The sequence below is a fragment of the Niallia sp. Man26 genome (assembly GCF_022049065.2).
GTDB lineage: Bacteria > Bacillota > Bacilli > Bacillales > Cytobacillaceae > Niallia.
On the sequence record NZ_CP095743.1, the window covers coordinates 2,437,207 to 2,494,877 of the forward strand.

Annotated in this window: 58 protein-coding genes (2 of these 58 only partly in view); 3 read left to right on the forward strand and 55 right to left on the reverse strand. The window is 40.2% G+C overall.

Annotated elements, in window-relative coordinates:
• Positions 1-2,557, forward strand: partial view of a PBP1A family penicillin-binding protein gene (locus tag L8T27_RS12315; protein WP_237941648.1) — the 3' portion only. It extends 167 nt beyond the left edge of the window; the window shows 2,557 of its 2,724 coding nt (coding positions 168-2,724); its start codon lies beyond the left edge, outside the window; the stop codon is at positions 2,555-2,557.
• A 37-nt stretch (positions 2,558-2,594) separates the two neighbouring features.
• Here L8T27_RS12315 and L8T27_RS12320 read toward each other — a convergent pair whose 3' ends face one another.
• The 17 genes from L8T27_RS12320 to L8T27_RS12400 form a co-directional block, all read right to left on the reverse strand.
• Entirely contained in the window at positions 2,595-3,107 is a 513-nt protein-coding gene (locus L8T27_RS12320) for a YpoC family protein (RefSeq protein ID WP_233313389.1), read from the reverse strand.
• The gene (nth, locus tag L8T27_RS12325; RefSeq protein WP_237941649.1) at positions 3,104-3,763 is read right to left on the reverse strand and encodes an endonuclease III; all 660 of its coding nucleotides are present in this window, start codon (positions 3,761-3,763) and stop codon (positions 3,104-3,106) included. The genes L8T27_RS12320 and nth overlap by 4 nt, the downstream gene beginning before the upstream one ends.
• 149 nt (positions 3,764-3,912) lie before the next feature.
• Entirely contained in the window at positions 3,913-4,611 is a 699-nt protein-coding gene (locus tag L8T27_RS12330; protein ID WP_237941650.1) for a DnaD domain-containing protein, read from the reverse strand.
• A gap of 157 nt (positions 4,612-4,768) precedes the next feature.
• Positions 4,769-6,061, reverse strand: coding sequence for an asparagine--tRNA ligase (asnS, locus tag L8T27_RS12335; RefSeq protein WP_233314722.1), 1,293 nt, complete (start codon positions 6,059-6,061; stop codon positions 4,769-4,771).
• Between the two features lie 285 nt (positions 6,062-6,346).
• Positions 6,347-7,549, reverse strand: a complete 1,203-nt coding sequence (locus L8T27_RS12340) for a pyridoxal phosphate-dependent aminotransferase (RefSeq protein WP_237941651.1) — start codon at positions 7,547-7,549, stop codon at positions 6,347-6,349.
• Positions 7,550-7,668: 119 nt separating this feature from the next.
• Complete coding sequence (locus L8T27_RS12345) at positions 7,669-8,142, reverse strand: cell wall elongation regulator TseB-like domain-containing protein (RefSeq protein ID WP_237941652.1); 474 nt, start codon at positions 8,140-8,142, stop codon at positions 7,669-7,671.
• Between the two features lie 119 nt (positions 8,143-8,261).
• Positions 8,262-11,045 carry an ATP-dependent DNA helicase DinG gene (gene dinG / locus L8T27_RS12350; protein WP_237941653.1) on the reverse strand — a complete coding sequence of 928 codons (2,784 nt, stop codon included), beginning with the start codon at positions 11,043-11,045 and terminating at the stop codon, positions 8,262-8,264.
• Between the two features lie 208 nt (positions 11,046-11,253).
• Positions 11,254-11,637 (reverse strand): aspartate 1-decarboxylase, encoded by a 384-nt coding sequence (gene panD / locus L8T27_RS12355; RefSeq protein WP_233313383.1) that lies wholly within the window; start codon positions 11,635-11,637, stop codon positions 11,254-11,256.
• 31 nt (positions 11,638-11,668) lie between these two features.
• On the reverse strand, positions 11,669-12,514 hold the full coding sequence (gene panC / locus L8T27_RS12360) for a pantoate--beta-alanine ligase (RefSeq protein ID WP_237941654.1): 846 nt from the start codon (positions 12,512-12,514) through the stop codon (positions 11,669-11,671).
• A complete protein-coding gene (gene panB / locus L8T27_RS12365) occupies positions 12,511-13,344 on the reverse strand; it encodes a 3-methyl-2-oxobutanoate hydroxymethyltransferase (RefSeq protein ID WP_233313381.1) in 834 nt (277 codons plus the stop codon). The genes panC and panB overlap by 4 nt, the downstream gene beginning before the upstream one ends.
• A gap of 244 nt (positions 13,345-13,588) precedes the next feature.
• Positions 13,589-14,572 (reverse strand): biotin--[acetyl-CoA-carboxylase] ligase, encoded by a 984-nt coding sequence (locus L8T27_RS12370; RefSeq protein WP_233313380.1) that lies wholly within the window; start codon positions 14,570-14,572, stop codon positions 13,589-13,591.
• Positions 14,557-15,753, reverse strand: coding sequence for a CCA tRNA nucleotidyltransferase (locus L8T27_RS12375; RefSeq protein ID WP_233313379.1), 1,197 nt, complete (start codon positions 15,751-15,753; stop codon positions 14,557-14,559). The genes L8T27_RS12370 and L8T27_RS12375 overlap by 16 nt, the downstream gene beginning before the upstream one ends.
• Positions 15,750-16,892: an N-acetyl-alpha-D-glucosaminyl L-malate synthase BshA gene (gene bshA / locus L8T27_RS12380; protein WP_233313377.1), complete on the reverse strand. Its 1,143-nt coding sequence runs from the start codon at positions 16,890-16,892 to the stop codon at positions 15,750-15,752. Before bshA ends, L8T27_RS12375 begins: the two co-directional genes overlap by 4 nt.
• Positions 16,889-17,629, reverse strand: coding sequence for a bacillithiol biosynthesis deacetylase BshB1 (gene bshB1 / locus L8T27_RS12385; RefSeq protein ID WP_237941655.1), 741 nt, complete (start codon positions 17,627-17,629; stop codon positions 16,889-16,891). The genes bshA and bshB1 overlap by 4 nt, the downstream gene beginning before the upstream one ends.
• Complete coding sequence (gene mgsA / locus L8T27_RS12390) at positions 17,598-18,020, reverse strand: methylglyoxal synthase (RefSeq protein ID WP_233313374.1); 423 nt, start codon at positions 18,018-18,020, stop codon at positions 17,598-17,600. Before mgsA ends, bshB1 begins: the two co-directional genes overlap by 32 nt.
• An 11-nt stretch (positions 18,021-18,031) precedes the next feature.
• A complete protein-coding gene (gene dapB, locus L8T27_RS12395; RefSeq protein WP_233313373.1) occupies positions 18,032-18,838 on the reverse strand; it encodes a 4-hydroxy-tetrahydrodipicolinate reductase in 807 nt (268 codons plus the stop codon).
• Between the two features lie 72 nt (positions 18,839-18,910).
• The gene (locus tag L8T27_RS12400) at positions 18,911-19,234 is read right to left on the reverse strand and encodes a nucleotide pyrophosphohydrolase (protein WP_233314721.1); all 324 of its coding nucleotides are present in this window, start codon (positions 19,232-19,234) and stop codon (positions 18,911-18,913) included.
• 253 nt (positions 19,235-19,487) lie between these two features.
• Between L8T27_RS12400 and L8T27_RS12405 the strand changes: the two genes are divergently transcribed.
• Positions 19,488-20,366, forward strand: coding sequence for a YitT family protein (locus tag L8T27_RS12405; protein WP_233313372.1), 879 nt, complete (start codon positions 19,488-19,490; stop codon positions 20,364-20,366).
• Between the two features lie 25 nt (positions 20,367-20,391).
• Here L8T27_RS12405 and L8T27_RS12410 read toward each other — a convergent pair whose 3' ends face one another.
• The 26 genes from L8T27_RS12410 to L8T27_RS12535 form a co-directional block, all read right to left on the reverse strand.
• Entirely contained in the window at positions 20,392-21,615 is a 1,224-nt protein-coding gene (locus L8T27_RS12410) for an MFS transporter (RefSeq protein WP_237941656.1), read from the reverse strand.
• Positions 21,616-21,755: 140 nt separating this feature from the next.
• Positions 21,756-22,430, reverse strand: a complete 675-nt coding sequence (locus tag L8T27_RS12415) for a zinc metallopeptidase (protein WP_237941657.1) — start codon at positions 22,428-22,430, stop codon at positions 21,756-21,758.
• Positions 22,431-22,497: 67 nt separating this feature from the next.
• Positions 22,498-23,292: a sporulation protein YpjB gene (gene ypjB / locus L8T27_RS12420; RefSeq protein WP_233313368.1), complete on the reverse strand. Its 795-nt coding sequence runs from the start codon at positions 23,290-23,292 to the stop codon at positions 22,498-22,500.
• A 79-nt stretch (positions 23,293-23,371) separates the two neighbouring features.
• Entirely contained in the window at positions 23,372-23,959 is a 588-nt protein-coding gene (gene lhaT, locus L8T27_RS12425) for a lipoprotein heptaprenylglyceryl N-acetyltransferase LhaT (protein WP_233313367.1), read from the reverse strand.
• 127 nt (positions 23,960-24,086) lie between these two features.
• Positions 24,087-24,635, reverse strand: coding sequence for a ReoY family proteolytic degradation factor (locus tag L8T27_RS12430; RefSeq protein WP_233313366.1), 549 nt, complete (start codon positions 24,633-24,635; stop codon positions 24,087-24,089).
• Between the two features lie 79 nt (positions 24,636-24,714).
• The gene (locus tag L8T27_RS12435; protein WP_233313365.1) at positions 24,715-25,977 is read right to left on the reverse strand and encodes a tetratricopeptide repeat protein; all 1,263 of its coding nucleotides are present in this window, start codon (positions 25,975-25,977) and stop codon (positions 24,715-24,717) included.
• A 12-nt stretch (positions 25,978-25,989) separates the two neighbouring features.
• Complete coding sequence (locus L8T27_RS12440) at positions 25,990-26,892, reverse strand: hypothetical protein (protein WP_237941658.1); 903 nt, start codon at positions 26,890-26,892, stop codon at positions 25,990-25,992.
• Between the two features lie 124 nt (positions 26,893-27,016).
• Entirely contained in the window at positions 27,017-28,303 is a 1,287-nt protein-coding gene (gene aroA, locus L8T27_RS12445) for a 3-phosphoshikimate 1-carboxyvinyltransferase (protein WP_233313363.1), read from the reverse strand.
• A gap of 26 nt (positions 28,304-28,329) precedes the next feature.
• Complete coding sequence (locus tag L8T27_RS12450; RefSeq protein ID WP_233313362.1) at positions 28,330-29,433, reverse strand: prephenate dehydrogenase; 1,104 nt, start codon at positions 29,431-29,433, stop codon at positions 28,330-28,332.
• 28 nt (positions 29,434-29,461) lie between these two features.
• A complete protein-coding gene (hisC, locus tag L8T27_RS12455) occupies positions 29,462-30,565 on the reverse strand; it encodes a histidinol-phosphate transaminase (protein WP_237941659.1) in 1,104 nt (367 codons plus the stop codon).
• 31 nt (positions 30,566-30,596) lie between these two features.
• The gene (aroH, locus tag L8T27_RS12460) at positions 30,597-30,962 is read right to left on the reverse strand and encodes a chorismate mutase (RefSeq protein WP_233313360.1); all 366 of its coding nucleotides are present in this window, start codon (positions 30,960-30,962) and stop codon (positions 30,597-30,599) included.
• Positions 30,963-30,965: 3 nt separating this feature from the next.
• On the reverse strand, positions 30,966-32,045 hold the full coding sequence (gene aroB / locus L8T27_RS12465; protein ID WP_237941660.1) for a 3-dehydroquinate synthase: 1,080 nt from the start codon (positions 32,043-32,045) through the stop codon (positions 30,966-30,968).
• Complete coding sequence (aroC, locus tag L8T27_RS12470) at positions 32,045-33,217, reverse strand: chorismate synthase (RefSeq protein ID WP_233313358.1); 1,173 nt, start codon at positions 33,215-33,217, stop codon at positions 32,045-32,047. Before aroC ends, aroB begins: the two co-directional genes overlap by 1 nt.
• 101 nt (positions 33,218-33,318) lie before the next feature.
• Positions 33,319-34,092: a CheR family methyltransferase gene (locus tag L8T27_RS12475; protein WP_233313357.1), complete on the reverse strand. Its 774-nt coding sequence runs from the start codon at positions 34,090-34,092 to the stop codon at positions 33,319-33,321.
• Positions 34,093-34,314: 222 nt separating this feature from the next.
• Complete coding sequence (ndk, locus tag L8T27_RS12480; protein WP_233313356.1) at positions 34,315-34,761, reverse strand: nucleoside-diphosphate kinase; 447 nt, start codon at positions 34,759-34,761, stop codon at positions 34,315-34,317.
• Positions 34,762-34,847: 86 nt separating this feature from the next.
• Positions 34,848-35,810 carry a heptaprenyl diphosphate synthase component II gene (gene hepT / locus L8T27_RS12485; RefSeq protein ID WP_233313354.1) on the reverse strand — a complete coding sequence of 321 codons (963 nt, stop codon included), beginning with the start codon at positions 35,808-35,810 and terminating at the stop codon, positions 34,848-34,850.
• Between the two features lie 46 nt (positions 35,811-35,856).
• Positions 35,857-36,564, reverse strand: a complete 708-nt coding sequence (locus L8T27_RS12490) for a demethylmenaquinone methyltransferase (RefSeq protein ID WP_233313353.1) — start codon at positions 36,562-36,564, stop codon at positions 35,857-35,859.
• Between the two features lie 5 nt (positions 36,565-36,569).
• A complete protein-coding gene (locus L8T27_RS12495; RefSeq protein WP_237941661.1) occupies positions 36,570-37,361 on the reverse strand; it encodes a heptaprenyl diphosphate synthase component 1 in 792 nt (263 codons plus the stop codon).
• Between the two features lie 137 nt (positions 37,362-37,498).
• The gene (folE, locus tag L8T27_RS12500) at positions 37,499-38,062 is read right to left on the reverse strand and encodes a GTP cyclohydrolase I FolE (protein ID WP_233313351.1); all 564 of its coding nucleotides are present in this window, start codon (positions 38,060-38,062) and stop codon (positions 37,499-37,501) included.
• 199 nt (positions 38,063-38,261) lie between these two features.
• Entirely contained in the window at positions 38,262-38,534 is a 273-nt protein-coding gene (locus tag L8T27_RS12505; RefSeq protein WP_016203034.1) for an HU family DNA-binding protein, read from the reverse strand.
• Between the two features lie 418 nt (positions 38,535-38,952).
• Complete coding sequence (gene spoIVA / locus L8T27_RS12510; protein WP_233313350.1) at positions 38,953-40,431, reverse strand: stage IV sporulation protein A; 1,479 nt, start codon at positions 40,429-40,431, stop codon at positions 38,953-38,955.
• A gap of 558 nt (positions 40,432-40,989) precedes the next feature.
• Positions 40,990-42,039 (reverse strand): NAD(P)H-dependent glycerol-3-phosphate dehydrogenase, encoded by a 1,050-nt coding sequence (locus tag L8T27_RS12515; protein ID WP_233313349.1) that lies wholly within the window; start codon positions 42,037-42,039, stop codon positions 40,990-40,992.
• Positions 42,040-42,054: 15 nt separating this feature from the next.
• A complete protein-coding gene (gene der / locus L8T27_RS12520; RefSeq protein WP_233313348.1) occupies positions 42,055-43,365 on the reverse strand; it encodes a ribosome biogenesis GTPase Der in 1,311 nt (436 codons plus the stop codon).
• Positions 43,366-43,659: 294 nt separating this feature from the next.
• Positions 43,660-43,845 (reverse strand): capping complex subunit for YIEGIA, encoded by a 186-nt coding sequence (locus tag L8T27_RS12525; protein ID WP_233313347.1) that lies wholly within the window; start codon positions 43,843-43,845, stop codon positions 43,660-43,662.
• Positions 43,842-44,732, reverse strand: a complete 891-nt coding sequence (locus L8T27_RS12530) for a YIEGIA family protein (RefSeq protein WP_233314720.1) — start codon at positions 44,730-44,732, stop codon at positions 43,842-43,844. Before L8T27_RS12530 ends, L8T27_RS12525 begins: the two co-directional genes overlap by 4 nt.
• Positions 44,732-45,337, reverse strand: coding sequence for a YphA family membrane protein (locus L8T27_RS12535; RefSeq protein ID WP_237941662.1), 606 nt, complete (start codon positions 45,335-45,337; stop codon positions 44,732-44,734). Before L8T27_RS12535 ends, L8T27_RS12530 begins: the two co-directional genes overlap by 1 nt.
• A gap of 145 nt (positions 45,338-45,482) precedes the next feature.
• On the opposite strand from L8T27_RS12535, the gene L8T27_RS12540 reads away from it, so the two are divergent.
• A complete protein-coding gene (locus tag L8T27_RS12540; protein ID WP_233313345.1) occupies positions 45,483-45,629 on the forward strand; it encodes a YpzI family protein in 147 nt (48 codons plus the stop codon).
• A gap of 87 nt (positions 45,630-45,716) precedes the next feature.
• On the opposite strand, the gene rpsA is transcribed toward L8T27_RS12540, so the two are convergent.
• The 12 genes from rpsA to L8T27_RS12600 all read right to left on the reverse strand — a co-directional run.
• Positions 45,717-46,859, reverse strand: a complete 1,143-nt coding sequence (gene rpsA / locus L8T27_RS12545) for a 30S ribosomal protein S1 (RefSeq protein WP_233313344.1) — start codon at positions 46,857-46,859, stop codon at positions 45,717-45,719.
• A gap of 177 nt (positions 46,860-47,036) precedes the next feature.
• A complete protein-coding gene (gene cmk, locus L8T27_RS12550; RefSeq protein ID WP_233313343.1) occupies positions 47,037-47,711 on the reverse strand; it encodes a (d)CMP kinase in 675 nt (224 codons plus the stop codon).
• 202 nt (positions 47,712-47,913) lie between these two features.
• Positions 47,914-48,096, reverse strand: a complete 183-nt coding sequence (locus L8T27_RS12555; RefSeq protein WP_233313342.1) for a YpfB family protein — start codon at positions 48,094-48,096, stop codon at positions 47,914-47,916.
• 95 nt (positions 48,097-48,191) lie between these two features.
• Positions 48,192-48,854: a flagellar brake protein gene (locus tag L8T27_RS12560; RefSeq protein WP_233313341.1), complete on the reverse strand. Its 663-nt coding sequence runs from the start codon at positions 48,852-48,854 to the stop codon at positions 48,192-48,194.
• Between the two features lie 149 nt (positions 48,855-49,003).
• Positions 49,004-50,350, reverse strand: a complete 1,347-nt coding sequence (gene ypeB / locus L8T27_RS12565; protein ID WP_237941663.1) for a germination protein YpeB — start codon at positions 50,348-50,350, stop codon at positions 49,004-49,006.
• A gap of 16 nt (positions 50,351-50,366) precedes the next feature.
• A complete protein-coding gene (gene sleB, locus L8T27_RS12570; protein WP_237941664.1) occupies positions 50,367-51,416 on the reverse strand; it encodes a spore cortex-lytic enzyme in 1,050 nt (349 codons plus the stop codon).
• A 168-nt stretch (positions 51,417-51,584) separates the two neighbouring features.
• Entirely contained in the window at positions 51,585-52,259 is a 675-nt protein-coding gene (gene prsW / locus L8T27_RS12575) for a glutamic-type intramembrane protease PrsW (protein ID WP_237941665.1), read from the reverse strand.
• 45 nt (positions 52,260-52,304) lie between these two features.
• Positions 52,305-53,267: a YpdA family putative bacillithiol disulfide reductase gene (locus tag L8T27_RS12580; protein ID WP_233313337.1), complete on the reverse strand. Its 963-nt coding sequence runs from the start codon at positions 53,265-53,267 to the stop codon at positions 52,305-52,307.
• Between the two features lie 130 nt (positions 53,268-53,397).
• Positions 53,398-54,675, reverse strand: a complete 1,278-nt coding sequence (locus L8T27_RS12585; protein WP_233313336.1) for a Glu/Leu/Phe/Val family dehydrogenase — start codon at positions 54,673-54,675, stop codon at positions 53,398-53,400.
• A 584-nt stretch (positions 54,676-55,259) separates the two neighbouring features.
• Entirely contained in the window at positions 55,260-55,844 is a 585-nt protein-coding gene (locus tag L8T27_RS12590; protein ID WP_233313335.1) for an adaptor protein MecA, read from the reverse strand.
• A gap of 83 nt (positions 55,845-55,927) precedes the next feature.
• Positions 55,928-56,722, reverse strand: coding sequence for a metallophosphoesterase (locus tag L8T27_RS12595; RefSeq protein ID WP_233313334.1), 795 nt, complete (start codon positions 56,720-56,722; stop codon positions 55,928-55,930).
• Between the two features lie 495 nt (positions 56,723-57,217).
• Positions 57,218-57,671 carry the 3' portion of an ABC transporter permease subunit gene (locus L8T27_RS12600; RefSeq protein ID WP_237941666.1) on the reverse strand. 338 nt of this gene lie beyond the right edge of the window, so the window shows 454 of its 792 coding nt (coding positions 339-792); its start codon lies off the right edge, out of view; it ends in the stop codon at positions 57,218-57,220.

The window sequence follows — 57,671 nt, forward strand, 5'->3', positions numbered from 1 at the left end:
CGGCATTATTGCAGGCGGCATCACATTTGCTGTCATGGTGAAGGATGCTCCGGAGCTTGATGAAAGCGTCTTAAAGGACTCCATCTCTTCAACTATCTATGACAAGGATGATAACCCTATTGAGAAGATTGGGGCTGTTAACAGAGATTATGTCCAATATGAAGATATCCCAGACCTTGTGAAAAATGCGGTTATCGCAACAGAAGACTCCCGATTCTTTGAGCATCATGGAATTGATCCAATCCGTTTAGGCGGTGCGGTTATCGCGAACTTCACCAACGGTTTTGGTTCAGAAGGTGCAAGTACAATCACACAGCAGGTTGTAAAGAACTTCTTCTTCAACCAGCCGCAAAAAACGCTGTCGCGTAAAGCGCAGGAAGCATGGCTTGCCATTCAGCTTGAACGCAAGTATACAAAGCAGGAAATCTTCGAAATGTATGTAAACAAGATTTTCATGTCTGAGAATATGAGCGGAATTAAAACTGCGGCAAAGGTATATTTTGACAAAGAACTAGATGAGCTGACATTGCCAGAAGCAGCGACGCTTGCCGGAATGCCACAGGCACCGAACGCTTATAATCCGTTCAAAAACCCGGACCGTGCTGAACAGCGTCGCAATATCGTCTTGTCGCTGATGAACCAGCATGGATATATATCAGAAGCGGAAATGAAAGAAGCTCAGGCAACACCGCTTGCAGACTCTCTTGTAGCGGAAGATAACAGAGAAACGTCTGATATGAAATACGATCCATACATTAAGCAAGTCATTGCGGAAATTGAAGAAAAATACCCAGATGTCAATGTATATACAGACGGATTGGAAATTCATACAACTTTAGATACGAAAGCTCAAGATTATGTAGATCAGGTGATGTATGAAGGCAATGTCGTTGAATTCCCGGATGAGGAGTTCCAAGCAGGGATTACATTGCTTGATACGAAAACAGGCGGCATTCTCGCACTTGGCGGCGACCGTGATCCTGATGTGAAGCTCGGCTTCAACTATGCAACAGAAAATCCGCGTCAGCCTGGTTCGACTATTAAACCGATCCTAGACTATGGTCCAGCAATAGAATATTTAAAATGGGGCACATATGAAACGATTGAGGATAAACCGACAACGTATAATGATGCTGCCAAAACACCAATCAATAACTTTGATAATAAGTTTCTTGGTTCAATGTCCATCCGTGAGGCGTTGGCAAGATCCAGAAACATCCCGGCATTAGAAGCATTCCGTGCAGCTGGTGCTGATAATGCGAAAGAGTTTGCCAACAACTTGGGTATCCCTCTTAAGAACGCATATGAATCCTATTCAATTGGAGGAATCGGCGGGGAAGATAAAGGGATTACCACACTTCAGCTTGCAGGTGCATACAGTGCTTTTGGTAATGAAGGTGTATACAATACCCCTCATGCTGTTCGCTACTTTAAGCTGAATGATGGCACGAAAATCAATATGGAGCCAGAATCTGAAGTGGCCATGCAGGATTACACAGCGTTTATGATTACAGATATGCTGAAAAGTGTTGTTAACTCAGCATATGGCACAGGATCTACTGCTAATATTCCAGGCTTGCCGCTGGCAGGAAAAACTGGTACGACAAACTATTCATCTGATGAGATGCAAAAATATGGAATTCCGGCCGGTGCGTCACCTGATGCCTGGTTCGCAGGATATACAACGAATTACACGATGGCCGTCTGGACTGGATACGCTGAGAGGAAAAATTACTTGCGCTCCAATACTGTCAGCAATGACCAGCGGATTGCCCAGCTGCTATTTAAAAACATCATGCAATATATTTCGCAGGATGTAGAAACAGCTGATTTCAAAATGCCTGACAGCGTGGAAAAAGTCAGCATCGAAAAAGGCACATATCCAGCACGACTTGCGAGCAGCTACACGCCAAGCAGTCAAATCATGACTGAATATGCGGTCAAAGGCAATATCGTCCAGAAAGTATCTGAGAAATACAATAAGCTCGATCCAGCTAAAAATGCTAAAGCTTCCTATGATAAAGACAATGATCAAGTAAATGTGTCTTGGAGCTACGGTGATACAAGTGATGTGAAGTTTGATGTAAGTGTCAGCATTAACGGCGGCGCTTCTGAACAGCTTACAACAACATCTGATACGAGCATTAAGATTGCCAAACCAGATCCTGACAGCACGTATTCATTCACCATTACAGCTAAGAGCGGTGACATGACAAGCGACGCTGTATCAGCATCGGTCAAAATTCCTGCCAAGGTGGAAGAACAGCCTGCAGAGGAAGAAAATGAAACAGTTGACGATGGCCAAACGACCGATGATGAAAATACAGGTGAAGAGGAAACCGACAACAGCAACAATGAAAATGGCAATAACGGTAATGGTAATGGTAACAACAATAATAATGGCAACGGTAATGGTAACAACGGCAATAACTCAGATGAGGAAGCAGATGAAAACGAACCTGACGAAAACGAGCCTGATGAGAATGAGGCGGATGAGTCCACACAGTCAGATGATTCTTCTGCAGACCAATCAGAGCAAAGCGCCACAACGCCATAATAAAAAAATCGTTCTCCTTTTGAAGGGGAACGATTTTTTATTTGCGTTTAATCATTTTTATCGCAAACTGTTTTTCCAGTTCTTTAAACAGCTCATCCAGCTGGCGGTAGGAATGGTAGCCTCCAGGTCTTGATAAAATAAAGGTAAGCCTCTCTTCTGCATTAAAGGGCTTAACCGACAGCTCGTTTGCAATAAGGCCCTTTTGCAGATGAACAGGACTGTCATTCGTCCAGTACAAACATTCAAGGAAAAGACGGACCCCTGTTTTGACTGTACGTACGGTTACGTCCTTATCTTTTTTTTGAATCGCAGCCTCTATCTCTGTCCTTTTTTCTTTCCAAAGATTAAAAATGGCTGTTATACAAGCTTTTTGCTCGTCAGGATGCCATGGGTAAAGAGTGTTCAGCCCGTGGTAATAAGCTGCCTCATGCATAAAAGGCCGATTTACTTGAAAGCTTTCCGTATCATACACCTCTAGCTTCCCTTCTTTCGGATCAAGAGCAATATGCTTAATTTCCGCAGGAATATCCACTATAACGAGACTTGTCATACAAGGACACCGGCCTTTTTCATTCTTTTTTTGCCTTCTCTGCATTCTGTCAGCAGCGGACAAGCCTCACATTGAGGATTTTGGGCTTTACAATGGTATCTGCCGAAGAATATCATGCGATGATGAGTGACTGACCATTCTTCTTCTGGTACCTTTTTCATCAGCGCTTTCTCTACCTCAAGAACAGAGTCCTTCCAGCGGCAAAAACCAAGCCTTTTACTTACCCTTTCCACATGTGTATCAACAGCAATTGCCGGAATATTATAGGCAACAGACACAACAACATTTGCGGTCTTTCTTCCTACCCCAGGAAGATTAATTAATTCATCCCTGTCTTTCGGCACTTCGCCATTATAGTTCTCCAGTAGCATTTGGCACAGCTTTTGGATATTTTTCGCCTTGTTTCGAAATAGGCCAATAGACCGAATATCATTTTGAAGCTCTTCTAACGGAACACTCAAATAATCTTCTGGCGTTTTATATTTCTGAAACAAGTTTTTCGTAACCTTATTAACTAGTGCATCCGTACATTGTGCAGATAAAGCAACTGCAATGACTAATTCAAACGGATTTGCATGGACAAGCTCGCAATGTGCTTCTGGGAACATTTCGCCCATCACATCAAGACAATGTCTAATCTGATCTTTTTTCAACATGTTCTTCAGCCCTTTTTGCTAGTTTTCGCCAAAGAGATGCTCTTTGGCTCACATGATTTTTCCATATAATAGTTTGATAGTTCACACAAGAAAAGACTGTCATTCTTATTTTCCTTTAAGAAAAGAGAATTTTAACAGTCTCTAAAATGTTACTGTTCCAGCCAATTGTAAAAGGGAACAGACTTTGTTGGTGCTTCTTCCTGCTCCTTGTTGCTGTTTTGAAAAGAACGGAACTTCTTTCCGTGGCTTTTGGCCTGCTGTATTGTCTTAATACCGTTTTTCTTCCACTCAAATAATATTCGGTCAATATAGCGGAAGTTCAGTTTCCCAGAAATAACAGCCTCTTTTAAGGCAGCTTTAATGATGACTGTATCATGGTGATCATCGTCAATCCACATACCTAAAGTCTCAATTTCAAACGGCGAAAGCGGTCTGCCGAACTCTTGTTCAAAGCATGTGTAAAGATCTGTTTCTTTTTTCTGATCGAGCACTGCTTCTTCTTTTTTATCTGCAGCCAAATATTCATCAATCAGCTTTTCCCACAGCGGTTCTACAGAATAACGCTCAAAGCGGATGCCATGATCATTTTCGCCGTCCATAATAGCGATATATCCTCGGCGAATAAGCTGACTTAGCAGTTCATGACATTCCACTGCATCAATAGACATATTTGCTGCAATTTCTGTCGGAGTCGGAAATTCATTTCCTTTATCTAAAAAAGCAAGAACTTGAAGCAAAAGAACTAGTTCCTTTTCATTAAGTTTAAGTGCATGATAATGGGTTAGAAGTGTGGTTGGAATATGGATGTTTCCTTCTTGGAGCCATTTTAGCATAACTGATTTATTCATTGTAACACCTCTAATCTAGTATAGCATACAAAAGGGTACTGCTTGTATCGTGGATATACAGGCAATTGAAGGAAACACAAGTGTCCTTCTAAAAAAACGAAAGGGAGAATGCATGGATCATCTCTAATCGATGCATTCTTCCCTTTTATGTTTATTATTATGGGTACAAACGGTTTAACAATCTTGGGAACGGAATCGTTTCACGGACATGTTCTACACCGCTAATCCATGCTACTGTTCTTTCTAACCCTAAACCAAAACCGGAATGTGGCACAGAACCGTATTTACGAAGCTCTAAATACCATTTATATGTTTCTGCATCCAAGTTATGTTCCTGAACACGTTTTTCAAGCAAGTCCATATCATGAATACGCTCAGAGCCGCCGATAATCTCACCATAGCCTTCAGGTGCAATCAAGTCAGCACATAAAACAACATCGTCCCTGTTAGGGTCTGGCTGCATGTAGAATGGTTTTAGTGATGTTGGGTAATGCGTAATGAAAACAGGCTTATCGTAAGTTTCAGCAATTGCTGTTTCATGAGGTGCCCCAAAGTCATCTCCCCATTGAATATCATCAAAGCCTTTTTCATGCAATAATTTAATTGCATCATCATAGCTGATTCTTGGGAATGGCGCTTTAATTTGTTCAAGCTTGGACACATCTCTTCCCAATGTTTTCAATTCAAGCTGGCAATTTGCCAAAACAGATTGAACGATAAAGGAGACATATTCCTCTTGAACAACTAAGTTGTCTTCGAACTCATAAAAAGCCATTTCCGGCTCGATCATCCAAAACTCAATTAAATGACGGCGTGTTTTAGATTTTTCTGCGCGGAATGTCGGGCCAAATGAGAATACTTTTCCTAATGCCATTGCTGCTGCTTCCATATACAGCTGTCCGCTTTGAGAAAGGTAAGCATCTTCATCGAAATATTTAGTTGCAAATAATTCTGTTGTACCTTCTGGAGCACTGCCTGTCAAAATTGGCGGATCGACTTTCGAGAAGCCATTTTCGTTAAAGAATTGATAGGTCGCACGGATGATTTCATTTCTGATTTTCATAACAGCGTGCTGACGTTTTGAACGAAGCCATAAATGGCGGTTGTCCATTAAGAACTCTGTTCCGTGCTCTTTTGGTGTAATCGGGTAATCTACAGATGTATGGATTACCTCAACGCCAGTAACAAGAAGCTCATAACCGAATGGTGAGCGCTCATCCTTTTGTACCTTTCCAGTAACATAAACAGATGATTCCTGTGTTACAGACTTCGCAGCTTGGAAAACTTCTTCAGCCACATCACTTTTCACCACTACACCTTGCACAAAACCTGTGCCGTCACGCAGCTGTAAAAAGGCGATTTTGCCGCTTGAACGCTTATTAGCAATCCAAGCACCTAGTTTTACTTCTTTATCAACATGTTTCGGTAATTCAGCTATAGTTGATTTAATCACAATATACTCCTCCAAAAACGATAAAATCAAAATGATATGTAATAGCAAACCCAAGGGTTAAATTAAAGCTAAAGCATGAGCATGCTTTAGGAATTTCCGTTAAAAATGCAACATTTCTTTACAAATGCCGAGTCATTTTTACATAGTTTTACTTGCTATCTATCATAACATTATACCCTTCTTGACAATCACAATCAACATAATCGCTGAAAGGATTATTTTGCAGAAAATTCTGTTCGCAGTACAAAAAAAGCGGCAAGTCCAGCCTGCCGCTTCATCGTTTTATACCGTTTCTTTTGCTGCTTTGCTTTCAACAAAGCGATGAATTCTATCCACAGCCTTCTCAAGCAATTCCAATGATGTTGCATAAGATAAGCGAATATAGTTATCAGCACCAAACCCTGATCCTGGGATAACTGCTACTAGCGCTTCTTCCAGCAAAGCAGTTGCGAACTTATCTGCATCTGCGTATCCAGTAAGCTCGACCGCTTTCTCAATATTAGGGAATAAGTAGAATGCGCCATTCGGCTTCAGACAAGTAATCCCAGGGATATCATTCAGTTTCTTATGGATGATATCAAGCCTTTCGCTAAATGCAGCTTTCATCTCTTCCAGAGAGTCTTGCGGCCCCTCATATGCTTCAATCGTTGCATATTGGGAAGGAGTTGTTGGATTGGAAGTGCTGTGGCTCGCAAGGTTTGTCATAGCGGAAATAATTGCTTTATTCCCTGCTGCATAGCCGATGCGCCAGCCTGTCATGCTGTGGGATTTTGACACACCATTGATGACAATAGTCGCTTCCTTCAACTCTGGAGAAAGAGAAGCAATGGATACATGCTCATTATCTCCGTATACCAATTTTTCATATATTTCATCTGAAATAATCAGAATATTATACTCTAGACAAATCTCTCCAAGGGCAAGCAATTCTTCTTTCGAATAAATCATGCCTGTCGGATTGCTTGGCGAATTTATAATCACTGCTTTTGTTCTTGGTGTAATAGCTGATTTCAGCTGTTCAGGAGTAATCTTGAACTCGTTCTCCTCCACTCCATTTACAAAAACCGGCACACCATCAGCAAGCTTTACTTGTTCCGGATAGCTTACCCAATAAGGAATAGGAATGATTACTTCATCCCCTTCATCTAGCAGCACTTGAAATAATGTGTATAAGCCGTGTTTTGCTCCGTTCGTAACAATGATTTGATTAGGCTCATAGCTTAGGCCTTGGTCTCTTTGCAGCTTGTTGATAATCGCTTTTTTCAAAAGCGGCAGGCCAGCTGCCGGCGTGTATTTTGTGTGACCTTCATTCATGCTTTTCACAGCTGCATCGATGATATTTTGAGGAGTGTTGAAATCAGGTTCGCCTGCTCCCAATCCGATGACATCATGTCCCTCTTCCTTCAAGGATTTCGCTTTTGCCGTAATCGCAAGAGTCGTTGATGGGGTTAAAGCACTTACTCTTTTTGCTAATTGAACATTCATTGTTTTTCTCCTCCAAATACCATTCTTTAAAAAATTCAGATATATTCCTGCGAAGCTCTCTGTTAAGAGAGCCCTTTTTTAGCTTAATGGCGTAATGCTTGCTAAAATTTTGTACACTTCTAAATATTTTCAATATTTCTATGCAATTCTCCTGTTTCATAATCAAAATAAAAATAATTGATTAAATCATCATCTGTGTGGGCGTACACTTCCCAAACAGGAAGACCTTCAAGCATGCCAAGACGGACTGTATCAATGGATGAAAGCTCCCTCTCCGATGATAGTTTATTAATGACTTGCTGTTTTGTCAGCCCATCTTTTTTATTTTTGACCGTCACCGCATGGCTTTTTTCTTCAATCCACACAACGATATCTTCCTTATCCTTATTTTTTCCTTCTACTACGTAGTAACTGTCATTGCCGTTATAGAGAGAAAAATTATCCATGCTGACAAGGCCTGCTTCTTCTTTTGCTATTTTTTCTGCGGTCTCACGAGCCTTGGATACTGGCTGATGAGCTGTTGTATATGTATAGATGACAATTCCGAGTACAACAACTGCCAGGCCGATAAAAGACCAAATCCACTTTTTCATTTCATCACTTCTTTATTTATGTTTTTTATTTTTCATAGAGGCCGGAGTCTTAGCTCCAGCCTCTAGTATAAAGACTGCTTGGATATTTCGTCTATTATTTTAACACAATACAGTATCCATTAAATCCATTCCTTGATAAAAAATTCAATTTCATCTAACTTCTTTCTGATTACGGGCACTTTGGGAATGGACTCTAAAAAGAGCTCTCCATAAGTGGTTGTTATGATTCTTCTGTCCAGGATTACAATAAACCCTTTATCTGTTTCGGTCCTAATCAGCCTGCCGAATCCTTGCTTAAATCTTAAGACTGCTTCTGGTAAGCTGTTTTCCAAAAACGGATTGCCGCCCATAGACTTAATACGTTCATTCTTGGCTTCATTCAACGGCTCATCTGGAGAGGAGAACGGAAGTCTTACAATAATTAAACAGGTCAGATCCTCTCCCGGAATATCAATTCCTTCCCAGAAGCTGTTCGTGCCAAGCAAAATCGCCTTGTCATAGCGCTGAAAATTCCTCGTCAGCCTCATTCTGCTGCCAGTTGTAATTCCTTGAGCCAATATCGCATAATCTGGCAGGCTTCCTCTTGCTTTAATCATTTCATACGTCTTCTTCAGCATCTCATTGGACGTAAATAAAATCAGCATCCGCCCGCTTGTAGCTTCTGCAATGGAAATGATATGTCCTGTTACTGCCTCGATATATTCATCAAGCGGCACATTATTTATATCTGGAACCTCATCTGGTACAATCAGTCTGACTTGCTTATCATACTCAAACGGAGAAGGAATCTGCTTCTCCAAATGCTTAATACTGGAAAGCCCGAGTCCGTTTGCATAGTATTCAAAATGGTTGTTAACCGTCAATGTCGCAGAAGCAAACACGACACTTTTCTTCCGAGCAAAAAGGGTCTGCTGAAGTATTTCCGCTACAGAATGAGGCTGGGCGTAGAGAATAGCCTGATTCGGAAAGTTTTTCCAGTCGACTTCAAGCCAAGCAATGCTGTCTTCCTCCCGTAAAAAAATATGGCGCAGTGTCAGCATGTATTTATCCCATTCATCCATAATTGCCTTTATTCTGTCTGCAGCCATTACTTGGTCTGCACTAAGGGGAGCTGCATCATGTGTGCTGTATAGAGCGTCCACTAATTGTATAATCGCATCTTTACAATCCTTCAGCAAAAAGATGAACCGCTCTGCAACAATCTCTACTTGCTGCCACTGAATGGAATCATCTCTTTTGATGCGGATGCTCGCTTTAGGGCTGTTCGATTTGCCGCCAGTTTTTTTCGCATAGCGGAAGATAGTTCTAAACAGCTCCTCTAGTTCAAGCGGCAAATCGGAAAGCAGTCTGTTCAGCTTCTTTTTATCTGTGTACTCCAAATTCTTCTCTTTTGAATACAGCTTGTAAAAGAGCTGCTTCTGCTCATATGTTCCTATCGATTGAATGCTCATTTTTGTGCCGAAATAAGAGAATTGATGGCCAAAATGTTTCGTGGCATTCTTTTCAAAGTGATGGCCTTCATCAATGACCGCATATTCATAATTCGGAAGCAGCCCTTTGTCACCAGACAAGTCTTGTAACAACAGCGCATGGTTTGTAATAATAATATCCGCTTTTTGCGCTGCATTTCTTGTCCGCCGATAAAAATCCTTCGGTGCCCATTCTTTAGAAAAAGACAGAGAAAAATTACCGTCATTTTTAATTTTATGCCAGTATTTCATACCGCCGCTTGACAGGTTCAGTTCATCCTTATCTCCTGTTTTCGTTTCTGTAAGCCAGATCAGGATTTGCATTTTTGTTAAAATCACATCGTAATTGTCATCCTGCTCTTTAAGGGAAACCTCAAATTTATCTAAACTGATATAATGATTGCGTCCTTTTAGCACCGTATATCCAACAGCAAATGGAAGAATTTCCGCTAAGAGCGGCAAGTCCTTGCGGGTAAGCTGTTCCTGCAACTGTGTAGTAAAAGTGCTAACAACGATTTGTTTGTTTTCTTTTTTCGCAAAAAATGCAGCTGCTATTAAATAAGCAAGTGATTTACCCACACCTGTTCCAGCCTCAATTAAACCGTGAAGATCTGTTTGAAAACAGTGAAGAACATCTGTGATCATTTCCTGCTGTCCTAATCTTGTAACATAGTTAGGCAGCACTTGCGTCATCCTGTTTTCTACTTCATTCCTGTCAAAATCTATGTATTCTTGCTTGCTCTTTGCTGACTTATCCTTTTCATCTGACCGAAGTGCCAATCCTCTGTACAGCTCCAGCCCTTCTCGAATATAGGGCAGCTTACTCTCCTTTTGAATAGCGATATTGTCTAGCAGCTGATCAAGATCGCTTTTTAACGCGCCGCTTAAACCCTCTAATTGTCTAATTGTTGCTAGCGGCAAGCCTTGTATCTTATTCAGCATAATTAATAGAAGCTCTGCCGTTACATAGGCGTCACTATCCGCTTGATGCGGACGATTATGTTCAATATTTTCTTGAATGGCCAAATCTGTCAGCTTATAGCTGTCTGCTGTCGGAAACAGGATTCTAGCCATTTCCACTGTATCAATAATCGGACCATAAAATGCTTCAAACCCAGCCTGCTCTAATTCATCCGATAAAAAAGTCAAATCAAACATGACATTATGTGCAACAAAATAGGCATCCTTTAATAAGGACTGCACCTTTTCAGCTATTTCTTCAAATAACGGGGCAGCTTCGACCATTTCGTCATTAATGCCTGTAAGTTCCTCTATAAATGGTGAAATCGGCTGCAGAGGATTCAACAGGGAGGAATACTCCTCTACTATTTTCCCATCCTCGATCACGACTGCCGCGAACTGAATGATCCGATCTCCTTTTTTAGGTGAATTCCCATTTGTCTCCAAATCGACCACCACATATTTATTCCCCATTGCATCCACCTCTAACTTTCAGTCATTCAAACGGTATCATAAAATGGAGAAAAGGAAAAGAATTTACTTCATTATAATTGCCCGTTTAGCCGTTGGATTTTGCTGCAATGCACTAAGACGATGGCAGCAAAAAAGGCCTTTTGTTCCTCTTCTCGCGCATTACTAGCTTTTACATAATGCAAGAATTATAACAAAAAGCCTTTTAAGTTTAAATAATTGTCTTTTCCGGTTCCTGTCTCAACAATTCAACAATTCGGTTGTTCTCGCCCATAATCGCGACCTTCGGCTTATGGCTGTGAGCTTGTTCATCGCTCATTAACGCATAAGAAATAATTATTACCGTGTCCCCAACTTGCACCAATCTTGCTGCGGCTCCGTTCAAGCATATTGTTCCGCTCCCTCTTTGTCCGGGAATGATATATGTTTCCAAACGTGCGCCATTATTATTATTAACAATCTGCACCTTTTCGTTTGCAAGCATACCGACCGCATCCATTATATCCTCATCTATTGTGATGCTTCCAACATAGTTCAAATTAGCTTCCGTGACAGTCGCTCTATGAATTTTTCCATTCATCATCGTTCGAAACATGTGTTTTGCTCCTTTTGCCCTATTTTTCTGTTTATAAATCAAAGATGATATTATCGATTAATCTGGCACTTGGGAAACGGACGGCTATTGCGATAATGAAAGTTCCCTCCCATACAGATGGTGCCTCGAGTTCAGGATAGGTGAGAATTTCCAAATAATCGACTTTCCCGCTCGTCTCTTTTTCAATGCGTTCCTGCAATTTGATGACTAACGGTTTTAGATGATGATTCCCTTTAATCAGTTCTTCTCTTGCGATTGAAAGAGTCTGATAAAGAATGCCTGCTTCTTTTCTTTCCACAGGAGAAAGCTTCACATTTCGTGAGCTTTTCGCCAATCCATCCTCTTCTCTGACTGTTTGAACAGCATGCAGCTTAACTGGAAAATGAAAATCTTCAATAAGTCCGGCAACGACAGCGACTTGCTGGGCATCCTTTTTGCCGAAATAGACATTATCAGGCTGAATTAACTGAAACAGCTTTGTTAAAACAGTCGCAACACCGTCAAAGTGTCCTGGCCTGCTGCTGCCGCACAGTATATCTGCCCTTTTTTGGACATGGACAGTAACGGAAGGTGTGTGTGGATACATCTCTTCTGTCGTTGGAAGAAATAAATAATCAACCCCTTCTTCTTCAGCTGCCTTCTTATCCTGTTCAATCGCTCTTGGATAAGAATCCAAGTCTTCATTCGGTCCGAATTGAAGCGGATTAACAAACACGCTCAAAACAACCACTTCATTATCATCTCTTGCTTCTTGAAGGAGGGCACGATGACCTTCATGCAAATAGCCCATCGTCGGCACAAATCCAATTGTTTTTTGTTGTTTTTTTAATTGCAGTGCCAATTGCTGCATCTCTGTTTTTGAATGAATAACTTTCATCGTTTCCCTCCATACAGTCCTTCTAATACGTCTTCGTTCATCGTATAGCTGTGCTTTGTTTCCGGGAATGCCGAAGCTTTCACTTCTTTCACATATTGCTGAAGCGCATGAAGAATCGGTTCATCTACATTTGTGTACTGCTTGACGAATTTAGCGACTCTGTCCACTCCATATGAAATGATGTCATGATAAACGAGCACTTGCCCGTCTGTATCTCGACCAGCTCCAATTCCGATAACTGGAATCGTCAACCTTTCTGCTGCTTCCTTCGCCAGCTGCATGGGGATACATTCTAAAACGATGGAAAAAGCCCCAGCTTCCTCGCATTTTTTTACATCCTCAAGCAGTTGCATAGCATCTTCCATGCTTTTCCCTTGCACTTTATAACCGCCTAATACACCTACAGACTGAGGTGTTAACCCAAGATGGGCCATCACAGGAATACCGGCATTTGTGAGTAAACGTATTTTGTCGATCACATCATTTGCTCCTTCGATCTTGACGGCATTTGCTCCTGTTTCCTGAATCAGTCTTGTGGCATTAATTAATGTGTCACGGTCTGACAAATGATAGCTCATAAACGGCATATCAATCACGATAAATGTATCTTTAGCTCCCCGTCTCACTGCTTTGCCATGATGAATCATATCCTCCATTGTGACAGAAACAGTAGATTCATAACCGAGGACTACCATTCCGACAGAATCACCGACTAGCAGCATATCAGCACCTGCCTTGGCCGCCTGCTTGGCAGATGGATAATCATAGGCTGTTACCATGCTGATTTTTTCGGCATTTTTCATTTTGATAAAATCACTTGTTGTTTTCAATACTTTTCCTCCTTTTTAGGGAGAGGGGGATATAAATAAGCAGAAAAATCCCTCTATACAAATATAGAAGGATACGTTTACTAGTTTGTTTTTTTATCCCTCTGTCCTTGTCCTCTTTGTTGGATCTAGGCAGATACATCATTTAAATGTACTACAATTACTTACCTTTTAGGTGCAGTTCAAATAGATACTGCCCAGCAATAGCATTATAGCAGACCTCTTATATGTCTTACTACAAAAAAGTTTATGATTCAATTAAGATATCGGCTGAATATATGGTATGAACTTTGCCTTCATCATCTTCAAGGAGCAGAACGCCTTGATCTGTTATTCCTTTGGCGATTCCTTCTAAAGTACCGTTCAAGGTTGTTGCTTTCACTCGCTTCCCGATACTGACTGCATAGCTTTCCCAGAGAAGTTTAATTGGATAAAATCCGTTTTCCAAATAGAGAGCATACAATCTTTCAAGCTCCAGCAAAATACTTTGGACAATTGTGGCCCTGTCCCATTCCTTACCCGTTTCAATAAACAAGGAAGTCGCTGTTTCTAAAAGGTCCTCCGGATAATCTGCTGCCTCCAAATTTACATTAATGCCTATTCCGATAATTAAGGAATGGATGCGGTCACTGTCCGCCTGTAATTCTGTCAGTATACCACTCACTTTTTTTCCATTAATCAGCAAATCGTTCGGCCATTTTATACCTGGCTCACAGCCAGTTGCCTGTTCAATCCCCTTCACGGCAGCAACAGCCATAAGCAGGGTCAGCTGTGGTGTTTGCATAATTGGAACTTTCGGTCTTAAGATGATGCTCATCCAAATTCCTTTATATTTAGGAGAGTGCCAGGAGCGTTCAAACCTTCCTCTGCCGCCCAGCTGCTCTTCCGCAATAACAATCGTCCCTTCTTCTGCACCATCATATGCCAGCCTTTGGGCAATTCTTTGTGTTGAATCCACTGATTCTTCATAATGAATATTTCTTCCAAGCTGCTTTGTTTCCAAACCAAACCTGATCTCATCTGGTATTATTTTATGAGGTACTTCTAAAATTCGATAGCCTTTTTTACGAATAGCTTCCAATACAAAGCCATCCTTTCGGAGCTCTTCAATATGCTTCCAGATAGCTGTCCGCGAACAGCCCAGAACTTCGGCTAGCTCTTGACCTGATAAATATTCATCAGGCCTATCTGCGAAGGCTTGCAAGAGCTTTGTTCTTAAATCATTTCCCACTGCTTAAGCCACTCCTTTATTGCCTTACTATCATTAGCCAGTCTATTTTCCACAACAGCGGTTTCCACATTGGCAATCGTGTCTTTCATCCAAGGACCAGGAGGCTTTCCGCTCCATTCCATCAGGTCGCGGCCGCCGATTTGCAGTTCTTCCCTGCTTTTAATCGAAAGCTTGCTGTAAGCATCTTGTACACCAATTACATCCTCGGTTTTGCCGGTAAGCACACTAAACACCTTTTCTCCACTTACAGCAATATTTAAGCCGAAAATATAAAGATTCATGCTTGTCCACTGGTGATTTTCTTGTCTCTCTATCACACTTTTTATGATAGCTTGAACCGTTTTAATACGCTTGACTGGCAGCTTCCATTTGCGCAGGAACCTGTCTGCCTCCTGATGTGAGATTTCGCACGTTATTAGCAGGAGAGACCACATCTCATTGATGTCCAAATCCCAAACGGAAAGTGCAGACAGCAAGCTTAAACCATCCTTATAGGATTTAAGCATAGGCAGATGCTCATACAGCTTTGTCTCCATCATAAGCTTAAGCGCTTCGTTTCTTGCTTCGCCAAGCAGTAATTTTTCAAACTCCGCTGTAATTCTTTCTACGGCAATCTTTTCAAGCAGCTGTCTGTTGACCTCGACTGATAAACGAGTCTGCTCCTCTAACTGAAATCCAAGGGTGCTGACAAATCGAACTGCCCGCATCATCCGCAGAGCATCTTCAGCAAACCGCTCATTTGCAGACCCTACCGTTACGATACGTTTGTTAGCCAAATCGGTTTTCCCGTCAAAATAGTCTATGATATGGCCTTGTTTATCCATCGCCAAGCTGTTCATCGTAAAATCACGTCTTTGTAAATCATCACGAAGATTACGGACAAAGGCCACGTCTTTCGGTCTTCTGAAGTCTTCATATTCACTTTCTGTCCGAAATGTTGTCACTTCATAAGTCTCGTTATTGTAAAGCACCATAACGGTTCCATGCTCGATGCCAATATCTACTGTTGCTTTAAAAATTGACTTAACTTCCTCCGGCGTAGCAGAAGTCGCAATATCAACATCATGAATCGGCTTATTCAGCAAATAATCCCTTACTGCGCCTCCTACAAAATAGGCAGCAAAGCCTGCTGCCTCTATTTCTTCAATAATTGGAATTGCAGCTGCAAACGGTTGGTTCATATGTATTCTCCAGTTAAAATTAAATCTTCATAGATTTTCTCATACTGGCTAACAATTGTTTCTCCACGGAAATGATCCATCACTCTTGCGACAGAATTGGCAGCAAACTGCTGATGCCTTTTCTGATCAAGAAGAAGGGCTACAGACTTTTCGGCAATTTCTGCTATATTGCCAAGCTCACAGATTAGACCTGTTTCCCCATCGACAATTACTTCAGGGATGCCACCGATATTCGTGCCGACACATGGAACACCGCAAGCCATCGCTTCGAGAGCAACTAGCCCAAAGCTTTCTTTTTCTGATAACAAGAGCATTAAATCACTGATACTATACAGCTCTTCCAGGTTTTCCTGCTTCCCTAAAAGCCGGACTTTAGCTTTTATGCCAAGCTCATCAACAAGCTTGCATACATTTGCCATCTCAGGACCATCTCCAACTAACAGCAAGGTTGCAGACGTTTTATCTGAAATCCCTTTAAAAGCTTTCACAACATCAGTTACTCGTTTTACTGCCCGGAAATTCGACACATGAATGATAACCTTATCATCAGGACTAATCGCAAACTCCTTCTTCAGATGAGTGGAATCAATCTTGCGGTACACACGCTCATCTATGAAGTTATAGACTGTTTTTATGTCTTTTTTAGGATTAATCAGATCATATGTCTGACTTACAAGCGACTGAGATACTGCTGTGACGACATCGGATTTTTCAATGCCAAAGCGAATGCTGTCAGCTAAAGAAGAATCATAGCCTAAAACGGTTATATCTGTACCATGCAAAGTTGTGACAATTTTAACATCTCTTCCACTCATTTGCTTTGCCAAAATGGCGCATACGGCGTGAGGTATAGCATAATGGACGTGAAGAAGATCCAGCTCTTCCCGGTTTATCACTTCTGCCATTTTGCTGCTTAATGCAATATCGTATGGCGGATATTGGAAAACGGAATATTGACTTACTTCTACTTGATGAAAAAATATATTATGGTACATTTTATTTAAACGGAAGGGCATGCTTGATGAAATAAAGTGTATTTCATGTCCTTTTTCTGCAAGCATCTTTCCAAGCTCTGTAGCTATTACACCAGATCCCCCGACAGTCGGGTAACATGTTATTCCTATTTTCAGCTTTTTCATACCGTACCACCCAACAAATCATTATGTATTAATAAAGGCTTCTTCGTCTTGAACCCTTCAGCAAACTTCAGCCCGACTTCTTTACCAAAAAGGCGCTCTCTTGCTTCCACAGTTTCTATGTATCCGTTGACAAGAGGTGTATCCACACTTCCTGCAGATTTTGTAAATTGGCTTGCATAGCAGTTCAAGCTTTGTTTTTTTACTTCCATAAAGTCGCTTACGTCTGTTACAAAGTCCGGTTTATGAAAACCGTTAATCATATAGAAATAAACATTACTTGTCTTATGCGGCTCTGTACCCTTCACTTTGTAATTTCGGATGCCGGCAGAAAAAACAGCCTCTTCCACTAATTTTGAACAATTGCCATGATCAGGATGTCTATCCTCCCAGTACGGAGCAAAGACGATTTTTGGTTTCACAAGCCTGATTAGCTCCACGATTGCTTCCATATTCTCATCCACATTCCAAAGGCCTCTGTCCTTTAACGAAAGGGTAAACCGGCCATGTATGCCAAGGACCTTTCCTGCAGCAAGTGCTTCTGCCTTTCTTGTTTCAACCGTACCATTTGATGATAATTCACTGCTTGTTAAGTCACAGATGATTATTTTTTTGCCCATTTGAGCATATTTGGCAATGGTAGCACCCATGCCGATTTCCACATCGTCAGCATGGGCGCCTATTGCTAATATATCAATTTCGTCTGTGCTAAATGTCTGTAATTCTGTCTGTATTTCCATGTACAATATTTCTCCAATCTATATCCCCCTGCTCTAAGCCTCTGATCAGTACTTCTCCTGTACCCATATTGGTTGCCAACGGGACAGAATAAACATCACAAAGACGAAGAAGCGCTGTTACATCAGGCTCATGGGGCTGTGCAGTCAATGGATCGCGGAAGAAGAATACCATATCCATCTTATTATTGGCGATATAAGCACCGATTTCCTGGTCTCCTCCTAATGGCCCTGAACAAAAGCGATGTACTTCCAAGCCTGTTGCTTCTTGTATCTTTGAACCAGTAGTGCCTGTTGCGAACAGGGAATGCTTCTCAAAAATCTTTTTATAAGCTACAACAAAGCGAATCATATCATCTTTCTTCTTATCATGAGCTATTAATGCGATATTCATTAATTACACCTCTACTCCATAATATTTTCTAATCCATATATTAAAACATTAGCCTTTAACACTTCATCAACGGCAAATCTCACACCAGACATAAAGGAGGTGCGATTGTATGAATCATGCTTCAAAGTCAGCGTCTCTCCCTCTGCTCCAAACATAACCTGCTGATGGGCGATCAAGCCTGGCAGCCTAATGGAATGAATTCTCATGCCGTCAAAGTCTGCTCCTCTTGCCCCAGGGATTGTTTCCTTCTCTTCTGGATGTCCTTGTTTTTTCGGCTTTCTTACTTCTGCAATCAGTTCTGCTGTTTTAACTGCCGTGCCACTTGGTGCATCCAGCTTGCGGTCATGATGCAATTCCATGATTTCCACATCATCGAAATACTTAGCAGCAAGCTTAGAGAATTTCATCATCAATACGGCACCCAACGCAAAATTAGGCGCAATGATGCAGCCCCTGTCCATCTCTTCACATAATGCCTCAAGCTCTTTCAAATTCTCACTTGTAAAGCCTGTTGTCCCTACAACTGGTCTTACGCCGTATTGAAGCGCTGTTTTGGCATGGAACATTCCGAATTCAGGTGTTGTTAAATCAATTAACACATCCGGTTTGACGTCCTGCAGACATTTTTCAACATCTGTATATATCGGTACATCATAGGAAGGAGAGTTGAAATCATCAAGTTCACTTAATCTTTTCCCCTCATGCTTATGATCCAAAACGCCGACAAGTTCAAAGTGATCAGTACGTCCTGTCAGATAAACTGCTTCCTTTCCCATTCTCCCTCTTGGTCCTGCGATTACAATTTTTACTTTTTCCACTGTCTAATACGCTCCTTTTTATTGCATTCATTATGTATTATTGCATGTTTTTTTGGTTAGCAATTTTACTGCTTATGTTTCGCTTTCGTCCTTTCTTGTCCAGCGATCTTTATCTCTTGTGTTAAATTTATGCATAACTTTATTATGGGAATCTTCCAAATCAATGTTCAAACTGTTTGCTAAACAGATAAGAACAAAGAGCATGTCTCCCAGTTCATCGGCAATTTCCTTTTCATTTTCCGAAGCCTTTTTTGGCTTTTCTCCGTAATAATGATTAATTTCGCGAGCCAGTTCTCCCAACTCTTCAGTCAGTCTGGCAAGCATCGCCAGCGGACTGAAGTAGCCTTCCTTAAACTGTCCGATGTATTCATCCACTTCTTTTTGAAGCTCTTGCATTGTTTTCAAATCTATTCACCTCTAAAAACTGCATTATTCTGCCTATTCCCCTTCATGTTAGCTAACATTTTCTTTTTTTACAAATGTTTTTGATTATTATTTTTCGGAAAAAGGACGGCGCCCGTCAGAGCTGGTTTTTCCGTAATGAAGATTGCTCATACAAGACCGATTCGATATAATGGATAGGCTTCAATATAATTGGTTCATACTAAGGTTAAATGATGACAGCTATACATAGAAAGCAGGCGAAAAAATGTTTAAGACGTTAAAGCTCAAAAATATTTTCTTCATTGTGCTCGGATCAGCTATATTTTCTTTTGGAATTGTCCATTTCAACATGCAGAATAACTTGGCAGAGGGCGGATTCACAGGTATCACCCTTTTGTTATTTGCAAGATTTAATTGGGACCCTTCGATAACAAACTTGATTCTAAATGTACCGCTCTTTTTTCTTGGCTGGAAACTGCTCGGGCGCAATGTCCTTATCTATACCATTATTGGCACGGTAAGCGTGTCTGTATTTTTTTGGTTCTTCCAGCTGCCCCAAATCGAGCTCCATATACCACTTAAAGAGGACTTAACACTTGCTGCTTTGTTTGCAGGAACCTTCATCGGTATTGGGCTTGGCATTATCTTTCGTTTCGGCGGCACAACTGGCGGAGTCGATATTATCGCAAGACTTGTTAATAAATATTTTCACTGGAGTATCGGCAAAACGATGTTTTTGTTTGATGCCTGTGTTATCACATTATCCTTGCTAACATACTTAACTTACAGAGAAGCCATGTATACCCTTGTTGCTGTCTTCGTAGGAACTAGGCTAATCGACTTTATGCAGGAAGGTGCTTATGCCGCAAGGGGGGCCATCATCATCTCAGACAAAAATCCAGAGATAGCAGATAAAATCTTAAAGGAAATGGACCGCGGTGTTACCGTCTTAAAAGGACACGGTTCATTCACTAAACAAGATAAAGAAGTTCTTTACTGTGTTGTTGCTAAGACAGAAATTGTGCCGCTAAAGGCCATTATTACAAGCGTTGATCCTCATGCCTTCGTATCAGTAACTGTTGTTCATGATGTATTGGGAGAAGGCTTTACTTTAGATGAATATAAAAAGCCGATTGAACATTAAAAGAGGGGGAAAGCTCCCCTCTTTTTTATGGTCTATGGTGGATTTCTTTTATGCGTGCATCGCTCGGGAGCAAGTATGTGAGTACTCCTAGTAACGGCAGCATACTGCAAAACACCATAATTGTTTGAAGGCTGTATACATCACCAATCACACCGAAAATAACCGCTCCTAATGCTCCCATCCCAAATGCCAGACCGACAATCAGTCCTGACACAAGCCCAATCATACCAGGCAAAAGCTCTTGGGCATAGACAACCGTAACACTGAAGCTTGATTGCAGTATAAAGCCAATAATAACCAGCAGCGGAGCTATACACCATTGAGGAACATATGGCAGCAGCAATGCAAATGGAGCAGAACCAATTAGAGAAAATAACAGGACTGTTCGTTTGCCGAACCGGTCTGCGAGTGGTCCGCCAAAAAATGTACCAGCTACCCCTGCAGCCATAAACAAGAAGACATATATTTGGGCGTGTTTAATTGTGCTATCGAATTTTTCTATCATATAAAAATGAAAAAAGTTATTAATGCCTGCACCATACCAAGATCTGGCGAAAACTAAAAAGATCAATAAACAGATTGCCACAATAACTTCCTTGTTCCAGCCACTTTTTTCTGTTTTAGCTGTTTTTTTCTTGACTGCCGGCACCTGAACGACAAGCTCTTGCTTATACCAATTTGATACAAAGAACAAAACAAGCATGCCCAATGCAGCTAACAGTGTAAACCAGATTGTACCAAATTGGCCTGTGCCAATAAAAATGAATGCTGTAAATAACGGAGCGAGTGACTGGCCGCCATTCCCGCCGACTTGGTAAATAGATTGTGCCAGCCCTCTTTTATTCCCTGCTGCCATGTACGCAACTCTAGAGCCTTCAGGGTGAAAAATAGCAGACCCAAAGCCAATGAACAAGACAGACAGAAGCACACTGATAAAATTAGGTGCTAGTGCTAGACCAAGCATTCCGAGCATGCTTGAGAACATAGCAATTGGCAAAAAATAAGGAATTGGCTTTTTATCTGCCAGCACTCCAAAAACAGGCTGCATGATAGAGGATGTAATATTAAGCGTAAACGCAATCCAGCCTATTTCTGTATAATTCAAATTCATAGTCGGTCCTATAATCGGAAATAAGGCCGGCACAACCGATTGCATGCAATCATTGATGAAGTGACCTAAACTGATGGCAAAAAGGATTCTGTATACAGTTATTGGTTGAGTATTATGTATTGCTCTTTCAGCCTGCAATATAACCCTTCTCTCTGTTAGTGATTAAGGAAAATCAGATTTATTATACAACTATCTTTCGATTATGGAAATAATCTTTAAGAAACTTTCAGAATATTTCTTCGGAAATAAAAAAAGTCTATGGAAATAAAGTCCATAGACTAATCGTTGCGCTGCATACCTGTATATATCATGATAAGTCTCAGCAGTTCAAGGACTGCAACGGCCGCGGCTGCAACATATGTTAAGGCGGCAGCGTTCAACACCTTTTTCGTTTCTCTTTCCTCATCATTGCGGATGATTCCTAATGCAACCACTTCATCCATAGCACGGCTTGATGCATTGAACTCAACTGGAAGTGTTACGAATTGAAACAATACTGCTGCTGCCATAAAAACAATGCCCAATAGTACAAAATTGCTTGCTCCAAGGATAAAACCAATCAAAATCAAGATCCACGAAAAATTGCTCCCTATATTAGCAACTGGTACTAATGCGTGACGAAAACGTAAGAAAGCGTACGCTTGCTGATCCTGAATAGCATGGCCGACCTCATGTGCTGCAATTGCAGCAGCTGCAACTGAAGACCCGTGGTAGTTATCAGTGGAGAGACGAACAACCTTTGATCGCGGGTCATAGTGATCTGACAGCACCCCTCTCGTTTCTTCTACAGATACATCATATAATCCATTAGAATCCAGTATTCTGCGCGCCACTTCTCTTCCTGTCATCATGGAGGAAGATGCCACTTTTGAATACTTTTTGTAAGATCCTCTTACTCTCATTTGTGCCCATAGAGGAATGATGAGAATGATTATAAAATACACAATAAACATGCTTTTTCCCCCTATTCTTCGTTAGTATATTATAAATTGTAAGCAGGGAAATCTCGCAAGTCAATTATTAAGGCCGTTTGTGCCTTCTTCGCTTTTCTTCCTTGTCTCCTAAATATTTTCTCCATCCTACATAGGATAATGTAAGGATAATGATGCTTCCAGTTGAAATTATTACCCACCATAAAGATGGATCTGCCTCATCTTCATATACCTGGTTAAAAACATCCTCAAGCTCTGATTCCAACTCGTCCAATTGCTTTGTTTCACCTTTTGTAAAAATTTGCAAGCGGTATGTATCGATATAATCGACCATCGTATTTAATTTTTGAAATTGTGCTGTTGTCACATCAAGCTTCAAGCTTGGATTAATGATTTGATACAATGTTAAAAACGAGTTCAGTTTCGCTTCATATTCCTGCTTATCGTTAGTGACAGCAGCATCTTTCATGTCCCGGTAGGAAGCCATCACCTGTTCTTCCATTTGTGTCCATAACGGCTCTTGCCCTGACGAAACAGCATCAACTGCAAGCCTGAACTTGATTGCCGAGTTAATCCGTTCATTCGTATCTGCAGAAGGGCTAGTAATTGCCTCAACCGCTTCATCACGAGCTCCGGTCAAAATTTGCAGTTCATCCATCGTAAAGGTACGCTCTTTCTGTCTTACGATGCTGAATTGATTGGAAAAATAATCAAGAATTTTTTTTGCATCGTCATATCTTTCTGACTTAACCAATTGCAGTGCTTCATCTGATAATGTATCTAACTCGTCTATAGGCGAATCTTGGTCTGCATATACAGATATAGAAATAGGCGTAAGCAGGATTAATAATATTAATAATACAACCAATTTAGCCTTCATCATACTTGTCCCTCCCCGATATACTATTAGAAATGTATGTCAGGAAGGACAAGGTTAGACTATAAATTTAAAACTATGTACACTAAAGAATGGAAAGCGTCGTTTTCCTTTTGGCAGCATAAAAACAGATGCCAATACTGACGATACTAAGCCAAAAAGTAAAATAACCAATTTTGTCCATCGATTGATCAAGAATACTGTAATTCGGCATCATCGAAAATACATAGTCAATAACATCATTATGCAATGTCCATACTGCCGCAATGGCTGCATGCTGCCATTTAATCCGATAATACGGTAAATACAATAATCCTTGGACAGCCATTGCTCCGTGCGAAACAATCAGCATCATGGATTCAATCTCTAATTGGCCTGTTTTGGCGTATACAAGGAGATTCATCACAACCGCCCATATTCCGTATTTAAACAGTGTTAGAAGCGCTAAAGCTTCAAACAATGGGGTGTTCTTCCTTAGTAAAAACGCTATTAAAACAAACATAAAAAACAGGCTGGCAGTCGGACTGTCCGGCACAAATAATAAGAAGATCTTGGGCGTCTCCGCCAACTGAAACCTATACCAATAATAGCCATAGATTGTCCCAAGTGTGTTAACGATGAGGAGCAGCCAAATAAACGACCGATTTCCTAATATAAGCTGTACCCATTTCATGTTAGGCAGCCACCTCTTTCAAGATTTTTCATTTCCCTTTATAATAGCATAATTCGGAATTCTATCTCTAATTTTTTCACGACAAAACAAAAAAGCGGTATGACTAGTCATACCGCTTTAAACACTATTATTCAGTACTTTGCAATTGCTTCAGGCGATCTGTCAGCTCGCGGAATGCACGCTCATCTCCGTTATCGAGAGCCTCATCAATCAGTTCCAGCAGCTTTTCCTTTTGGAATTTTTCGATGCTGGTAACAAGGAATTGCTCAGCAATATAACGGTCCTTCTCACTGATTTCCAAATTCTTAGGCATGAAAGGATTTTCTACAAGCACAGCCGCATACTGATGCGCCTTATTGGAAGCATAAAAATTCAGTTGGATATAGATGTCTTCATCTCTGTTTAAGCGAATATCGTGAAAGGATTTTTCCGCATCTGTCGTCATGACATTTTCCTTATAAAAGCGAAACGGAACTTCATCAACACAATGCGTTGACATCACCAAGCCCCTAGGGCATTTCTCGGCATTTTCGACGAAATGCACTTTTTCCATAAGCTGATCATGACTCATCAAATAATTCAAAATCCATACGCATTCTCTTCTTTTCAATTGATAGTGATTCAAAAACCAACGAATGAAGTCTTTTTTTTCGTTGACAGATACAGGGGTTTTCATGTTTGTTTCCCTCCTCTGCTTGCAACCAAGTTTTTAGTTTTAACACCTTGATCCTAAATTCCAGCGAATAAAGGCTTAATTACTCGCCGCTTGTTAAGCGTTGAACGATTTCGATAAACTCTTCATTGCTCGGGTCTTTTTCTAATAGGCTACTAAACACTTCTGCAGCTTCCTGTCTTTTTCCTTCTTCCAAAAGAAAATAACCATAATCATATAAAAAGTCTGGGAGTTCTTTAAAGAAAGTATATGCTTCTTGGTATTTGTTTAATGCCTCTGAATAATTTTCTATTCCTTGCAATGCCTTTGCCCCATCCCATAACAGCTGAGGCTCCTCTATATCTTGAGAATCCATAAGCTCTACCAGCTCGATAATATCCCCAAAACGGTCTTGCGTTAAAAACAGCTTATTTAAGAGCAGCACGCTTTCGGTGAATTCAGGGTCAATTGCCAAGGCTTCTCTGAAATACTTCTCAGCGTTCGCTTCGTCCCCTAGCTTTAGTGAAAGCTTTCCTCCAAGCAGATAAAGCTCCTTATTAAACTCATCATGCTTAACACCATCTTGAACCGTCTCAAATGCTTCTTGAAGCATTTCCTCTTGTTCGTAGCTTCTAGCTAAATATAAATACAAGGAATGGAAATCAGGATCTAATGTTTTTACTTCTTCAAATCGGTTAATAGCAATTGTAAGCTGTCCTGCCTGCAATGCTGTCAGCGCTAAGTTAAACAGTGTGTTAATTTCAATCTTTTCTTCAAGGGCAAGCTCATAATAATTAATCGCTTCTTCAAATGCGCCGCCTGCGCTCATATTGTCGGCAATTCTTCCATTAACATTAACTCCGCCGACTGTTGTTTGCTCTGGTACAACTGTTTGATAGGCCTTAATGGCGTCTGCAATTCGGCCTTGTTCAGAGTATAGCTCCCCTAAAGCGAAATCAATAATTACCTCATTAGGAAGGATTTTTTTCGCTTGAAGCAGCTTTTGTTCACTTACTTCATAAAGCCCGTCCATTTGGTAGAGATCTGCTAACAGCAGAAGGCTTTGCGGGTAACTTGCATCTTCAGGATTGATTTTTTCCAGCTGTGAAATAGCCTCTTCCTCATTGCCAATTTCCATTTCAGTTTCAGCAAGTAATACTAATAGTTCGCCTTCTTCTGGATAAGCTTCCAGCAGCATCTTAAATAAAGCTTTTGCCTCATCAAGGAAGCCGAGCTGAAACAACTCCTCCCCTAGTACGAATCTTTCTTCATTTGAACCTTGGCTGAGTATCTCTTCATAATATGATAAAGCTTTAGCTTGTTGACCATTTTCTAATAACGTCAGTATTTCGTTTACTCGTTCCATTTTGTATCCTTTCTAAACTCCTCCTGTGCTAAAGAAGGAAGGTACTTTTATTTCCATCTGATCTCCAAATCCAGGATGGTAGAACACTTTTTCACCAGCTCGAACGCATACACCTTTATGGTAGGTGACAAGTATCTTATTATAATGATAATGGTATAATTCCTTTTCATCAATATTTATGATTGAGCGGCTTTTTTCATAAAGATTATAGGTAACTTCTCCCCCTTGATAAATATTGCCTTTAAACGGATAAATTCCTATCTTGATAAGTGCCTCATAGGAGATAATATCATTTTCCATTAATTCTTTCTTAAGAGAAGAAATATTGGCATCTCGCATGATGATTGACCATGCTGTTTGCGCTTTTGTCCGCTCCTCTTCGTCTTCCATTAAAAATTGGGGGATCAGCGGACAATTAAACGGGAAAGCTGCCTCTTTTATCCAACCCCAAGGAACTTTATATAAATCTTCAGCTTGATTAATTTCCACGATAACAGCTGGAATTTTTTCTTTTTTACAAGATCTGATCAGACTTGCTGTTAGGATTTTGAGGGGGATTTTAATACATATAACATAATCGACGGCACAATTCAACAGCATATTTTTTGTCTTTTTTAGTTCGGCCGATAGCTCTCGTTCCTTTCTGACATCACATGCTGTCAGGACCATTGTGCAGCCCCTTTTTATCATAGCTTGAATATGCTCCTTTTGCTCACTCGGCTTCAGTTTTGTCACATCGTTATCGTATACAATAGGTGTTGGTGTCATAATATACGAATTTCCGTCCATTCTTATGCTGCGCTCCTTTGCGAAGCGCTCCTTCAATGCATCAATCCGATTGTCTTGAATGAGCATGGAAGTCTTTTTTAGTGACTGTTTTTTTAAAATACTTATATTTTCAATGATATATGCCATATACCCACCACCAAGCTTTTTAAGACAAGCTATGATAATTTTGGAGATTTTATGACTAATGTTTTTACCATAGAAAAAAGAGGTGTTTTTTAGACACCTCTTTTTTCTTCCTTATTTTCACAGCTTAAACTGTCAAGCTCTCCATATGTTCGAAGAATGATGGATATGAAACGGAAATTGCCTCGGCGTTTTCAAGGATAATATCCCCTTCTGTTACTAATGATGCTACAGCAAGCATCATGCCGATTCGATGGTCGCCGTGGCTGTCGACTGCAGCACCTTTAAGAGTAGCACCTCCGCGGATAATCATGCCATCTTCTGTCGCTTCAATATCAGCACCAAGTTTTTTTAATTCATGGACAACCGTATCAATGCGGTTCGTTTCCTTCACTTTCAGTTCTTCTGCATCTTTAATGACAGTTGTTCCTTCTGCTTGCGTTGCCAGCAAAGCAATAATTGGGATTTCATCAATCAATCTAGGGATAATATCGCCTTCAACTGTTGTACCCTTTAAAGAAGAAGCCTCCACTTGAAGGTCACCGGATGGTTCAAACTCATCCTTAGAGTCAATAATTGTAACTCTTGCTCCCATTTTTTCAAGAACATCGATAATTCCCGTTCTTGTCGGATTTAAGCCGACATTCTTTAATGTAACAGAGCTGCCTGGAACAATGCTTGCAGCGACAAGGAAGAATGCTGCAGAAGAGATATCACCAGGCACGTGGATATCTGCTGCCACAAGCTTTTGACCGCCTGTAACCTGAATATTTTGTCCATCTACACGAATATCCCCGCCGAATGCTTTGATCATTCTTTCTGTATGATCTCTCGTTGACACTGGCTCCACAACTGTTGTTGTACCTTCTGCCTGTAAACCTGCAAACAAAATAGAGGACTTCACCTGAGCACTAGCCACAGGAAGTTTATAAGAGATTGCCTTTAGTTTTTGTCCGCGAATGGAAAGAGGCGTGAACTCTCCGTTGCTTCTTCCATCGATTTTTGCACCCATCTCTTTAAGAGGGTTGACCACTCTGGTCATCGGACGTTTGGCGATGGAGCTGTCTCCTGCCAATGTGCTGTGAAAATCTCTTCCTGCAAGAATTCCCGACATCAATCTGATTGTCGTGCCGGAATTCCCTACATCAAGCAGTTCGTTAGGCTCCTTAAGACCTGCAAGCCCATTAGATTCAATTATCACTTTCTCATTATCATGCTGAATGTTAACACCGAGCTTCTTAAAGCAAGCGATTGTGCTTAAACAATCTTCTCCCATTAAGAAATTTGTAACGGTCGTCTTTCCCTCTGCAATTGAGCCGAACATAACAGAGCGATGGGAGATAGACTTATCTCCCGGTATAGCGATTTCCCCTGCAAGCGGCCCTTGTGCTCGCTTCAACTGTTTTTGATCCATATTATCACCTTAATCCATACAAGTCTTTATCCAATAGAGGTCTCGTAGTTGGAATATGCAGCAATACAAGCCTGCGCCCTTGTACGATCCTCTTCTGTCTGGAAGCTTATCACTAACACACCGTATATTTCTTCTCTTGTTTCCACAATACGAATATTGGTGATACTAATATTTTCCTTAGCCAAAAACCCTGTTACTTCAGAAATAATCCCTGGATAGTCAGGAACATCTACATATAAGTCATAGAAGGCAGGAATCGCACCCTTTTGGTTTTGCGGCAGCTCATCTCTGACATTTTTCGCTTTTTGGAAATAATCAAAGATTTCACTCGATTCCTCTTCCCTAATCAAATGCCTTACCTTCTCCATCTCAACCACCCAGCTGTCAAGGAGCTCGAGCAGCACTTCTTTATTATGAAGAAGAATATCCCGCCACATCGCAGGGCTGCTTGAAGCAATTCTTGTTATATCCCTGAATCCTCCAGCAGCAAGCCTTGTCACAAGCTCGTTTGTCTTGCTGGTTGCATCCGCTTGATGAACAAGAGAAGCTGCCACGATATGAGGCAGGTGGCTGATTACGCCTGTCAATAAATCATGCTCTGCTGGTGATACAACAAGAAACTTCGCATTTGTGCCAGACAGCCAATCCATCAATAATGGCACAGCATTCTTATCTGTTGTATCTTCAGGAGTTAACAAATAAAACGCATTTTCAAACAAAAGTGCTTTGGAGGCAGACACTCCGCTTTTATGAGAGCCGGCCATTGGATGACCACCAATAAAAGTGATGCCCTTTTCTTTTAACAGATGAGATTTCTCGACGATTTTGCCTTTCGTGCTTCCTACATCTGTTACGATGACCTGCTCTTTCAAAGGTAATTGCGCCAATTTCTCCATCATGATTTCCGCTTCCCTAACAGGGGTTGCAATAATAATCAAATCGGCATCCTTAGCTCCTTCTTCTAGCGTATCGACTGAATCATCAATGACTCCAAGCATTTTGCCAAGCTTTTTGTTTTTCTCCGCTATATCAAAACCAATAATAACAGTATTTGGATATTTATTTTTTATAGAGAGAGCGAGTGATCCCCCAATAAGTCCCAATCCGATAACGAAGACGCGACCATTCATCCTATCACCGCCTTCTTTTCTTCTAAAATCAAATGGCTGCTGCTTTCTCTTGCAAGAACTTGGCAAGCACATTGATCAAGCCTTCGTTCTCTTCCTTCGAACCAATGGTGATGCGCACAGAAGTCGGGAATCCTAGCGGTACTCCAGAACGGACGATGTACCCATGTCTCATCAAGTATTGGAACACTTCATTGCCGTCGACTTTAAAATCGACTAACACGAAGTTTGTTTGGGAAGGATAATAATTCAATCCATGCTCTTCACAGAACGTATACAGCTGCTGAAGGCCTTCTCTGTTTCTGATGCGGCAGTTTGTTACAAAGTCCTGGTCTTTAATGGCAGCTTGTGTAGCAATTTGCCCTAAAGTATTCACATTAAACGGCTCTCTGATAGGCTCAAGTGTTTGAATTAGATTCGCATTTGCCACACCGTAACCTACTCGGAAGCTTGCAAGTCCGTAAATTTTGGAGAATGTGCGCAGCACGATTAAGTTATTGAACTGTTTAGCAAGCTCCAATGCATCATAATAGTCTTCAGCAATAACATATTCATAATAGGCCTCATCCAAAACTACAAGAACATCCTCTGGTACTTGCTTCAAAAAGCTGACTAATGAAGATTCTGAATTATACGTTCCTGTCGGATTATTAGGACTGCAAACCCAAACAACACTTGTGTTCTCATCCATTTGCTTAAGCATTTCCGGAAGATCATGTTCTCCTTTTTCCGTAAGCGGAACTTCTCTGACTTCAGCGCCGTCAACAACAGCGTTATGCTTGTATTGCCCAAACGTGTGGCTTGCCATCACCGTATTTCTGCCAGGTTTTAGCAAAGCTCTTGAAATCATTAAAATAAGATCATCTGAACCGTTTCCAAGTATAAGCTCTTGTGGGGAGACTTGAAGAAATTCAGCAAGTGCGTTACGCAGGTTTGTCGCATATCCATCTGGATATAATGCAAAAGAGCCGTCCACTTCCTTCAGGCTTTCGATTACTTTCGGCGAGCTGCCAAAAGGATTTTCATTTGATGCCAGCTTTACTATTTTTTCTAGATTAAATTCTCGTTTTACTTCATCAATTGTTCTGCCTGGCTGATATGCTGTAAGATTTAGGAGCTGCTCTTTCCATTTCATTAACTTTCACCTCTAATAATGTATGGTTTATTTATTTTTCTTTAAGGTCTGGTCTTAATTGAATTGCTTTTTCTAAATAGATATGATTGATGTCCTTTTGCGGGGTATCTGTATTAACATGCATCATGATGCGGATACACTTTTGCAATGCATTAGGCACATCAATTTCCTTCATGCACATTACCGGCACATATGTCCAGCCCTCTTGAAGACGAATCACTTTAGCAGGAAAGGCGGACGTCAAGTCGTCCGTGACGGAAACGAAAACAGAGGCAACATTATCAGCTATTATCGCATTCTTTCTTATCATTTCCTTCACAAGTTTTTCTGCTGCATCCAGAATCACTGTTTCTTCATCCACTTCAACTGTGATTGCTCCCCGTATTCCTCTAATCATGATTTATTCTCCCTTAAATATATGTAGTTCTTCTCTTAATTCTTGTTCATCCATTTGGACAAGTTTAGGTGTGCCTATACTCTTTAGCAACACAAAATGAATTGTTCCTTTTACGGATTTTTTGTCCTGCTTCATACGGTCAAGTAAGGCATCCACACTTAAGCTGCTTGGCACTTCTGTTGCATAACCTAAAGTTTTGAGCCATTGTGTAAAGCGGCTACTATCGAAATCCAGTCCAAGCTTCTTTTCACTTAAACGCAATGCAAACAGCATGCCAATTACGACTGCTTCACCGTGGGACATATTTCCATATCCCATTTCCGCTTCTATTGCATGACCTAAAGTATGACCAAAATTAAGGTAGGCACGGACATTTGCTTCCTTTTCGTCCTGTGCCACGACATCGCTTTTCACTAAAATGCCTTTTTCCAAAAGTACGGCCCATTGTTCTTCTGGCACACCCGCTAGGTCCGTAATATCGTTGAGCAGAGATTCATAAAACTCCATATTGCTGATTAAAGCATGCTTCATCACTTCACCAAAGCCCGATCTCAGCTCGATAACAGGCAGTGTTGCGATATAACTAGTTTCATAAAAAACTGCTTCCGGCTGATAAAAGGCACCTATCATATTTTTGCCAAGAGGATGGTTGATGGCCACCTTCCCGCCAACAGCACTGTCATGTGCAAGGATGGTCGTCGGAACCTGAATAAACGGAATTCCCCTCATAAAGGATGAAGCGACAAAACCGGCAAGATCACCGACAGCTCCCCCGCCTAAAGCTATAATCAGTGATTTCCTGTCTAGCTTTTCTTCAAGAGCAAAGCTGTGGCAGCCATAAAAAACATCAAATGTTTTCGCATGTTCTCCAGCAGGCACGATATGGGAGACAACAGGAAATGCTGTTATCTCCTTTTGAAGTGCTGCCAAGTGCAATCCTGCAACTGTCTCATCTGTTATGATAAGTATTTTTGAGCAATTGGGAAGATGCTGCTGTAAAAAGGCATTCAGCTTTGAGACTGTGTTAGCACCGATAAAAACAGGATACGATTTAGAGCCTGCATTTACTTGAACTGTTTTCATTAAAATTCCCTCGCATATTGACGATGCTTTTCGACATTTTCAAGCAAACCGTCAAACCGATCAGAATAGAACTGATCAACAATAGCACATGCCAGCTCCCATGCCACTGCATTTTCAGCAACCACAGCTGCAGCAGGAACTGCACAGCTGTCAGAACGCTCAATGCTAGCAGCAAATGGTTCCTTCGTTTCAATATCCACGCTGTTTAAAGGCTTGTAAAGTGTTGGAATAGGCTTCATAACACCTTTAACAATAACAGGCATTCCTGTCGTCATACCGCCTTCAAAACCGCCTAAACGATTAGTTTTGCGCGTATAGCCTGCTTCACTGTCCCAGATGATTTCATCATGGACTTCACTTCCAGGCTTACTTGCCGCCTCAAAGCCGATGCCGATTTCGACTCCTTTAAATGCATTAATGCTCATGATTGCTCCAGCAAGCTTAGCATCAAGCTTCCTGTCATAATGAACATAGCTGCCAACACCCACAGGCATTCCTTCTGCGATGACTTCAACGATTCCGCCGATGGAATCTCCGTTCGCCTTCGCATCATCAATTGCCTGCATCATCTTTTTCTCTGCAACTGGATCTAAGCATCTGACAGGTGATTGTTCTGTGATTTCAATGATTTTGTCAATGGAAGGATATTCTGTCACTTCCGCCTTCACTCCACCGATTTCTAACACATGGGAGGCAACCTTAATCCCAAGCAGTGACAATAATTTTTTTGCGGCAGCACCTGCAGCCACTCTCACTGTCGTTTCTCTTGCAGATGAACGCTCAAGAACATTGCGCATATCGCGATGGCCATATTTAATTGCGCCGTTTAAATCTGCATGCCCTGGTCTCGGACGAGAGATTTTACGTTTAATTTCACTAGATTCCTCATCATCAATAGGCCCTTGACCCATGACTTTTGTCCAGTGCTTCCAGTCGTTGTTTTCCACAATAAGTGACACTGGCGATCCTAATGTTAGACCGTGGCGAATTCCGCCGCCGATTTCTGCAGTATCTGTCTCTATCTGCATCCGTCTGCCTCTTCCGTGCCCTTTTTGTCTTCTTGCAAGCTGTTCATTGATGTCCTCTGCTGTCAATGGCATACCAGCAGGCAGACCTTCTATAATGGTAATTAGTTTTGGACCATGTGATTCCCCTGAAGTTAAATATCTCATATCAAAATCCTTTCTCCCTTCAACGCTTTAAAGGAAATATGTTTCAATATATCATACGTTCGTGAATATGGATAGTAAAAAATCCTAAAAACCTGCATTTTTTATACTTTTTTATAGAAAAATGTATCTTCTGTCTCAAAGCCATACTTGCCAGGATTAAAAATTTGCTCTGTGCTGCCGACAAAAAATATGCCGCCAGGTCTTAATGCATTCGCAAATTTCTGATATAAAATATCCTTCGCTTCCTCTGTAAAGTAAATCATGACATTTCGGCAGACAATTAGATCGTAAGGCCCTTGAAAGGGATCAGACAATAGGTTTTGTTGCTTAAATGTCACAGGCTTTTTAATTTCCTCGCTGATTTTAAACATGCTTCCCGATTGGGTAAAGTGCTTCTGTTTTTGCGCAATCGGAACTTCATTTAACGAGCGCTCCACATAAAGGCCTTTCTTTGCTCGTTCAATAGCATTAATATCAAGGTCTGTAGCAGTAATTTGAAAGCTAGTCGGACGGAGGTGGTTTGATAGAATCATGGAGAGAGTATACGGCTCCTCACCAGTTGAACATGCTGCACTCCAAACCTTCAAGCTAGAACTGCCTTTAATCAAGGTCGGCAGAATTTTATTCTCAAGCACCTCCCACCGTCTGAAATTACGGTAAAATTCTGAAACATTAATGGTCATGCGGTCCAGTAATTCTTCGAGAAGCTCCTTATTCTTTCCTATTGCTTGAGAGTATTCTTTAAAAGACCGATAGCCTCTTTTTTCATATAGAGAGGTTAACCTTCTTTTCATTTGCGCTTCTTTGTAGAGAGATAAATCGATGCCTGAAATTTGCTGAAAATTCCTGATAAATTCTTGATAGTCTTTTTCCATAATGAAACCTCGCATCCTGCTGCTAGTAATTTTTCTTTTTTACTAGTATAAACGATAATGATAAGAAATGGGGCAATTATTTAGCAGCTACTTATTAAATAAAAGACAAGACATTCCTATTATTTTTGTTTACGTCAGCAATCATACTACTTTTCAAACAATAAAAAAGCTGCCCTTGAGCAAGTACTTGCTCAAAGGGCAGCCTATATTATGTAAGGGGCATTAATAAACCCAATTATTGCTGAGCTTATTATACTCAACAAGTTCTTCTTCTTTAAAAAATAAGCCGATTTCTCTAGCTGCGCTTTCTATACCATCTGATCCATGAATCACGTTTTTTCTCATTACTACTGCAAAATCACCGCGGATTGTGCCGGCAGCAGCATCTATAGGATTTGTCTTGCCCATCATGAGCCTAGCCTTTGCCACCACATCTTCGCCAGCCCACACCATAGCAAATACAGGCCCTGAAGTGATGAAATCAACCAGCTCCATGAAGAAGGGCTTGTCCACATGTTCTTGGTAATGCTTTTTAGCAAGCTCCTCTGACACAACCATTAACTTGGCACCAACAAGCTGGAAGCCTTTGCTTTCAAAGCGTTCTACAATCTTGCCGATTAAATTTCTTTGCACTCCATCTGGTTTGACCATCAAAAACGTTTTCTCCATTTGATTCACTCCTATGTATGTAGTAGTAAGAAAAAATGATTTCATGAAAACGATATCATACATAAAGCGACAATGCAAAGCTTATATTAAAACTTCCTTTTCCCTAAGTACTTCGCTATATTGATGAGGGCAGTTTTGCTTCTACCCTTCGGAAGATCAACAAGCGCATCAAGTGCTTTTTGCAGATACATATTGCTCACCTTAATAGAGCGTTCAATGGCATCAGAGCTCTTAATCAAGCTTATAATTTCTAACAAATCTTCCCGGTCCATCTCTTCATGAACGGTTTCTACCTTTTGGCGGATAACATCATTTTCCATTGCATACAAAACAGGCAAAGTAATATTACCTTGCAATAAGTCGCCGCCAGCAGGCTTCCCTAGTTCTTCTTCTGTACCGACAAAATCAAGAATATCATCAATAATTTGATAAGACATTCCAACATAATAACCGAATTTATGTAGTTTTTTCTGATGCTTCTCTTCCACATCAGACACAATAGCCCCGACTAAAGAACTAGCAGAAATAAGCAGAGCTGTTTTTCTTTTTATGCGACGAAAGTAATCCCTCACATTTTGTTCAAACTGGTATTTGTCTTTAATTTGCTGAATTTCACCGAGGCAAACCTCAACAATCGTGTCTGCCAACACTTTATGAGCATCCGGCTTTTCCAGTTCACTCATAATTTCAAGGGATTTAGCGAAAATATAATCACCACTATACATAGCAACTTTATTATCCCATTTCGCCTTAATCGTCGGTTGCCCTCTGCGCAAGTCCGAGTCATCGATAACATCATCGTGAACAAGGGATGCCATATGAATCAACTCGAGTGCGACTGCTGCCTTTTTAATGACATGGATGTCATAATTGCCAATTTGACCAGCGAGCAGGACAAAAATCGGCCTAATTCGCTTACCGCCCGCTTTAAGAAGATGCAGCGACGACTCTCTCAATATAGAAGTGTTGGCATTCACTGTATCTTCCAGTGTTTTTTCTATTAATTCTAAATCAGAATTCAAAAATGAATACATCATTTTTAATTTCACTTAAGCCTCACCCGTCTTTAACTGCTGTACAAAATAGATACAGACATTATTTTTCTTTAAAGCCGATATGCACAGCAGCCACGCCACCGCTGTATGCCTTATACGTCACATTGGACAAGCCTGCCTTTTCAAAAAGGGAAGCGAGCTCTTTCATTCCTGGAAAATCCCGAGCTGATTCCTGCAGCCAAGAGTATTCCTTGTAGCTTTTGGCGAAAATCTTTCCAAACAGGGGCATCACAAACCGGAAATAGAAATAGTAGCCTTGCTTAAAAACAGGCATTGTCGGTTGAGATGTTTCCAGACAAACAACCTTGCCTCCCGGTTTAACTACCCTTCTCATTTCCTTGAGCACTTGCAGATAGTCAGGAACATTTCGCAGCCCAAAGCCGATTGTCACAAAATCAAAGCTGTCATCAGCAAACGGCAGCTCCATAGCATTGCCATGAATCAATTGGATTTGCTGATAATCCTTTGTTTTCTCTTTGCCGATGCTCAGCATGTTTTCGCTGAAATCAAGTCCGATTACTTCACCAGTTGACCCGACTGCATCTGCCAGACTTATTGTCCAGTCCGCTGTGCCGCAGCAAACATCCAAAGCTTTTGCGCCTTTAGGAACATTCATCCTTTTCATCGTTTCTTTGCGCCAAATCTTATGCTGCTGAAAACTGATTACTGTATTCATTTTATCGTAATTGCCATATATCTTTTCGAATACATGGTGCACTTTTTCTTCCTTTGATTGGTGCTCCCGCATTGCTCTTACCCTTCTTCCACATACATTTGTTGTTTGATTTTATCCAAAACTGCCACAGTTCTGACCCCGATTCTGTCCTCATCAGGCTCATAGCTCTTAAGCGCTTCTGTTAAGCTGTCTGCCGCTTTTTGAACTGCCGGATCGAACAGACGATATCCTTGATCCTCTGCAAGGCGGCCAAGCTCCCCACTATGACGATTCAGCATGCTGAATAAAAATGAATCCCCAGTTAAGTTATATGTATTCCTGTCTTGCAGCATTCTGTTCAGAAATAGAAACGACAATGCAAAGGTTCTCCAATTATGCAAGCGGAAACGGTCAACAAGCTTATCTAAAATAGAAAACTCAACAGCTTCTATGGCATCTATCATTTCTGGAAGTCCGGCAAAAGCTTGCTGATAGATAATCATCTTGTTCTCGTTAACCTCTTTAATTGCTTCGGCAAACACTTTTATCATCTCATAATCTCCGAGGTCTGCCAGCAGCTTGTAATATTGACCGCTGTAAAAATCTCCGGCCAATATTGTTAACTGCCTGTTCTTTTCTATTCCTTTATGAACGCTGTCATTGGTTACAAGCTCATGGGTATCAAGGGCAATTTGAATAAGCATTGTTGTTGTGGCATATGTGATGACTTGGCTGTCATCTATGTCAGCCTGCTTTAATAGAAAAACGGTAAGCAGAAGCTTGTCTTCATCAATTATCGGATTATCAATATGCTTAAAAAGATAAGGATGAGCAATCTTTTGTAATACCTCTTCCCGCACATTCTCCACCATTTCTTGAAATAACATCATAATATCACCCTTGTTCCCCCATAAATTTCTCTTTATATATACATTACAACTAAATTATATTTGTATAAAGTCTAGCTTATTATAGCATACTTGCTTGCTGACACCACTTAAAAAGCCTTGTAAGACAAGCCTTTATGTCACTTAATTAAAGACAGCACCTCTGTGCGGGCATCTGCATTTTCTGCATACTTACCGCGGACAGCTGTTGTAACTGTCTTCGCACCAGGCTTGTTAACGCCTCTCATTGTCATGCACATATGCTCTGCTTCAACTACGACCATAACACCATGCGGATCAAGCATTTCTTGAATCGCATCAGCGACTGTTGAAGTGATGCGCTCTTGCAGCTGCGGTCTTTTCGCAACAGCTTCAACCGCTCTTGCTAATTTGCTCAAGCCCGTTACTTTTCCGTTTCTAGGAATATAGGCTACGTGAGCAACTCCATAAAACGGAACGAGATGATGTTCACACATGCTGTACAGCGGAATGTCTTTAACAAGCACAAGCTCCTCATGGTCTTCCCCAAAAATAGTATGAAAATACTCTCTTGGATCCTCATTTAATCCTGAGAAAATATCACTATACATTTTGGCGACTCTTTTTGGGGTATCAAGCAATCCTTCTCTTTCAGGATCTTCCCCAATCGCTTCCAGTATTTGTTTTACCGCATCTTCTATCTTGGCCAAATCAACATTCGACATTCTTTTTTTCCTCCCAAAGCTATCAATCCAATTTCCTTTAATCATATTAGCATATAAAAAGAACGAACACCACGAATACCGTTAATTCTATTCAATTCCCATTAAGCCATTGGCTAAACTTTTGGAAAATATGCTAATAAATAGAAAAAACCGCGAGTAATTCGCGGTTTTTAGAGAAATAATATGCAATGTATGTAAATTACTTCACTGCGTCTTTAAGTGCTTTACCTGGTTTAAAAGCAGGAACTTTGCTTGCTGCGATTTCGATTTCTTCACCAGTTTGTGGGTTGCGACCTTTACGAGCAGCACGCTCACGTACCTCAAAGTTACCAAAACCGATAAGTTGTACTTTATCGCCATCTTTTAAAGCATTCAAGATTGTATCAAAAACAGCATCAACTGCTTTAGTAGCGTCTTTTTTAGACAATTCGCTTGCTTCTGCAACTGCGTTAATTAATTCTGTCTTGTTCATGCCTTTCACCTCCTCCCAAATGTTTCAAATAAATCCTAAAAAATCGTTTCATATCATTATTTGTAAACAATTTATCGGAATTATATACGTCATCAAGAATATTTTTCCTTTGCAGCATCATAGGGTTCCATAATGCTACTACTAACGTGACAAGCATTTATAATGTATATCATAATGCTTTAATCGCTGTAATGACGCTGATTCCTTTAAAAGATTATCATAATCGTTTGAGCATATCAAGAAATTTTATATATTGATAGCAATCTTTTCATCATTTGATATAAAAGTGTAATATTAAATCAATAAATTTACATACATATCCGAAACTGACAAATTAAGAGAAATAGCCCAGTTCTTATTATTTAGTAGGGAGAAGTTAACGCATGCAAAAAAAAGAAACTCCCACAAAGAGAGTTTCCTATAAGATTATTGCAATAAGCCCTCCAGAGCCTTCATTGATGATACGCTCAAGTGTCTCTTTCAGCTTGTAGCGGGCATTTTCAGGCATAAGTGAAAGCTTTGCTTGAATTCCTTCCCTAACAATGGAGCTTAAGCTTCTTCCGAAAATATCCGAATTCCAGATGGATAATGGATCATCCTCAAAATCCTGCATCAAATATCTGACAAGTTCCTCACTCTGTTTCTCAGAACCGATAATTGGTGCAAATTCTGACTCAACATCCACTTTAATCATGTGGATAGATGGTGCTACAGCCTTTAATCTTACACCGAATCTTGAACCTTGGCGGATGATTTCCGGCTCATCTAAGCTCATATCGATAAGGGATGGTGCTGCAATGCCATAACCTGTTTGTTTAACCATTTTCAGTGCATCTGAGATTTGGTCATACTCTGTTTTTGCATGGGCAAAGTCCTGCATTAGCTCAAGCAAATGATCTTTCCCTCTGATTTCCACACCAACAATCTCTTTCAAAATTTCATCATACAGCTCATCTGGTGCGTACAAATCGATTTCGGCAACACCTTGCCCCATCTCAATTCCTGCAAGACCAGCCTTATCGATAAATTCAAAGTCGCTGAATTGCTGCACAACACGATCGACATCTCGCAGTCTCTTAATATCTTTAACTGTTTCCTTCACAGCCTCTTGATAGTTGTCACGCAACCAATGGTTCTCCCGAAGAACCATTACCCAGCTCGGCAGGTTTACGTTCACTTCAAGTACAGGGAACTCAAACAGTGCTTCTCTCATTACATTAAGGACATCTGATTCTCTCATGCTTTCAACACTCATTGCGATAACTGGAATATCATATTTTTCTGATAGTTCACTGCGAAGCTTTTCTGTATTAGGGTGATAAGGCTGGGCGCTGTTGACAATCATAATAAACGGCTTGCCGACTTCCTTCAGCTCTTCAATAACCCTGTTTTCTGCTTCTAAGTAATTACTTCTCGGTATATCCCCAATCGTTCCATCTGTTGTAATGACAACACCGATTGTGCTATGTTCCTGAATAACCTTTCTTGTACCAATTTCAGCCGCTTCATGAAATGGAATTGGCTCTTCATACCATGGTGTATTGATCATCCGAGGCCCATTTTCGTCTTCATAACCCTGCGCGCCTGGAACCGTGTAGCCGACACAATCAACTAATCGGATATTTACATCCAATCCTTCATCCACAGTTACAGATGCCGCCTGATTTGGAACAAACTTTGGCTCTGTCGTCATAATCGTCTTACCTGCCGCGCTTTGCGGCAATTCATCCTTTGTTCTTGCACGGTCACCTTCATTATCCATATTCGGAATAACAACCAATTCCATAAACTTCTTTATGAAAGTAGACTTGCCTGTTCGAACAGCACCCACTACACCTAAGTAAATATCACCGCCAGTTCTTTCGGCAATATCTTTAAAAATATTCACCTTTTCCAAATGATCCCCTCCTGAACTCTCCCTAGTGTAGAGATTAGCAAAAACCATTTAATGCAATTAGACAATATATATTTATGATGTTGTCCTATCTCATTATGACTACTTTTATAAATTCCCCCTTTTTTTTATAGAAGATTTCTTCTCCTTAAAAAACTACTTCGTAAAAAAACATATAATCAGCGGACTTTATCGCAAATCATAAAAGAAGTTAAAGTAATGCTCAGCTTATTTTATGATTTTTATTCACGCCAAAAAAAATAACCCTTCTAAATCATATATACACATGAATGATAGGGTTATGACTATTTCTATAAAAATTTATTTTATCGGTGTACATAGGAGCTACAGAGTCATTTTCATTCAAAAAAAAATCAAAGTAAAAGCAGGGGAACCTTTACTTTGATTTCATGACTATATAACCCATCACCTGTTCATTCCACCAGGTTGCTTCAAAGCATTGTATGCATAAATACATCATTCGCACACCATAAAATGCCTAATAATCGTAACAAATTTCGAAAAACAGATTTTTAAAGCTCACTAAAGGATGTATAAGACTTATTCTACGTACTGGGAAGCAAGGATGTTCACAAGGTCTTCCATCTCATGTGTTTTATCCCTTGCCATTAAGCCTTCCACTACTTCCTTCGCATTCTTCCCATTAAACAGCACATCATATAAAGCATTCGTAATCGGCATCTCAATGCCATATTTCTCAGAAAGCTGTTGGCCTGCTTTAGTTGTTCTGATTCCTTCTACAACCATTCCCATGTTCTCAAGAACCTCTTCAAGGGGACAGCCCTTTCCAAGCAAATTACCAGCTCTCCAGTTTCTTGAATGGACACTCGTACAGGTCACAATCAAATCACCAATGCCGGTTAATCCTGAGAAGGTAAGGGGATTTGCACCCATTTTTGTTCCTAATCTCGCCATCTCTGCAAGTCCTCTTGTAATAAGTGCAGCTTTGGCGTTGTCACCAAAACCTAGCCCATCTGTAATTCCAGCACAGACTGCGATAATATTCTTTAGTGCACCACCGATTTCCACACCGACAATATCAGGATTCGTATAAACCCTGAATTTTGAATTAATGAACAAGTCCTGAACTTTTTCTGCTTCCTCCATGTTTTTAGAAGAAACTGTTACTGTCGTCAAATGGCGCAAGCTTACTTCCTCTGCATGGCTTGGTCCTGACAGGACAACAATGCTCTTTAACAGACGCTCCGGAATCTCTTCTTCCATTATTTCAGATATGCGAAGCAGTGTTCCTGGCTCAATCCCTTTGCTTACATGAATGAATGTTTTTGGTTCATCTAAGAAAGGTATAATTTGTTGGATTACTTCGCGCATCGCTTTTGTAGGAACAGATAAGACAATATAATGGACATCCTTTAAACTTTCCTGCATGGACGTATATCCAATGATATTTTCCGAAAGCTTTATGTCTGGAAGATATCGTTTGTTTACATGATTTTTGTTGATTTCTTCAATATCTTGTCCATTTTTACCCCAAAGATGGACAGTATGTCCATTATCGGCAAGCACTAACGCAAGCGCTGTCCCCCAGCTTCCGGCTCCGATCATTGCAATTTTTTTATGATTACCCATTACGATCCACCTCTATTATTTTCTTTCACGCGCAAAAATTCTAATTGGTGTTCCTTCGAAGCCAAAGGCATCTCTAATACGGTTTTCTAGGAAACGTTCATAGGAGAAATGCATCAGCTCTGGATCATTAACAAATACAACAAATGTTGGCGGTCCAACAGCTACTTGAGTAGTATAGTAAATCTTCAAACGTTTACCTTTATCTGTTGGTGTTGGATTCATCGCCACAGCATCCATAATGACATCATTCAATACACTTGTCTCTACCCTTAAAGTATGATTTTGGCTGGCGATATTAATCATTGGAATCAATGTATGAATCCGCTTTTTCGTCTTAGCAGACAAGAACACAACCGGTGCATAATCCAAGAATAAGAAATGCTCTCTGATGTTTTGTTCAAATGTTTTCATTGTTTTTTCGTCTTTTTCGACAGCATCCCATTTATTTACAACAATAATAACCGCTCTGCCTGCTTCATGGGCATAGCCTGCGATTTTTTTGTCTTGTTCAATAATGCCTTCTTCCCCGTCTATAACAACTAAAACAACATCTGATCTTTCAATCGCTCTTAATGCACGAAGAACACTGTATTTCTCAGTACTTTCATACACTTTCCCTTTTTTTCGCATACCTGCTGTATCAATGATTACGTATTTTTCACCGTTAACAGTAACTTCTGAGTCAATCGCATCTCTTGTTGTGCCGGCAATATTGCTGACAATAACGCGGTCCTCTCCAAGCATTGCATTAACAAGCGACGATTTCCCTACATTCGGACGGCCGATTAAAGAAAACTTAATGACATCATCAGCATAGTCTTTTGTGTCTCTGTTTGGAAAATGCTTGGCAGCTTCATCTAATAAGTCACCTAAACCTAAGCCGTGAGATCCGGAAATCGGCATCGGCTCACCAAATCCTAACGAATAGAAATCATAGATTTGTTCGCGCATCTCTGGGTTATCAATTTTGTTTACAGCAAGAACAACTGGTTTTTTTGCACGATAGAGGATTTTTGCTACCTCTTCGTCGGCAGCTGTTACACCTTCACGGCCGTTCGTAAGGAAAATGATAACATCAGCTTCGTCAATTGCTACCTCTGCCTGTGCTCTGATTTGCTCTAAAAAAGGCTCATCGCCAATATCGATTCCGCCTGTATCAATCAGGTTAAAATCATGATTCAGCCACTCTGCAGAGCTGTATATTCTGTCTCTTGTTACACCAGGAATATCTTCAACAATGGAGATTCTCTCCCCGACAATTCTATTAAAAATAGTAGACTTTCCAACGTTAGGACGTCCTACTATTGCTATTACAGGTTTCGCCATTCTTACTTACACCCTTCCATACTCCAAAATAGTCTTTTTTGCTTTTATGTCTACACAAACAAATACTATGTAAATTATTATTCCAGGCTCTTCTATATCAGCCTGACATGTCAACTAAGATCGCAATACTGCTTGCCACAGTCCAAAAGCGTTAAAAACAATTAGGGGCTAGCCCAAGCTTTTAGGCAGTCCCCTAACTAATATATCTTAACAGAGCAGCATTGTACAGGCAAGTACTAGAAAATTGTTAAGCTATGCTGGGATTTGCCAGTCCTAAACTAACTGCTTGAATGCTCAATGCTTGACGATAATATAAACATCTTCGCTGATTTTATGGGCAATCCCGTCAAGAATAGCTTCCAAGTTTGTTGCTACAACTTCCATTTCACTAACGTCGCTGCAATAAAAAACGCCAGTGCCTTGCGCTACTTTTTCCGGTTTCGTTGTTATAGCGGCCAATATATACTTTTCAATCGTCACTGTGCTTCTTCCTCTCTTAACAGCCTTTTGCTCGGCATCCGGATAGCATTTTCAAGAGTTGGAGTTGCTCCAATAATCTCAAGCGCTTTTTCCGGGTCATTATGCTGCGGCAAAACAAAAACAGCGACCCTTCCATCCTCCAAGTCTCTTTTTGCTAAAGGAACTAAAGCTGGTGTTCCAGAATCGCGGTACACTCCCAATGCAGTCGAGACATCGTACAGAATTGCCTGTCTTTGCCCAAGATTTGCGATTGTCGTTCTGGCATTGAAGTTTTTAGGTGTGAGGATAAATCCCATCCCGTATTTCAGCACTTCCTCCTGCCGTGCTGGTATTCCGATATTCATAATATAAATATTATCAACATACAAGCCAGCATCTTCAAATCTCGGTTTCACATATTCAATTGTTACAATATCGCGAAGCTTTCCGCCGGACATGAGCTTCCTGCTGATAAAAAACGATATAATTGCCGCAATAATTCCGCCCCATATATGGAAAGTAATGAATCCAAAGGTACTCAAAAGGCTTGCAAACATAACAAGATAATTTCTGCTTTCAAATGCAATTGCTATTCCTTCGATATACGTTTTCCCACGTGGCACCATCTCGTAACTGTCAAGCTCTGTTAAGGTGTTTCTTTCCATATTGCGGACATCCCGAAATTGCGAGGCAGCGACAGTGAGAAAGGTGACAGCTGTAAAGTCTTTATCTAATATGGAGGGAATGGCAACTGTGCCTAGACCTGCCGCTATGAATCCAAGTGCAACATGAATGATCTTGCCGTGAAGATATGTCGGGTATTGCCTGTAATCAGTGCGAAGCATAAACATGCGTAAAGCTGTTCCGATAATGAGTCCAAATAGAATTGGATATGTAAATGTGGTCATCATAGTTTTTGCTTCTCCTTTTCGATTAAGTATATTTGCTGTTCCAATTTCGCAAGGAAAACTTTAGCAATATTCCACGCTGTTATGCTGGCTATACATAAGAGCAGACTGTCGAAAAAGGCCGCTGTTCCAATTCTTTCGTCCATCCTGTAGTAATGGAGCAAGTATCCGTACAGCATTTCGCCAACAGAACTTCCTATAATGATCATTAAACCCTGAGTTGCCATTGTTCGATGCAGCATCACACTTAAAATAGCAAGCATTACTGCAAGCATGACGTCTTTATCTATTAACAGCCAAACTGGATCAAGAATGCTTAAAAGCTGCAAAGCGCAATAAGCAAGCATTGTCATAAAGGCTGTCAGCACCATATAAAGCTGCTGGGACGTCCGTAGCCTGGCAGCATAAATAAAAGCTGACACTATTTGGACAAGCAGCAATACAGACACTTCCATGCCCATAAAGGGTAAATGATGAGGATATAAAATTATTGCAATAAGCAAAAAAGATGCGTATTTACTTCTATTATTATTATCTTTCTCCATAAAAAAAGTGGGTATTAACCAGAGCATCCAAGCAAACCAAAAAAACATATTACCTTCCATAACTATTCACTCTCCTACTTTTTCCATTATGTCAATTAAATATGTACTTTAAACTTAGAAAAGTAAGGTTTGGCAAATGCTGGACAAAATCCCTCTGCATAATGTGGGGTGTTATTTATCATTCTATTGATAGGGGGTGTTACAAGTGGGAAAGGATCGTCAAGAGAAGAAATTAAGACAAAGCCACCGCGTCGAATCTGACCGCGACCAGGCTATCCATTATCCTGGGGCGACACGTTTACAAAGCCCTAGTGAAGGCAGAGCCTTAAACGATAATAAATCCAGTGATTGACACACACTAAAAAGAGCTGTCCAAGAATAACCAAACGACGTTCTCCTTTAGAGAAGCTGTTTGCCCTTCTTGGACAGCTCTATATTATTATTGCTGCTTTAGTTTTTTCAATTGCTCGCCAATCATGTCACCTAATTGGAACCCTTTTGATTCCTCTGGCAGCTCATATACTTCATCTTCTTCTTGCTCTTTTTCCGTCAAGTCTTTGATGTTTAAGGAAAGGCGCTGTTCCTCTTCATTCACATCAAGCACCTTCACTTGAACTGTTTGCCCTTCTTTAAGCACTTCATGCGGTGTGCCGATATGCTTATGAGCGATTTGAGAAATATGGACAAGTCCTTCTACCCCTGGGAACACTTCAACGAATGCACCATATGAAACGATACGTTTAACTGTTCCTTCTAAAATACTGCCTTTTTCCGCTTTTTCTGCGATATTTGCCCACGGTCCTGGCAATGTATCTTTAATAGATAAGGAAATTCGGTCATTATTGCGGTCAACGCTTAAGATTTTCACATTGACTTCTTGACCTTCCTGAACAACATCTGAAGGGTTAGTGATATGCTCATGTGACAGCTGAGAGATATGCACTAAACCATCTATACCGCCCAAGTCTACGAATGCACCAAAGTCAGTTATTCTTTGAACAACCCCTTGAAGCGTCTGTCCTTCTTGCAAAGATTCAAGCAAGTTTTGTTTTTGCTTGCTTTTCTCTTCTTCAATAACAGCCTTATGGGAAAGGATTAAACGATTTTTATCCTTTTCAAGCTCTACAATCTTAAAGGAAATAGTTTTTCCTTTATAATCAGAGAAGTCTTCCACATAATGTGCTTCTACAAGCGATGCAGGAACAAAACCGCGCACACCTAAATCAACGACAAGCCCGCCTTTTACTACATCCTTCACTTCTGCATCAAAGATTTCACCAGAGTTGAACTTTTCTTCTAAGCTTTCCCAAGCTTTTTCAGCATCGACTTTACGTTTAGACAGAACAAGAGCATCCTCTTCTACTTTAATAACTTGAAGATCAAGCTCTTCTCCTTCTGAAACTACATCTTCTGCTTTTTCAATATGAAGGCTGGACAATTCGCTAATCGGAATAATACCATCCAGTTTACTGTCACTGATGGCAATAATAACTTGTTTTTCTTCAACCTTAGTAACTTTACCTGTTACGCGGTCCCCAACTGTGTAGTTATGAACAACGATATCATTTAATTCTTCAGACATATGTACTCCTCCTTAAACTTTTCTAATGAAATAATGCAATAATTGCTCATTCCATATAGCTTTCATAAAAAATTAATAGAATAATAAAAATTTATTTTCTTCTATCTAACTTCTTATAAATGTGATTATTTGTCAAGTAAGAAACACTAGCGCGCTTTACAGCCGCATAAGCGGCAATCAGTTTGTAATCTTATCCTCTGTCAATGCCATAATTTTGCCTACCACATCATTGATGGATAAAGAAGTCGTATCAATTTCGATTGCGTCTTCTGCTTTTTTAAGCGGAGCCACTTCTCGTTCAGAATCTAATTTATCTCTTGCTGCTATTTCCGACTTCAGCTGCTCCAAATCCGATTCAAAACCTTTAGCAATATTTTCAGTATGGCGTCTAACTGCTCTTTCCTCTACTGAAGCAAGTAAGAACACCTTTACTTCAGCATGCGGGATGACATGTGTTCCAATGTCCCTACCATCCATTACCACGCCTCCGCCGATTGCAAACCCCTGTTGTCTGCGAACCATCTCTTCACGCACTAACTTATGCTTCGCTGCAATGGACACAGAATTTGTCACATTGCTTCTGCGGATATCTTCCGTAACGTCGACGCTGTCCAAGAAAATTTTCTGTCCCTTTTCACCAGGGAAAAGCTCGATAGCCGTACTGTCTAACATACTTTCTAACGCTGCCTCGTCCTCCAAGTTAATCCCAGTGTTTAAGGCTTTTAAGGTTAGCGCCCTGTACATTGCCCCAGTATCGATATATATATAGCCTAGTTGTTCTGCTACAATTTTGGCTACTGTGCTTTTTCCGGCAGCTGCCGGTCCATCTATTGCAATGCTGATTTTTTTCATATTTCCTCCTAAAACCTTCACTATCCCAGTATCCAACATATAATTTGAAATTACTTAGAACAGAATTTTATCAGTTTTTATTTTATCATATTTTCTATCCCAATTTGTTGATTAAACCTATTAAAATCCGTACTATTTTTTCACATTTGATTTTCAAGTACAAAAAAACCTTTCAGATTAAAATCGAAAGGTTTTTCAAGCTCTACTCCTGGCTAAGCCCGAGTGTTTCCAAAATGGAGGTGTAATTCGACTTAGATACCCCTTCATATTGGGCAAGCTGATGCAGTTCTGGAAGTATGTTTACTTGATGAAGTATTTGACCAGCTAGCAAAAAAAACAACTGGATGGCAATTAACTTAAACAACAACCGTTCAAATCGCTTCATTTTCCACTAACCTCGATTTCTGTTGTGCCCTTTTTGATATTAAACAGGCGAATTCACTTTACCTGTTTAGTATCGGAATATCTTATCGAGTTTATTCAGATTTCCAGTCCTTTCTTACGGAAAGAAAGCTGACGGTCAAAACAGAAACGCAAGAAAAGCTGGCGGTCATTTGCGCTTACCTCGATAAATTCCAGCGGCGCTTTATTATGTGTTTCATTATAATTAATGATTTTTTTAACGATTGCCTTCACCTTTAAATAATAATAATCACCGTTTTGCATCGGCAAAACAAAGTTGGTGTACACAATGGTCTCTGCCTTAAGATTAGAACCTGCCGGCACAAGAATGGCTGCTCCGCCTGCACTTATGTCTGTTGTTATTGTCGCAAACGGCGCCACTTCTGTGTCGTCAGAAGAGATGGCAACATCCACATTTGTTTCTACTCTGACATACTCTCTCCTCTGAATCTTAATAAACTGGTCACTGTTCGGGAAATGAAGGATAAGCATTGGTATATTGTTTTGCTTCTCTCTCCCGATAATTTCTGAGTCGAACATGTAAACCGCTCCTTGACTTGTAACAAAGCTGACCTTTAGCTGTGTTCCGTTCAGCAAGAAGACGGCCTTTTTTGTTTCAGCATGGATGGGATAATCTATATAGATTTCATTTTCTTTTCTATCAACTAAACGGCATTTATATTTTTCTGAGTTCTCACTATGAGCTGGCTCTAATATTAACGTATCTCCGATATTTATCACTATAGTACCACGCTTTCTTCGTTTGCTAATTAGGAATTAATTCTTTTTACCTATATTATCGCAAAAACATCTTCCTTATCAATAGTCCACAGAAAAAAACGTAGTAAAAAAGCAGCAAGGAACAAGATGCCCCTACTGCTTTTTTACTATTAAACAACGTCATCATATAAAGGTTCAGCATTTTTGAGTTTTTCGACTTTTTCTTCTGTGCCAGTATCAGCATTAATATAAATACGATACGTATCATCATCCAATGTGCCGATAAATTCATAGCATAATACTTCATCGTTTAAATCATTAAGAATAACAGCCAATCCGTCTTCCATTATGTTAACATTTTTGCTGATTTTCTTTTGTGCCTCAGACTTAGATATTGCGGGATCTTTAAAATCCCGACTCTTATGCTGTTTTAAGTAATCTTCAGCAGTAAAGCCGATAATATTCCCATTATCTAGAGCAACTTTTATCTTAATGCTGTCAGGATAAATTCTTACCCCGTTATCCTCTGTTACATAGGTAAAGACACCGATATTGTCATATTGCATACTTTCAAATAATGTCAAGTCTTTAAAGTCATGCTGTTTCAAAAAATCCGTTGCCTTGTTGCTAGCATCATTTAAACTGATTTTTTGTTTTTTAACATCTCTTGAAACAATCGACCAGATTGGATATCCGCCCTTTTTGGTAATATCCATATTTGCTTCTGTTCCAGTATCTTTTTCTTTAAGAGAGACACTGTAAAATCCATATCCAGATCCTTTGCCATTCTCTGTGATGTTGACTTCCACATCACCTTTAAATGCTGCATAATCTTCGGCGATTTTTTGTGCTTCTTTTTTCGTGATTTCTTCTCCTTCTAAACTGCTGAAGTTTTCATCCTTTTTTTCCATATTAACATTTGTAACGCCAAAGCTTGTTTCTTGGTAGCCATCTACTTTGTCCTCAACAGTTTTTAAACCATCAATGATTGTATTATCTCCTTGCTTATTCGTTGCCAAGGCCATCTCAACGTCCATCCAGCGTAAATTGTTTTCTAGAACTAGATGCTGCACATTGCGCAATTCATCTTGAATATCCTTTGCATCTCCATACAGCTTTTTCAATGATTTATATTCCTTATCGGACAGTGGTTCATCATCTAAATTTCGGACAGCCGTCCGGTAGCTGAAATCTCCGATATTTGCTAAAAATTCCTCTGTCTTATTGAATGGCAATAAAGTGAGCGGCAGCTGGCCAACATCGCTATGGGCCTGTGAAGTTATTCTCCATACTTCCGCCAGTGACGGAGACAGTGATTCTTGTGAATTCATCGCAAGTGTTGTTCCAATTTGATCATGAAGCAAATCTATTTGATAGGAAAGATCATGGAAAGCACGTTGATAGCTGTTTTCAGCATTCATTAATACTGCATTTTTTTCCTTATGTTCTTGATAGCCCCAAAATGCTGCACCTGCAACTCCGATTGTCAAAATACCTATCAATATCCCTCTAAGCATTTAACGTTCACCCCTTTTATTTACAGAATATGTGCTTGCCTATTTGCTTAATTTGCGGTCTTGACCAAATCCAACCGCTAGTTGCGGTTGCTGGGTTAAAATAATAGATAGCATTTCCTGTAGGGTCCCATCCATTTATAGCGTCAAGGACAGCTTGTTTTGCCGTCTCATTAGGTGTCAGCCAGATTTGTCCATCTGCAACAGCTGTGAACGCTCTTGGTTCAAAGATAACCCCTGATACTGTATTCGGAAACGAAGGGCTAGTCACCCGGTTAAGAATGACAGAAGCAACAGCAACCTGACCGATATAAGGCTCACCTCTTGATTCTCCATAAACGGCATTTGCCATTAGCTGAATATCATTCTGTGAGAAACCGTTAGGAACATTAGCAGCTGTCGGCGTTTTTTTCTTCACCGATTCGCCAGCATTCGCTTTTGGCGGAGTTGCCTTTGTATTATTGTTTGCGACATTATTGTTAGTGTTTGCTTTATTATTGGCTCCAGCGTTATTTGCTTTTGATTGATTTGTTTGTTTTTTTGTTGCTGGTTTTTGTGTTGCTGGTTTTTGCTGATTATTATTTGCTGCCTTATTTGTATTAGTTCCTGTGTTTGACTTATTAGCAGTCCCTGACTTATTTGCATTGCCAGCCTTGTTTTTATTTGCAGAAGGTGTTTTTTGCTTATTCAAATCTGTCCCACCGTAATGTGAGAATTTTTTCCCGGTGTCAATTTGTTCTTTTACAAATTGCTCATTATACTTTGATGCTTTAGCTAGCTTTAGTTTTGTTTGCCAGCCGGCGAGTCCGTCAATTGGCAGCCCGAATTCATATTGGAAGTTTCTTAATGCCCAATATGTTTTCCAGCCAAAGACTCCATCAATTTTGCCATTGTAAAATCCTATATATTGGAGTCTTGCTTGCAATTCAATTACATCATCTCCAACAGCACCTTGCTGAATCACTTGATTCGAGAACGCTTCCGCTTTATGCTCCACATTCGCTAATGTTGCTAGAATGATACAGGCGGAAATTACGACAGAAATTTTCGTTAAGAACTTTTTATTCATGCGTGTTACCCCCAGATGTGAATACTATTTGTCATTGACTCTATTTTTTGTAGCCACTTGGTTTTTATGCAAAAAAAAAGAAAATGAACAATTTCATTTTCTTTTTAAGGGATATATTCGCATATTTTAAGCTTTATAAAAGGCTAAAGACGGCCTTTCATGCGCGCTCTATAGGTTTGCCTTCATATATTTGCTGACATGTTCCCGACTCAGCTCTCTTGCCATTTTAACTTTTCTCAAACCAAGCCACCAAAGAAACAGCATGAACGGCGTAATGAACAAAAGCCAATTTTTTTGAAATGTTAATATATAATCGTAAATCCCATGTAGGATGAACGGTACAATTAAGGAATAGAAGATCCATTTGCTTTTTGGCATAGTAAACTTCCCTTTACCAAGGTAATAGCCCATGATAACACCAAAAAGAGCATGGCTTGATACAGGCAGCAAGGCTCTTCCTAATGCATATTCCACACCATTTGCTACAAGATAAAGAATGTTTTCAACAGTCGCAAAGCCAAGTGATATGGACACTCCATAAATGATTCCATCATATGGTTCATCAAACTCAATATGCTGATAAGCTGTAAAGAACAAAATAAACCATTTGAAAAACTCCTCTAAGAGGCTCGTTGTTACAAAGGAATTCAATAAATGAGATGGAACAGCTTCTTCGACGCGAAGAACATATTGGATAAACATGATTGGAAAAACAAGCAGAGCACCTGTTATAAATGCTCTAAACACTAGCGCTATCGGTTCTGATTCATATTGATCTTTTAAATAAAAATAACTTAAAAGCGCCAAGCCAGGTGCAATACCAGCGGATAGTATGGCTAACATTCGCTCTTTCCCTCTCCCTTTTTGCCAGCGAACTTTTGCGGATTCTTATTTTCTTGCCGCTATCGCTTCAGCTATCTGGTCCCCATGGAACCTGCCATTTTCAATAAATATTTCGTTTGCATTATTGCCAGCTGCAATTACCCCGGCGATGAAAATTCCTTCCACATTCGTTTCCATAGTGTCCGGATTAAATACAGGCCTGCCAGAGTCTGCTTCGATTTCGACTCCCATCTTCTTAATAAATCCGTGATCAGGATGATATCCAGTCATCGCAAACACGAAATCATTCGCAATTTCCTTATTCTCACCTTGCTTCTTATACGTTAAGGTTTTTTCTTTAATTTCTACCACTTCTGAAGCAAATTCCATTTTTATAACACCGTTTCTGACAAGGGCTTCAAACTCTGGAAGAATCCACGGCTTAATGCTGCTTGAATATTCTGTGCCTCTGTACAATACCGTTACGCGGGCTCCTGCTTTCACCAATTCAATCGCAGCATCCACACTTGAGTTTTTTCCGCCGATTACTGTTACATCATGATTAAAATACGGGTGCGCTTCCTTAAAATAGTGGCTAACCTTAGGTAAATCCTCCCCTGGTACATTCATATAGTTCGGGTGGTCATAATACCCAGTTGCGACAATCACGTAATTGGCGCGGTATTCTCCCTTTGAGGTTTGCAATTTGAACAGATTATTTTCCTTTGTTACATTCTGCACTTCTTCATATGCATGAATCCTTAAGTTTTTTCGTTTTGCTACTTCTCTATAATACACAAGCGCCTGATTTCGGTTTGGTTTATATTGTTCAGTAAGAAAGGCCACATCCCCAATTTCCAGCTTTTCGCTCGTGCTGAAAAAAGTCTGGTGAGTTGGATATCCATGTATCGCATTTACCACATTTCCCTTTTCAATGATAAGGGGGTTAATGTTGATTTTTTGCAAGGCGATAGCAGCAGCTAATCCACAAGGCCCAGCACCGATTATAATCGCTTGTTCTTCGTTCATGTTAATCTCTCCTAACTTCTATACAACTCTCATGCACAGCATGAGCAAAATATGTAAATACCTGAAAAAAAATCTCCTATTTATAGCATAGGAGATTTTTGGTTATTATACAATAGTTTGTTATCCTAACTTAAATCCAGCCGCGGAATCTTGACGCTTCCGCCATTTTTCGAACACCGACCATATAAGCAGCCAATCTCATATCCACCCTGCGGATTTGTGCTGTTTCATAAATGTTCTCAAATGATTTGCTCATTACTTTTTCCAATTTTTCTTCGACTTCTTCCTCAGTCCAGTAGAAGCCTTGATTGTTCTGAACCCACTCAAAATAAGAAACTGTTACACCGCCGGCAGATGCTAATACATCCGGCACTAAAAGAATGCCTTTTTCCGTCAAGATTGTTGTAGCTTCAAGTGTTGTAGGCCCATTTGCCGCTTCTACCACAATGCTTGCTTTAATATTATGAGCATTTTTTTCAGTGATTTGGTTTTCAATTGCTGCAGGAACCAATATATCACAATCCAATTCCAAGAGCTCTTGGTTTGTAATCGTATTGTTAAATAAATTCGTTACCGTTCCGAAGCTGTCTCTTCTGTCGAGAAGATAGTCAATATCTAAACCATTTGGATCATGCAAAGCACCATATGCATCGGAAATTCCGATTACCTTAGCACCAGCATCATGCATAAATTTCGCTAAAAAGCTGCCTGCATTTCCAAAGCCTTGCACAACAACTCTTGCTCCTTTAATTTCGATGCCTTTTCTCTTGGCCGCTTCTCGGATGCAGATTGTCACACCTTTAGCAGTTGCCGTTTCCCTTCCATGTGAGCCTCCTAGTACGAGAGGCTTGCCTGTAATAAAGCCAGGTGAGTTGAACTCATCAATTCTGCTGTACTCGTCCATCATCCATGCCATTATTTGTGAGTTCGTGAAAACATCAGGTGCAGGAATATCCTTTGTCGGGCCGACAATCTGACTGATTGCTCTTACATAGCCTCTGCTCAATCTCTCCAGCTCTCTGAAGGACATGTCACGAGGATCGCAGACAATTCCACCTTTACCGCCGCCATATGGAAGATCAACAATTCCGCATTTTAGGCTCATCCAGATAGAAAGTGCCTTTACCTCTGTTTCTGTAACTTGAGGGTGGAATCTGATCCCTCCCTTTGTTGGGCCGACTGCATCATTATGCTGTGCCCGGTAGCCAGTGAATATTTTCACACTGCCATCGTCCATCCTTACAGGTATCTTCACTGTCATCATACGGATCGGTTCCTTCAGTAGTTCATACACCTCATCAGAATATCCTAGCTTATTCAATGCCTTATGAATGATCGTTTGTGTTGATTTTAAAACATCGTGTTGCTCTTCAACAATCTTTTTTTCATTAGACTTTTTGGCTACCATTTAATGAATCCTCCTAAAAAACTGCAAAGTTAAATTATCATTTTTAACGGTCAAAATTCTCATTAAAGACTAGCATTTCCTTTTTGTCTACATACATTTTAACTTACTTTAAAATTATAGTATGTACATTTCTCGAAGTACACTCAATAAAGAACTCATTGCTGCTAACTTTTTTTATAAATGGATCGTCTCTGTAGCCGTTGCATAACCTTTTTTTGGTATGCAGGACAGAGCCAATTAATCAAAATGACTTGCCACTGTGGAAAGATGTTTTATAGTATGCTCTCCTTTATAATATATTCAAAAAGATACAACTTTGTCCTTATCTTTCACACTATTTTGGCATATTCTTTTCTTTTTACTAAATAGAGATTGCTTGACACACCTATAAAGAATTAAGATATAATTCTTTATCATTATCTTATCATTTTTCCTCGAAATTACCAATGATGAAGTTAACTGATTTTGATTTTTTTACGTGTAAATTTAAGGCCGCGAAAATACAAAAAAGCTCTTTACTGGCAAAATGCGGCCAAAAAAGAGCTTGAGGGAAAAAACCGAGTAAAAAGCATTATATTTTGTCTTCATTTAAAATATTGGTTGATCATCTCAATCGCGTTTTTCTTTTGGATTGTACACCCGTATTCCTCAATCATGTGGATGCTCTTGATGCTTGCTTCACCGAATTCACTTAAGATTGCTGCTGCCTGTGCTTCCTTGACAGCCTGAATATCAGGAAAATACAAGTAATATTTGCCATCAGCGCTCGAGAATGTTCCGCCGGAAAATCCTGCTTGAAAAAGCACCTTACATGCTTGAATGGCATCTTCAAGATCAGAGAACTCATATAATATATCAACAGTTTCTTCAACAGTAACCTGCATCTCCAAAAACCCTTCTGCCAACAGTTCCTCATCTTGGAATTCTTCCTCGTTCATCGTCAAGATCATGACCATTCCTTGTGCCTTCATCGAGAAAATCTCCACCGCAACAGAACCATGTATTTCCAAATCAAACATATCATTAGCTTCTTCGAGCATTTCATGAAAAAAATATTGCCATTTTATCGAGTCTTTCCATATATCATCTTTCGTCAGTCCACGTTCATACAGATCATCAAATGTCAGGTATATCTTTATTCTATTATGATTCAATCGTTCTAAGCGCATGACAATGCCTCCTGCTTCTATCTGAAAAAACTCTTACTGTAGCGTATGAATGAAGCAGGAAAACGGTGATTTGTCTGTATTATTTAGATTCGTTTATCTTTAGTATGCTGGATTTTAATAATATGCGTTTCCGGTTTGGCTCCAAGCCTTAACGGTATGGAGGTTGTGCCGTATCCATTGCTGACTAGAATAGTCGTTTTCCCAATGACCTTCGTAGTTCCTTTCTCATATGGACCGAACCCTAATATCCGAATTTGTCCACCGTGAGTATGACCGCTCAGCACTAAAGTCACTCCATCATCGTCCGTTAAATCTTCCATTACTTTCGGATTATGACTGACAAGTATTTTGAAATCAGATTTCTTGATGCCTTGTAAAGCCATTTCTAAATCATCGTGTTCTAAGGAACGGTCTTCAATCCCAGCTAAATGCCATTTTTGTTTTTTCGGAGATGTAAAGGAAACCGATCTATTATCAAGAACCGTTACATTCTCTTCAGCAAAAAGCTCCTTCAGCTTTTCTATATCTGCTTCATAGTCATTATTTCCCCATACGAAAAAAACGGGGCCAATTTCTTTAAGCTTTCTGAGATTACTGCGGACCGTATCAAACTGGACGCCCTTTTCAAGTAAATCTCCGCCAATAATAACAAGCTCTGCAATTCCCTTTGCTTCCTCCACAATGGCAGGAGATACTTCCCTTCTATGTATATCAGAAATGAAAAATATCGTAATTTCCTTGAATGTCATTGGAAAATTAGGAAAGTAAAACATCTCATATTTCAAGTTATCCTCCATTGCATTCTTATGCATCTTTACAATCAATGCTATTCCTGCAAGGATCATCAGGATGACTGCCACAACAACCAACACAAGCATACCCTTCCCCCCCTTTTTTTAGTCTATTGAATTATTGTATAATGTTCACTTTGTTTTTACCAATAAATCGACAGCTTGTTTTAAGCGAAGTCCTCAAATTAACAAGGCATTTTACGTGTTCCTTCTACTATAATTGTCTTTTCATGAAAAAATTTACATTTTCAGTTTTCATAAACGAAAACAGGGAGGCTTAGGACCTCCCTTTCCAATTTGGTAAACCTTGATTTTATATTACTTCTTGGGTATGAGGATTAATGTTAATACTTCGCCTCCCTTTAAACAGTTTGGATTACCTTACCTTCACCGTTGCTTACCGCTAGCAATGTTTTCAATAATTTGATTTGTAATTTAGGTATAAAATTGGATATCTGAGTTCTTATGCTCCAATATTATTTTTTTGCGTAAACTCCGTTACTCCGCTTCCCATTGCATCATGGCTGCTTTGACAAATTTGGGCTGACGCTGCTTAATTTGAAATGCCTCTTATCTAACCATCTATTTTAAAATAGATTCATAGCTAAATTTCTCCTTCGAGCCTTTCATAAGAATTGCCGCAAGCAATGCCAACACAACTCCTAAAGCTAATAAAATCCAGATACTTACAAGCAGTAATCCTGTAAATTGTCCAACCACGAGGAGTATCACCGGCAGGACTAGGAAGACTGTGCGCTGCTGGGCTTCCTCCACTGTCTGTGCTTTCGCAGATGCGCGTACAATTAGCGTAATGGCAATCAAAGAGATGGCCGGAGATATAAGCAGCATGATAATCATCCAACTAATGTCAGGCAATATAATGGCGCCTGTCGTTAAAACTATTTCAATTTCCATGACAAGAATCATTGCGAAGAATGATGTAAACGAGACAATCATGTTTATCAAAAAGGAAGCAAGTATTTTTGATTGGAATATTTGCCGCAATGATAGCGGGCAATAAAGTAACGTTTCCAGT

Coding starts and splice junctions, on each gene's coding strand:
- L8T27_RS12405 (WP_233313372.1), top strand. CDS start 19,488: ATGTTTAAGACGTTAAAGCTCAAAAATATTTTCTTCATTGTGCTCGGA.
- L8T27_RS12320 (WP_233313389.1), bottom strand. CDS start 3,107: ATGACAAGTCTCGTTATAGTGGATATTCCTGCGGAAATTAAGCATATT.
- cmk (WP_233313343.1), bottom strand. CDS start 47,711: ATGAAAAAAATCAGCATTGCAATAGATGGACCGGCAGCTGCCGGAAAA.
- L8T27_RS12440 (WP_237941658.1), bottom strand. CDS start 26,892: ATGGCATATATCATTGAAAATATAAGTATTTTAAAAAAACAGTCACTA.
- nth (WP_237941649.1), bottom strand. CDS start 3,763: ATGTTGAAAAAAGATCAGATTAGACATTGTCTTGATGTGATGGGCGAA.
- L8T27_RS12415 (WP_237941657.1), bottom strand. CDS start 22,430: ATGTTTATTGTGTATTTTATAATCATTCTCATCATTCCTCTATGGGCA.
- L8T27_RS12535 (WP_237941662.1), bottom strand. CDS start 45,337: ATGGAAGGTAATATGTTTTTTTGGTTTGCTTGGATGCTCTGGTTAATA.
- lhaT (WP_233313367.1), bottom strand. CDS start 23,959: ATGAAATGGGTACAGCTTATATTAGGAAATCGGTCGTTTATTTGGCTG.
- ndk (WP_233313356.1), bottom strand. CDS start 34,761: ATGGAGAAAACGTTTTTGATGGTCAAACCAGATGGAGTGCAAAGAAAT.
- aroB (WP_237941660.1), bottom strand. CDS start 32,045: ATGAAAACAGTTCAAGTAAATGCAGGCTCTAAATCGTATCCTGTTTTT.
- panD (WP_233313383.1), bottom strand. CDS start 11,637: ATGTTTCGAACGATGATGAATGGAAAAATTCATAGAGCGACTGTCACG.
- ypeB (WP_237941663.1), bottom strand. CDS start 50,350: ATGCTTAGAGGGATATTGATAGGTATTTTGACAATCGGAGTTGCAGGT.
- L8T27_RS12515 (WP_233313349.1), bottom strand. CDS start 42,039: ATGGGTAATCATAAAAAAATTGCAATGATCGGAGCCGGAAGCTGGGGG.
- prsW (WP_237941665.1), bottom strand. CDS start 52,259: ATGTTAGCCATACTATCCGCTGGTATTGCACCTGGCTTGGCGCTTTTA.
- der (WP_233313348.1), bottom strand. CDS start 43,365: ATGGCGAAACCTGTAATAGCAATAGTAGGACGTCCTAACGTTGGAAAG.
- dinG (WP_237941653.1), bottom strand. CDS start 11,045: ATGGGGAATAAATATGTGGTGGTCGATTTGGAGACAAATGGGAATTCA.
- L8T27_RS12345 (WP_237941652.1), bottom strand. CDS start 8,142: ATGAAAAAGTGGATTTGGTCTTTTATCGGCCTGGCAGTTGTTGTACTC.
- L8T27_RS12475 (WP_233313357.1), bottom strand. CDS start 34,092: ATGGAAAAAGACTATCAAGAATTTATCAGGAATTTTCAGCAAATTTCA.
- ypjB (WP_233313368.1), bottom strand. CDS start 23,292: ATGATGAAGGCTAAATTGGTTGTATTATTAATATTATTAATCCTGCTT.
- L8T27_RS12430 (WP_233313366.1), bottom strand. CDS start 24,635: ATGAAAACCCCTGTATCTGTCAACGAAAAAAAAGACTTCATTCGTTGG.
- sleB (WP_237941664.1), bottom strand. CDS start 51,416: ATGAATAAAAAGTTCTTAACGAAAATTTCTGTCGTAATTTCCGCCTGT.
- aroH (WP_233313360.1), bottom strand. CDS start 30,962: ATGATTAGAGGAATACGGGGAGCAATCACAGTTGAAGTGGATGAAGAA.
- L8T27_RS12530 (WP_233314720.1), bottom strand. CDS start 44,732: ATGACCACATTTACATATCCAATTCTATTTGGACTCATTATCGGAACA.
- L8T27_RS12340 (WP_237941651.1), bottom strand. CDS start 7,549: ATGAATGTTCAATTAGCAAAAAGAGTAAGTGCTTTAACCCCATCAACG.
- bshB1 (WP_237941655.1), bottom strand. CDS start 17,629: ATGGAAATACAGACAGAATTACAGACATTTAGCACAGACGAAATTGAT.
- L8T27_RS12555 (WP_233313342.1), bottom strand. CDS start 48,096: ATGAAGCGATTTGAACGGTTGTTGTTTAAGTTAATTGCCATCCAGTTG.
- L8T27_RS12490 (WP_233313353.1), bottom strand. CDS start 36,564: ATGCGGGAGCACCAATCAAAGGAAGAAAAAGTGCACCATGTATTCGAA.
- rpsA (WP_233313344.1), bottom strand. CDS start 46,859: ATGTCTGAAGAATTAAATGATATCGTTGTTCATAACTACACAGTTGGG.
- L8T27_RS12590 (WP_233313335.1), bottom strand. CDS start 55,844: ATGCGCTTAGAACGATTGAATCATAATAGAATAAAGATATACCTGACA.
- L8T27_RS12595 (WP_233313334.1), bottom strand. CDS start 56,722: ATGCTTGTGTTGGTTGTTGTGGCAGTCATCCTGATGATCCTTGCAGGA.
- L8T27_RS12505 (WP_016203034.1), bottom strand. CDS start 38,534: ATGAACAAGACAGAATTAATTAACGCAGTTGCAGAAGCAAGCGAATTG.
- panC (WP_237941654.1), bottom strand. CDS start 12,514: ATGAAAGTTATTCATTCAAAAACAGAGATGCAGCAATTGGCACTGCAA.
- L8T27_RS12585 (WP_233313336.1), bottom strand. CDS start 54,675: ATGGTAGCCAAAAAGTCTAATGAAAAAAAGATTGTTGAAGAGCAACAC.
- folE (WP_233313351.1), bottom strand. CDS start 38,062: ATGTCGAATGTTGATTTGGCCAAGATAGAAGATGCGGTAAAACAAATA.
- L8T27_RS12400 (WP_233314721.1), bottom strand. CDS start 19,234: ATGCAAGAGCTTCAAAAAGAAGTGGATGAATACATCGGACAGTTTAAG.
- L8T27_RS12435 (WP_233313365.1), bottom strand. CDS start 25,977: ATGGAACGAGTAAACGAAATACTGACGTTATTAGAAAATGGTCAACAA.
- hisC (WP_237941659.1), bottom strand. CDS start 30,565: ATGAAATGGAAAGAGCAGCTCCTAAATCTTACAGCATATCAGCCAGGC.
- L8T27_RS12450 (WP_233313362.1), bottom strand. CDS start 29,433: ATGAATGGTCGCGTCTTCGTTATCGGATTGGGACTTATTGGGGGATCA.
- L8T27_RS12580 (WP_233313337.1), bottom strand. CDS start 53,267: ATGAACGAAGAACAAGCGATTATAATCGGTGCTGGGCCTTGTGGATTA.
- bshA (WP_233313377.1), bottom strand. CDS start 16,892: ATGAAAAAGCTGAAAATAGGAATAACATGTTACCCGACTGTCGGGGGA.
- mgsA (WP_233313374.1), bottom strand. CDS start 18,020: ATGAATATCGCATTAATAGCTCATGATAAGAAGAAAGATGATATGATT.
- L8T27_RS12330 (WP_237941650.1), bottom strand. CDS start 4,611: ATGAATAAATCAGTTATGCTAAAATGGCTCCAAGAAGGAAACATCCAT.
- L8T27_RS12495 (WP_237941661.1), bottom strand. CDS start 37,361: ATGATGTTATTTCAAGAAATGGTGGAGAATGTGCGGGAAGAGGTATTA.
- L8T27_RS12375 (WP_233313379.1), bottom strand. CDS start 15,753: ATGAACCAACCGTTTGCAGCTGCAATTCCAATTATTGAAGAAATAGAG.
- aroC (WP_233313358.1), bottom strand. CDS start 33,217: ATGAGATATTTAACTTCAGGGGAATCACATGGTCCAAAACTAATTACC.
- aroA (WP_233313363.1), bottom strand. CDS start 28,303: ATGGATCAAAAACAGTTGAAGCGAGCACAAGGGCCGCTTGCAGGGGAA.